The 55,808-nt window shown below is 62.9% G+C and carries 56 protein-coding genes, 1 tRNA gene and 1 riboswitch (1 of these 58 running past the window's edge); of the genes, 23 read left to right on the forward strand and 34 right to left on the reverse strand.

What is annotated here, in order from left to right:
• Positions 1–2 precede the first annotated feature (2 nt).
• Positions 3–75: transfer RNA gene (locus ACUXVH_RS27340), tRNA-Val, on the reverse strand.
• Between the two features lie 160 nt (positions 76–235).
• On the opposite strand from ACUXVH_RS27340, the gene rdgC reads away from it, so the two are divergent.
• The 3 genes from rdgC (at position 236) to sugE (ending at position 2,632) form a co-directional block, all read left to right on the forward strand.
• Entirely contained in the window at positions 236–1,156 is a 921-nt protein-coding gene (rdgC, locus tag ACUXVH_RS27345) for a recombination-associated protein RdgC (protein WP_011062670.1), read from the forward strand.
• Positions 1,157–1,231: 75 nt separating this feature from the next.
• Complete coding sequence (locus ACUXVH_RS27350; RefSeq protein ID WP_011062671.1) at positions 1,232–2,197, forward strand: bile acid:sodium symporter family protein; 966 nt, start codon at positions 1,232–1,234, stop codon at positions 2,195–2,197.
• A 117-nt stretch (positions 2,198–2,314) separates the two neighbouring features.
• Positions 2,315–2,632, forward strand: a complete 318-nt coding sequence (gene sugE / locus ACUXVH_RS27355) for a quaternary ammonium compound efflux SMR transporter SugE (protein ID WP_011062672.1) — start codon at positions 2,315–2,317, stop codon at positions 2,630–2,632.
• 58 nt (positions 2,633–2,690) lie between these two features.
• Here the strand turns inward: sugE and ACUXVH_RS27360 are convergent, their stop codons facing one another.
• From ACUXVH_RS27360 to ACUXVH_RS27370, 3 genes are all read right to left on the reverse strand, one after another.
• Positions 2,691–4,565 carry an MFS transporter gene (locus ACUXVH_RS27360; RefSeq protein ID WP_065365431.1) on the reverse strand — a complete coding sequence of 625 codons (1,875 nt, stop codon included), beginning with the start codon at positions 4,563–4,565 and terminating at the stop codon, positions 2,691–2,693.
• Positions 4,566–4,648: 83 nt separating this feature from the next.
• The gene (locus ACUXVH_RS27365) at positions 4,649–5,800 is read right to left on the reverse strand and encodes a TDT family transporter (protein ID WP_019094576.1); all 1,152 of its coding nucleotides are present in this window, start codon (positions 5,798–5,800) and stop codon (positions 4,649–4,651) included.
• Positions 5,801–6,038: 238 nt separating this feature from the next.
• Positions 6,039–7,244, reverse strand: a complete 1,206-nt coding sequence (locus ACUXVH_RS27370) for an MFS transporter (RefSeq protein ID WP_065365430.1) — start codon at positions 7,242–7,244, stop codon at positions 6,039–6,041.
• A 92-nt stretch (positions 7,245–7,336) separates the two neighbouring features.
• Here ACUXVH_RS27370 and ACUXVH_RS27375 point away from each other — a divergent pair, with 92 nt between their 5' ends.
• Positions 7,337–7,882 carry a TetR/AcrR family transcriptional regulator gene (locus tag ACUXVH_RS27375; protein WP_065365429.1) on the forward strand — a complete coding sequence of 182 codons (546 nt, stop codon included), beginning with the start codon at positions 7,337–7,339 and terminating at the stop codon, positions 7,880–7,882.
• Between the two features lie 133 nt (positions 7,883–8,015).
• Complete coding sequence (locus ACUXVH_RS27380) at positions 8,016–11,489, forward strand: hybrid sensor histidine kinase/response regulator (RefSeq protein ID WP_011062677.1); 3,474 nt, start codon at positions 8,016–8,018, stop codon at positions 11,487–11,489.
• Positions 11,490–11,504: 15 nt separating this feature from the next.
• Here ACUXVH_RS27380 and rmuC read toward each other — a convergent pair whose 3' ends face one another.
• Both rmuC and ACUXVH_RS27390 read right to left on the reverse strand, forming a co-directional pair.
• Positions 11,505–12,872 (reverse strand): DNA recombination protein RmuC, encoded by a 1,368-nt coding sequence (gene rmuC / locus ACUXVH_RS27385; RefSeq protein ID WP_162865008.1) that lies wholly within the window; start codon positions 12,870–12,872, stop codon positions 11,505–11,507.
• Between the two features lie 175 nt (positions 12,873–13,047).
• On the reverse strand, positions 13,048–13,371 hold the full coding sequence (locus ACUXVH_RS27390) for a sel1 repeat family protein (RefSeq protein ID WP_011062679.1): 324 nt from the start codon (positions 13,369–13,371) through the stop codon (positions 13,048–13,050).
• An 876-nt stretch (positions 13,372–14,247) separates the two neighbouring features.
• On the opposite strand from ACUXVH_RS27390, the gene ACUXVH_RS27395 reads away from it, so the two are divergent.
• From ACUXVH_RS27395 to ACUXVH_RS27405, 3 genes are all read left to right on the forward strand, one after another.
• Positions 14,248–14,472: a hypothetical protein gene (locus tag ACUXVH_RS27395; RefSeq protein WP_011062680.1), complete on the forward strand. Its 225-nt coding sequence runs from the start codon at positions 14,248–14,250 to the stop codon at positions 14,470–14,472.
• Positions 14,473–14,744: 272 nt separating this feature from the next.
• Positions 14,745–15,227, forward strand: a complete 483-nt coding sequence (locus tag ACUXVH_RS27400) for a hypothetical protein (RefSeq protein ID WP_015636627.1) — start codon at positions 14,745–14,747, stop codon at positions 15,225–15,227.
• A gap of 144 nt (positions 15,228–15,371) precedes the next feature.
• Positions 15,372–16,652, forward strand: a complete 1,281-nt coding sequence (locus tag ACUXVH_RS27405) for an OmpP1/FadL family transporter (protein ID WP_011062682.1) — start codon at positions 15,372–15,374, stop codon at positions 16,650–16,652.
• A 79-nt stretch (positions 16,653–16,731) separates the two neighbouring features.
• On the opposite strand, the gene ACUXVH_RS27410 is transcribed toward ACUXVH_RS27405, so the two are convergent.
• The 14 genes from ACUXVH_RS27410 to cobO all read right to left on the reverse strand — a co-directional run bounded on the left by ACUXVH_RS27410 (position 16,732) and on the right by cobO (position 28,052).
• Positions 16,732–17,283 carry a glutathione peroxidase gene (locus tag ACUXVH_RS27410; protein WP_445496403.1) on the reverse strand — a complete coding sequence of 184 codons (552 nt, stop codon included), beginning with the start codon at positions 17,281–17,283 and terminating at the stop codon, positions 16,732–16,734.
• Positions 17,284–17,338: 55 nt separating this feature from the next.
• Positions 17,339–17,461, reverse strand: coding sequence for a hypothetical protein (locus ACUXVH_RS27415; protein WP_015636629.1), 123 nt, complete (start codon positions 17,459–17,461; stop codon positions 17,339–17,341).
• On the reverse strand, positions 17,458–18,660 hold the full coding sequence (locus ACUXVH_RS27420) for an MFS transporter (protein WP_047337533.1): 1,203 nt from the start codon (positions 18,658–18,660) through the stop codon (positions 17,458–17,460). The genes ACUXVH_RS27415 and ACUXVH_RS27420 overlap by 4 nt, the downstream gene beginning before the upstream one ends.
• Before the next feature lie 52 nt (positions 18,661–18,712).
• Positions 18,713–19,117 (reverse strand): MarR family winged helix-turn-helix transcriptional regulator, encoded by a 405-nt coding sequence (locus tag ACUXVH_RS27425; RefSeq protein WP_015636631.1) that lies wholly within the window; start codon positions 19,115–19,117, stop codon positions 18,713–18,715.
• 70 nt (positions 19,118–19,187) lie between these two features.
• Complete coding sequence (locus tag ACUXVH_RS27430; RefSeq protein WP_011062686.1) at positions 19,188–19,919, reverse strand: adenosylcobinamide-GDP ribazoletransferase; 732 nt, start codon at positions 19,917–19,919, stop codon at positions 19,188–19,190.
• Position 19,920: 1 nt separating this feature from the next.
• Positions 19,921–20,496 (reverse strand): alpha-ribazole phosphatase family protein, encoded by a 576-nt coding sequence (gene cobC, locus ACUXVH_RS27435; RefSeq protein WP_015636633.1) that lies wholly within the window; start codon positions 20,494–20,496, stop codon positions 19,921–19,923.
• A complete protein-coding gene (cobT, locus tag ACUXVH_RS27440; protein ID WP_015636634.1) occupies positions 20,493–21,548 on the reverse strand; it encodes a nicotinate-nucleotide--dimethylbenzimidazole phosphoribosyltransferase in 1,056 nt (351 codons plus the stop codon). Before cobT ends, cobC begins: the two co-directional genes overlap by 4 nt.
• On the reverse strand, positions 21,545–22,066 hold the full coding sequence (cobU, locus tag ACUXVH_RS27445; RefSeq protein ID WP_065365426.1) for a bifunctional adenosylcobinamide kinase/adenosylcobinamide-phosphate guanylyltransferase: 522 nt from the start codon (positions 22,064–22,066) through the stop codon (positions 21,545–21,547). The genes cobT and cobU overlap by 4 nt, the downstream gene beginning before the upstream one ends.
• 42 nt (positions 22,067–22,108) lie before the next feature.
• Complete coding sequence (locus ACUXVH_RS27450) at positions 22,109–23,560, reverse strand: cobyric acid synthase (RefSeq protein WP_065365425.1); 1,452 nt, start codon at positions 23,558–23,560, stop codon at positions 22,109–22,111.
• Complete coding sequence (cobD, locus tag ACUXVH_RS27455) at positions 23,557–24,549, reverse strand: threonine-phosphate decarboxylase CobD (protein WP_065365424.1); 993 nt, start codon at positions 24,547–24,549, stop codon at positions 23,557–23,559. The genes ACUXVH_RS27450 and cobD overlap by 4 nt, the downstream gene beginning before the upstream one ends.
• The gene (gene cbiB, locus ACUXVH_RS27460) at positions 24,542–25,450 is read right to left on the reverse strand and encodes an adenosylcobinamide-phosphate synthase CbiB (RefSeq protein WP_015636637.1); all 909 of its coding nucleotides are present in this window, start codon (positions 25,448–25,450) and stop codon (positions 24,542–24,544) included. The genes cobD and cbiB overlap by 8 nt, the downstream gene beginning before the upstream one ends.
• Positions 25,447–26,097: a 5,6-dimethylbenzimidazole synthase gene (gene bluB / locus ACUXVH_RS27465; protein ID WP_053159772.1), complete on the reverse strand. Its 651-nt coding sequence runs from the start codon at positions 26,095–26,097 to the stop codon at positions 25,447–25,449. The genes cbiB and bluB overlap by 4 nt, the downstream gene beginning before the upstream one ends.
• Complete coding sequence (locus ACUXVH_RS27470) at positions 26,090–27,430, reverse strand: cobyrinate a,c-diamide synthase (protein ID WP_065365423.1); 1,341 nt, start codon at positions 27,428–27,430, stop codon at positions 26,090–26,092. Before ACUXVH_RS27470 ends, bluB begins: the two co-directional genes overlap by 8 nt.
• Before the next feature lie 10 nt (positions 27,431–27,440).
• Positions 27,441–28,052, reverse strand: coding sequence for a cob(I)yrinic acid a,c-diamide adenosyltransferase (cobO, locus tag ACUXVH_RS27475; RefSeq protein WP_015636640.1), 612 nt, complete (start codon positions 28,050–28,052; stop codon positions 27,441–27,443).
• Positions 28,053–28,133: 81 nt separating this feature from the next.
• A riboswitch (cobalamin riboswitch) is annotated at positions 28,134–28,366 on the reverse strand.
• Between the two features lie 171 nt (positions 28,367–28,537).
• On the opposite strand from cobO, the gene ACUXVH_RS27480 reads away from it, so the two are divergent.
• The gene (locus tag ACUXVH_RS27480) at positions 28,538–29,119 is read left to right on the forward strand and encodes a hypothetical protein (protein WP_047288455.1); all 582 of its coding nucleotides are present in this window, start codon (positions 28,538–28,540) and stop codon (positions 29,117–29,119) included.
• A 70-nt stretch (positions 29,120–29,189) separates the two neighbouring features.
• Entirely contained in the window at positions 29,190–30,509 is a 1,320-nt protein-coding gene (locus ACUXVH_RS27485; RefSeq protein WP_065365422.1) for a PQQ-dependent sugar dehydrogenase, read from the forward strand.
• 2 nt (positions 30,510–30,511) lie between these two features.
• Here the strand turns inward: ACUXVH_RS27485 and ACUXVH_RS27490 are convergent, their stop codons facing one another.
• The 6 genes from ACUXVH_RS27490 to ACUXVH_RS27515 form a co-directional block, all read right to left on the reverse strand.
• On the reverse strand, positions 30,512–31,174 hold the full coding sequence (locus tag ACUXVH_RS27490) for a class I SAM-dependent methyltransferase (RefSeq protein WP_065365421.1): 663 nt from the start codon (positions 31,172–31,174) through the stop codon (positions 30,512–30,514).
• A 21-nt stretch (positions 31,175–31,195) separates the two neighbouring features.
• Positions 31,196–31,729, reverse strand: coding sequence for a C40 family peptidase (locus tag ACUXVH_RS27495; protein WP_011062699.1), 534 nt, complete (start codon positions 31,727–31,729; stop codon positions 31,196–31,198).
• A gap of 164 nt (positions 31,730–31,893) precedes the next feature.
• Positions 31,894–32,514, reverse strand: a complete 621-nt coding sequence (locus ACUXVH_RS27500; RefSeq protein ID WP_015636644.1) for a C40 family peptidase — start codon at positions 32,512–32,514, stop codon at positions 31,894–31,896.
• Between the two features lie 223 nt (positions 32,515–32,737).
• Entirely contained in the window at positions 32,738–33,442 is a 705-nt protein-coding gene (gene hda / locus ACUXVH_RS27505; protein WP_007898944.1) for a DnaA regulatory inactivator Hda, read from the reverse strand.
• A 207-nt stretch (positions 33,443–33,649) separates the two neighbouring features.
• The gene (locus ACUXVH_RS27510) at positions 33,650–34,723 is read right to left on the reverse strand and encodes an AI-2E family transporter (RefSeq protein WP_011062701.1); all 1,074 of its coding nucleotides are present in this window, start codon (positions 34,721–34,723) and stop codon (positions 33,650–33,652) included.
• Between the two features lie 37 nt (positions 34,724–34,760).
• Positions 34,761–35,810 carry a DUF2066 domain-containing protein gene (locus tag ACUXVH_RS27515; protein ID WP_065365420.1) on the reverse strand — a complete coding sequence of 350 codons (1,050 nt, stop codon included), beginning with the start codon at positions 35,808–35,810 and terminating at the stop codon, positions 34,761–34,763.
• 370 nt (positions 35,811–36,180) lie between these two features.
• Between ACUXVH_RS27515 and purM the strand changes: the two genes are divergently transcribed.
• The 4 genes from purM (at position 36,181) to ACUXVH_RS27535 (ending at position 39,096) form a co-directional block, all read left to right on the forward strand.
• A complete protein-coding gene (gene purM / locus ACUXVH_RS27520) occupies positions 36,181–37,239 on the forward strand; it encodes a phosphoribosylformylglycinamidine cyclo-ligase (protein ID WP_065365419.1) in 1,059 nt (352 codons plus the stop codon).
• Positions 37,240–37,250: 11 nt separating this feature from the next.
• A complete protein-coding gene (gene purN / locus ACUXVH_RS27525) occupies positions 37,251–37,901 on the forward strand; it encodes a phosphoribosylglycinamide formyltransferase (protein ID WP_011062704.1) in 651 nt (216 codons plus the stop codon).
• Between the two features lie 8 nt (positions 37,902–37,909).
• Positions 37,910–38,623: a DUF3108 domain-containing protein gene (locus ACUXVH_RS27530; RefSeq protein ID WP_011062705.1), complete on the forward strand. Its 714-nt coding sequence runs from the start codon at positions 37,910–37,912 to the stop codon at positions 38,621–38,623.
• A gap of 284 nt (positions 38,624–38,907) precedes the next feature.
• Positions 38,908–39,096, forward strand: a complete 189-nt coding sequence (locus ACUXVH_RS27535) for a hypothetical protein (RefSeq protein WP_011062706.1) — start codon at positions 38,908–38,910, stop codon at positions 39,094–39,096.
• Positions 39,097–39,197: 101 nt separating this feature from the next.
• On the opposite strand, the gene ACUXVH_RS27540 is transcribed toward ACUXVH_RS27535, so the two are convergent.
• The 7 genes from ACUXVH_RS27540 to ACUXVH_RS27570 all read right to left on the reverse strand — a co-directional run bounded on the left by ACUXVH_RS27540 (position 39,198) and on the right by ACUXVH_RS27570 (position 47,424).
• Positions 39,198–39,737, reverse strand: coding sequence for a DUF2058 domain-containing protein (locus tag ACUXVH_RS27540; protein ID WP_011062707.1), 540 nt, complete (start codon positions 39,735–39,737; stop codon positions 39,198–39,200).
• Between the two features lie 26 nt (positions 39,738–39,763).
• Positions 39,764–40,597, reverse strand: a complete 834-nt coding sequence (gene mazG, locus ACUXVH_RS27545) for a nucleoside triphosphate pyrophosphohydrolase (RefSeq protein ID WP_011062708.1) — start codon at positions 40,595–40,597, stop codon at positions 39,764–39,766.
• A 24-nt stretch (positions 40,598–40,621) separates the two neighbouring features.
• Positions 40,622–42,865, reverse strand: a complete 2,244-nt coding sequence (gene relA, locus ACUXVH_RS27550; protein WP_065365418.1) for a GTP diphosphokinase — start codon at positions 42,863–42,865, stop codon at positions 40,622–40,624.
• A gap of 122 nt (positions 42,866–42,987) precedes the next feature.
• Positions 42,988–44,340, reverse strand: a complete 1,353-nt coding sequence (gene rlmD / locus ACUXVH_RS27555) for a 23S rRNA (uracil(1939)-C(5))-methyltransferase RlmD (RefSeq protein WP_011062710.1) — start codon at positions 44,338–44,340, stop codon at positions 42,988–42,990.
• On the reverse strand, positions 44,340–45,242 hold the full coding sequence (gene cysM, locus ACUXVH_RS27560) for a cysteine synthase CysM (protein ID WP_011062711.1): 903 nt from the start codon (positions 45,240–45,242) through the stop codon (positions 44,340–44,342). Before cysM ends, rlmD begins: the two co-directional genes overlap by 1 nt.
• 117 nt (positions 45,243–45,359) lie before the next feature.
• On the reverse strand, positions 45,360–46,715 hold the full coding sequence (locus ACUXVH_RS27565) for a sensor histidine kinase (RefSeq protein WP_011062712.1): 1,356 nt from the start codon (positions 46,713–46,715) through the stop codon (positions 45,360–45,362).
• Complete coding sequence (locus ACUXVH_RS27570; RefSeq protein ID WP_011062713.1) at positions 46,702–47,424, reverse strand: response regulator transcription factor; 723 nt, start codon at positions 47,422–47,424, stop codon at positions 46,702–46,704. The genes ACUXVH_RS27565 and ACUXVH_RS27570 overlap by 14 nt, the downstream gene beginning before the upstream one ends.
• A 219-nt stretch (positions 47,425–47,643) precedes the next feature.
• Between ACUXVH_RS27570 and ACUXVH_RS27575 the strand changes: the two genes are divergently transcribed.
• From ACUXVH_RS27575 to ACUXVH_RS27590, 4 genes are all read left to right on the forward strand, one after another.
• Positions 47,644–50,397, forward strand: coding sequence for a response regulator (locus ACUXVH_RS27575; protein ID WP_011062714.1), 2,754 nt, complete (start codon positions 47,644–47,646; stop codon positions 50,395–50,397).
• A gap of 63 nt (positions 50,398–50,460) precedes the next feature.
• Positions 50,461–51,450 (forward strand): 2-hydroxyacid dehydrogenase, encoded by a 990-nt coding sequence (locus ACUXVH_RS27580; protein WP_065365417.1) that lies wholly within the window; start codon positions 50,461–50,463, stop codon positions 51,448–51,450.
• Between the two features lie 90 nt (positions 51,451–51,540).
• Positions 51,541–51,978, forward strand: a complete 438-nt coding sequence (locus tag ACUXVH_RS27585; protein WP_011062716.1) for a hypothetical protein — start codon at positions 51,541–51,543, stop codon at positions 51,976–51,978.
• Positions 51,975–52,379: an META domain-containing protein gene (locus ACUXVH_RS27590; protein ID WP_019094589.1), complete on the forward strand. Its 405-nt coding sequence runs from the start codon at positions 51,975–51,977 to the stop codon at positions 52,377–52,379. The genes ACUXVH_RS27585 and ACUXVH_RS27590 overlap by 4 nt, the downstream gene beginning before the upstream one ends.
• A gap of 142 nt (positions 52,380–52,521) precedes the next feature.
• On the opposite strand, the gene ACUXVH_RS27595 is transcribed toward ACUXVH_RS27590, so the two are convergent.
• Positions 52,522–52,986, reverse strand: coding sequence for a TlpA disulfide reductase family protein (locus tag ACUXVH_RS27595; RefSeq protein WP_011062718.1), 465 nt, complete (start codon positions 52,984–52,986; stop codon positions 52,522–52,524).
• Between the two features lie 139 nt (positions 52,987–53,125).
• Between ACUXVH_RS27595 and arsC the strand changes: the two genes are divergently transcribed.
• From arsC to ACUXVH_RS27620, 5 genes are all read left to right on the forward strand, one after another.
• Positions 53,126–53,479 (forward strand): arsenate reductase (glutaredoxin), encoded by a 354-nt coding sequence (gene arsC, locus ACUXVH_RS27600; RefSeq protein WP_041119496.1) that lies wholly within the window; start codon positions 53,126–53,128, stop codon positions 53,477–53,479.
• Complete coding sequence (gene wrbA / locus ACUXVH_RS27605; RefSeq protein WP_019094590.1) at positions 53,476–54,081, forward strand: NAD(P)H:quinone oxidoreductase; 606 nt, start codon at positions 53,476–53,478, stop codon at positions 54,079–54,081. Before arsC ends, wrbA begins: the two co-directional genes overlap by 4 nt.
• Positions 54,074–54,496, forward strand: a complete 423-nt coding sequence (locus tag ACUXVH_RS27610) for a DUF2069 domain-containing protein (RefSeq protein ID WP_077934632.1) — start codon at positions 54,074–54,076, stop codon at positions 54,494–54,496. The genes wrbA and ACUXVH_RS27610 overlap by 8 nt, the downstream gene beginning before the upstream one ends.
• A 102-nt stretch (positions 54,497–54,598) precedes the next feature.
• Positions 54,599–55,270, forward strand: a complete 672-nt coding sequence (locus ACUXVH_RS27615; RefSeq protein WP_011062722.1) for a DNA-3-methyladenine glycosylase I — start codon at positions 54,599–54,601, stop codon at positions 55,268–55,270.
• A gap of 452 nt (positions 55,271–55,722) precedes the next feature.
• Positions 55,723–55,808, forward strand: the 5' portion of a protein-coding gene (locus ACUXVH_RS27620; protein ID WP_065365414.1) for a lipopolysaccharide core heptose(II)-phosphate phosphatase PmrG. 580 nt of this gene lie beyond the right edge of the window; the window shows 86 of its 666 coding nt (coding positions 1–86); the start codon lies at positions 55,723–55,725; its stop codon lies beyond the right edge, outside the window.

Below are 55,808 nucleotides of genomic sequence, written 5' to 3' on the forward strand. Positions count from 1 at the left end.
GGTGGGTGATGACGGGATCGAACCGCCGACATTCTGCTTGTAAGGCAGACGCTCTCCCAGCTGAGCTAATCACCCTTCACGTTCGGTGTGGCGCGCATTCTACGGAGCAGCCCCCACTCTGGCAAGCACTTTTTATAATAATTTTTTCAGGCCTTCCAAAGGCTTAGCGAAGGGTTGGCCTGAGCAGCAGCGAAGAGAATAATGCCCTCCTTTGTATAAAGGAGAGATTCACCCCATGTGGTTCAAAAACCTGCTGATCTATCGCCTGACCCAAGATCTGCCTTTTGATGCTGAGGCGCTGGAAACTGCACTGGCGACCAAACTGGCGCGCCCCTGTGCAAGCCAGGAGTTGACCACTTACGGTTTCGTCGCCCCTTTCGGCAAAGGTGAAGACGCCCCGCTGGTTCACGTCAGCCAGGACTTCATGCTGGTAGCCGCGCGCAAGGAGGAACGCATCCTGCCTGGCAGCGTGGTGCGCGATGCGGTGAAGGAAAAGGTCGAAGAGATCGAAGCCGAACAGATGCGCAAGGTCTACAAGAAGGAACGCGACCAGATCAAGGATGAAATCATCCAGGCCTTCCTGCCCCGTGCGTTTATCCGTCGCTCCTCGACCTTCGCCGCCATTGCCCCGAAACAGGGCCTGATCCTGGTCAACTCGGCCAGCCCGAAGCGCGCCGAAGACCTGCTCTCCACCCTGCGCGAAGTCCTCGGCACCCTGCCGGTTCGCCCGCTGACCGTGAAGATCGCCCCCACCGCGATCATGACCGACTGGGTCAAGACCCAGAAAGCCGCCGACGACTTCTTCGTACTCGACGAGTGCGAACTACGCGACACCCACGAGGACGGCGGCATCGTGCGTTGCAAGCGCCAGGACCTGACCGGCGAGGAAATCCAGCTGCACCTGAGCACCGGCAAGGTGGTCACCCAACTGTCCCTGGCCTGGCAGGACAAACTGTCCTTCATGCTCGACGACAAAATGGTGGTCAAGCGCCTGAAGTTCGAAGACCTGCTGCAGGATCAGGCGGAACAGGACGGCGGTGATGAAGCCCTCGGCCAGCAGGATGCCAGCTTCACCCTGATGATGCTGACCTTCGGCGACTTCCTGCCGGCGTTGTTCGAAGCCCTGGGCGGCGAGGAGATTCCGCAGGGCATCTGACGCCTTGCCCGGATAACCGCTACGCACTAGACGCCACCGCCTTCGGTGGCGTTTTCACATAATAAGGAACAGGTCATGCGCGCACTGGCTGCACTGAGCCGCTTTGTCGGCAACACCTTCGCTTACTGGGTACTGATCTTCGCCATCCTGGCATTCTTCCAGCCTGGCTGGTTCGTCGGTCTCAAGGGCGCCATCGTGCCGCTGCTGGGCCTGGTGATGTTCGGCATGGGCCTGACCCTGAAACTCGAAGATTTCGCCGAAGTGGCCCGCCACCCATGGCGCGTGGCCCTGGGAGTGGTGGCCCATTTCGTGATCATGCCCGGGGTGGCCTGGGTGCTCTGCCAGGCATTTCACCTGCCGCCGGAAATCGCCGTCGGGGTGATCCTGGTCGGCTGCTGCCCAAGCGGCACCTCTTCCAACGTGATGACCTGGCTGGCCCGCGGCGACCTGGCGCTGTCGGTGGCCATTGCAGCGGTTACCACTCTACTGGCCCCACTGCTGACCCCGGCGCTGATCTGGTTGCTGGCCTCGGCCTGGCTACCGGTCTCGTTCATGGAACTGTTCTGGTCGATCCTGCAAGTGGTGCTGCTACCGATCGTGCTGGGAGTGCTGGCCCAGCGCCTGCTGGGCCAGCGGGTGCAGCACGCGGTGGAAGTACTGCCGCTGGTTTCCGTGGTGAGCATCGTCATCATCGTCACCGCGGTGGTGGCCGCCAGCCAGGCGAAAATCGCCGAGTCGGGCCTGCTGATCATGGCCGTGGTGATGCTGCACAACAGCTTCGGCTACCTGCTGGGCTACTTCACGGGGCGTCTGTTCAAGCTGCCACTGGCGCAGCGAAAATCCCTGGCCCTGGAAGTCGGCATGCAGAACTCCGGCCTGGGCGCGGCCCTGGCCAGCGCTCATTTCTCGCCACTGGCGGCGGTACCCAGCGCCTTGTTCAGCGTCTGGCACAACATTTCCGGGGCCCTGCTCTCGACCTATTTCCGGCGAATGGAAGATCCAGCCGAACAAAAGCTGGAAATACAGCGAGGCCATGACTGAGGAAAAAAATACTCGCCCACGTGAGAGTGGGCAGTATACTGCGCATCGCGAGGACGACCTCGCGACTCATTCGAGCGATCAATTCCGGGGACGACCCCATCAACCGATGAGGTAGGCATGTCCTGGATCATTCTGTTTTTTGCCGGTTTGTTTGAAGTGGGCTGGGCCGTCGGCCTGAAATACACCGATGGCTTCAGCCGCCCGCTGCCCACCGCCCTGACCATCATTGCCATGGCCATCAGCCTCGGCCTGCTGGGCCTGGCGATGAAGGAACTGCCCCTGGGCACGGCCTATGCCATCTGGACCGGAGTCGGCGCCGTCGGCACGGTGATCGCCGGCATCATCCTGTTTGGCGAATCCATGGCTCTGGTGCGTCTGGTCAGCGTGGCGCTGATCATCGCCGGCCTGGTGGGCCTGAAAGTCAGCGCCAGCTGAAAAGCCCAGGCAGAAATGAAAACGCCCGCAAATGTGCGGGCGTTTTCGTATCCGGCAGCTAGCGCCGTGGGCCCCGCAACTGCGCCACCATGACCTGCAACTGCGCCGGTTCGGCTGCGTCCACCGCCACCGATGGCCCGGCCACCAGGGTCACTCGCGACCAGAAGCGGTGGAAGAAACCCTTGCTCGGATCGCGACTGAAGAAGCTGCCCCACAAGCCTTGCAGAGCCATGGGAATCACCGGCACCGGGGTTTCCTCGAGAATCCGTGTCAGCCCGCCCTTGAACTCGTTGATCTGGCCATCGGCAGTCAGCTTGCCCTCGGGAAAAATGCACACCAGTTCGCCATCGCGCAGATACTGGGCAATGCGCTGGAAGGCTTTTTCATAGATCTGCAGGTCTTCATGCCGACCGGCGATGGGAATGGTTCCAGCGGTACGGAAGATGAAGTTCAGCACTGGGAGGTTGTAGATCTTGTAGTACATGACGAAGCGAATCGGCCGACGCACCGCACCACCAATCAGCAAGGCATCGACGAAAGACACGTGGTTGCACACCAGCAGGGCAGCGCCTTCATCAGGGATCAACTCCAGATTGCGATGCTCGACGCGGTACATGGAATGGCTGAGCAGCCAGATCATGAAACGCATGCTGAACTCGGGCACCACCTTGAAGATGTAGACGTTGACCGCAATGTTGAGCAGCGACACCACCAGGAACAGGTGGGGAATGGTCAGCTGGACCATGCTCAGCATCACGATAGAGACAATCGCCGACACCACCATGAACAGCGCATTGAGAATGTTGTTGGCGGCTATCACCCGGGCCCGCTCGTTTTCCGGGGTACGGGACTGGATCAGGGCATACAGCGGCACTATATAGAAGCCGCCGAAGATCCCCAGGCCAAGGACATCGAACAGCACCCACCAGGCATGGGCAAAACCCAGCACTTCAATCCAGCCATGACCCGTGGCGCTTTCCGGGATACCACCGGAATGCCACCACAGCAGCAGGCCGAACACCGTCAGGCCAAAGGAGCCGAACGGTACCAGGCCGATCTCAACTTTTCGCCCCGACAGCTTCTCGCACAGCATCGAGCCTACGGCAATCCCCACCGAGAACACCGTCAGGATCAGGGTTACCACGGTCTCGTCGCCGTGCATCCATTCCTTGGCATAGGCCGGAATCTGGGTCAGGTAGATGGCGCCGACGAACCAGAACCAGGAGTTGCCGACAATCGAGCGCGACACCGCCGGGGTCTGCCCCAGCCCCAGGCGCAAGGTGGCCCAGGACTGGCTGAAGATATTCCAGTTCAGGCGCATCTCCGGGGTCGCCGCGGCAGCCCGGGGAATGGCGCGGCTGGCCAGGTAGCCCAGTACCGCCACACCGATCATGGCGCTGGAGACTATCGGCGCGTAATGCTCCGAGGACATCATGACCCCAGCGCCGATAGTGCCGGCCAGGATCGCCAGGAACGTGCCCATTTCCACCAGGCCGTTGCCTCCCACCAATTCCTCTTCACGCAAGGCCTGGGGCAGGATCGAATACTTCACCGGGCCGAACAGCGCCGAGTGGGTGCCCATGGCGAACAGGGCCACCAGCATCAGCGACAGGTGATCGAAGGCGAAGCCCACCGCCCCCACCACCATGATCGCGATCTCCCCCAGTTTGATCAGGCGGATCAGCGAGTCCTTGGCGAACTTCTCGCCAAACTGCCCGGCCAGGGCGGAAAACAGGAAGAACGGCAGGATGAACAGCAAGGCACAGAGGTTGACCCAGATCGACCGGTCACCCTCGATGCTCAGCTTGTAGAGAATGGCCAGGATCAGCGACTGCTTGAAGATGTTGTCGTTGAAGGCACCGAGGGATTGCGTGATGAAAAACGGCAGGAACCGCCGCTTGCGAAGCAAGGTGAACTGCGAAGGGTGACTCATCTTCCATGTCCCTGAGTGGCGTGGATACTGTTATTGGAATGTCGAATATCGATCCAGGCCACAACCTTACCTATCTTTGCCGATTATTTCCGTAACCCCGCAATGCACGGCGAGACAAACAGCTCTCCTTTATAGGCCCCCTGCACCGTGCGTTTGGCCACGATCAGCCACATCACCGCCAGCGCCGCCACCAGTACCGCGCCAAACACACTGAAAAACCCCAGGTGCAAGGTGCTGCCCAGTTTCAGGGTGGCCAGCGAATACACGCCCAGAGGAAAGGTAAAGCCCCACCAGCCAAGATTGAAGGGTATGCCTTCGCGCAGGTAACGGCGGGTGATGAGCACGGCCATCAACATCCACCACAGACCGAACCCCCACAGTGTGAGCCCCGCCACCAGGCCCAGGCCGGCGGCAATCTCACCGACGCCGGGCAAGCCATTGGCGGCGAAGATCGCCGGTGCATCGGCGCCCAGCACCAGCATGCCCAGGGCACCGGTGCCGATTGGCCCCAGGGCCAGCCAGCTCGACGCCGCCATGCTTTCATGGGGCAGTTTGTGCAGCGCCATGCGCAACAGCAGGATGGTCAGGATGCTGAACGCCACCGGCAGCGAAAAGGCCCACAGCACGTAGCTGGTGCTAAGCATTACCAACTGCCCGTGGGCATCCGGCAGATGAGGCGCAAGCAGGCCGCCACTGGCCGCCGCCACTTCGGCCGCCACCACCGGCAGCAACCAGACCGCGGTCATCTGGTCGATGCTGTGTTCCTGGCGGGTGAACATCATGTAGGGAATCAGGATCCCGCAGGCCAGGGACATGGCCACATCCAGCCACCACAGCAGTTGCGCCACCTCCACCACACCATCGCCCCAGCGAGGCATGCCGAACACCAGCAAGCCATTGATGATGGTCGCCAGGCCCATGGGGATGGTGCCGAAGAACATCGAGACCGTGGAGTGCCCGAAAATCCGCCGCGCCTCGTCGAAGAACAGTACCCAGCGCGCGGTATACATCGCGGTAAACAACAGGAACAGGGCGATGGTCAGCCACCAGAAACCCTCTGCTACCTGGTGCAAGCCGGGAACCTCGGCCGGCCACTGGGCCAGCGCCAAGGCCAGAACCCCGGTGCCCATGGTGGCGGCGAACCAGTTGGGGGTGAATTGGCGAATGGCTTCGAGGGGATGCGGCAGATGGCTCAATGGCCAGTGGCCGGTTTTAACGCTATTGGGGCATGTCATGGTCGTGTCTCCTGTCCTCCGATGAGGTAGGAAACATGGTAGAACCTAATCGAATATCTATATAACGGGTAATTTCTCTATCTGTTATCTATTTTGCAGATAAACATCTATGCCACGGCCCCAGGAGCGATCACCGCAATCGGACCGCACCCGGCGACACGCCCGTATCTGATTGGCGTACAGCACCTCTCCCCTGCGGCTTTCCAGGCACAATCCCGCAACCCTTGAAGCCTCGGGCTCAAAGCCCCGACGCCCCACACGCCGCCACCGGGCGCTGGCGCATCAGGGCCAGCAGCGCCCCGAGGGACAAGAGAACCAGTACCGCACCATAGCCGTCAGTAGTAGCGATCAGGCCGAAGCTGCGGGTCAGGTTGCCAGCCAACAACGCGGGCAGGCAGAAGGCCAGATAGCTCAGCACATAAAACGCCGACATCAGGCCCGCACGCTCATGAGGCAGGGCCAGTGGCACCACACTGCGCAGCGCACCGAGAAAACCGGCACCAAAGCCGCTGCCCAGCACCAAGGTGCCAAAGAAGAACAACGGCAGGCTGGCGCTATGCACCGCAGCGAGGATCAGCATCACTCCCGTCGCCAGCATCCCGGCGCCCAGGCGCAGCACCCTGTCTGCAGGACGCTGACGCAGGGAAAAGATCATCAGCGCGCCGCTGAGTGTCAGCACCGCCACCAGGCCACCGCCGATCAGGTTCGAGGTGGAGCCGGTCGCCGCACGGACCAGCGAAGGCGCCAGCGACAGATAGAAGCCGCCCACCGCCCACACCGCCACGTCCACCGGCAAGGCCAGCCATAACGCGCGCCGCGCTTGCACCGGCACATGCAGCGTGGGTTTCAGCGAAGCCCAGGCACCGGGTTGCGGGCTGACACTTTCCGGCAAGCGCCAGACATACCCGGCCTGGAGCACGAACACTCCGAGCAGCAGCCAGTAGCTCAATTGCAGCGGCCAGGGCGCAAACTCCACCAACAGGCTGGCCCCCATGGCACCACAGGCCATGCCCAATAGCGGCGCAACGCTATTGACCAACGGCCCCTGCTGGCGATCGGTATCCAGCAGGGCCGCCCCCAGCACACTGGTGGCCATGCCGGTGGCAAAGCCTTGCATCACCCGCGCGGCAATCAGCCACTGCACTCCGCTTTCATTGATGAACAGCAACATCGCCAGGATATTGAGCAGCAAGGCGACAAAAATCACCGGTCGCCGCCCCAGGTGATCCGACAGCGACCCTACGGTCAGCAGAGCCGCCAGCAGGCTTATCGCGTAGACCCCGAATATCAGGGTCAGCACCGCCGGGGAAAAGTGCAGGTTTTCCTGATACAGGTGGTACAGCGGGGTCGGTACGCTGGAGGCAGCCAGAAAACTCAACAGGGTAATGGCCAGAAACACCAGACTGCGACGGTTGGACACGCAAGTGTCGATAGCACCGGACATAAGCTCGCTCCACTAAAGCTAATATTTTGCTTTTGCGCAGTGTGCTACCCGCCAATGCTTAAAGCAAATTCTTTGTGTTAAGGTGCCGCCCCATGGCTATCAAAGAAGGTCTGCGCCCCGGCGGCCGTAGCGCCCGGGTCCAGGAATCCATTCACACTGCGGTCCGCGAGCTCCTTGAAGAGCAGGATCGCTCGTCCCTCACCGTGCCGCAGATCGCCGCCCGAGCAGGCGTCACTCCGTCGACCATCTACCGGCGCTGGGGCGACCTGTCGGCCCTGCTGGCCGATGTCGCCCTGGAACGAATGCGCCCGGACAGCGAACCGGCCAATACCGGCAACCTGCGCGGCGACCTGCGGGCCTGGGCCGAACAGTATCTGGACGAAATGAGCTCGGAGCCCGGGCGCAACATGATGCGCGATGTGCAATGCAGCGCGACCCCGGGCTATTGCGTGACCATCCTCAGCGGGCAGTTGCAGTGCATCCTCGAGCGCTATCAGGGCCACACGGAAAGCCTGCCGGACATCGACCGCCTGCTGAACCTGCTGGTAGCACCGACAGTGTTTCGCATCCTGTTCTCCGCCACGCCACTGCCGGTTCAGGAACTCCATGAACTGATCGAGATCGCTCTGCAGCCATAGCCCTTCCCCGCCTCGGTTCAGCCCTGCGACATCAGGCCGCGCTGATACCTTGGTCGACACTGACGCCAATCCAACATCGTGCCAGACTGTCTGGCCGGGCTGAGGTGCCCGGTGTCTTTGTTCCGGAGTTTCCATGTCGTTGTCCAGCGGGCTGATCGCCGCCGTTGCCCTGGCCTATATGGCCATCATGTTCGCCATCGCCTTCTACGGTGACCGCCGCAGCGCGCCACTTCCGCCGCGGGTGCGGGCCTGGGTATACAGCCTGTCGCTGGCGGTCTACTGCACCAGCTGGACCTTCTTTGGCGCGGTGGGCCAGGCGGCCGAGCAGCTCTGGGCCTTCCTGCCGATCTACCTCGGCCCCATCCTGCTGCTGGTGTTCGCCCCCTGGGTGCTGCAAAAGATGGTGATGATCAGCAAGCAGGAGAACATCACCTCGATCGCCGACTTCATTGCTGCCCGCTATGGCAAATCCCAGTCGCTGGCGGTGGTGGTGGCACTGATCTGCCTGGTGGGGGTACTGCCCTACATCGCCCTGCAGCTCAAGGGCATCGTGCTTGGGGTCAACCTGCTGATCGGTGCCGGTGCAGACGCCATGGGCACCCGCGCCCAGGACACGGCGCTGATCGTGTCGCTGATCCTGGCCCTGTTCACCATCGTCTTCGGGACCCGCAACCTCGATGCCACCGAGCACCACCGCGGCATGGTGCTGGCGATTGCCTTCGAATCCCTGGTCAAGCTGTTTGCCTTTCTCGCCGTCGGCGCCTTCGTCACCTTCGGCCTCTATGACGGCTTCGACGACCTGTTCAACCAGGCCATGCTGGCTCCGCGCCTGGAGCAGTACTGGAAGGAAACCATCAACTGGCCGTCGATGGTGGTGCAGACCGGGGTGGCGATGATGGCGATCATCTGCCTGCCGCGGCAGTTCCACGTCACCGTGGTGGAAAACATCGAACCCCAGGATCTGCGCCTGGCCAAATGGGTGTTCCCGGCGTACCTGGCCCTCGCCGCGCTGTTCGTGGTGCCCATCGCCCTCGCCGGGCAGATGCTCCTGCCCAGCAGCGTATTGCCGGACTCCTTCGTCATCAGTCTGCCCCTGGCCCAGGCCCACCCCGCCCTGGCTCTGCTGGCATTCATCGGCGGTGCCTCGGCGGCCACCGGCATGGTGATCGTCGCCAGCGTGGCGCTGTCCACCATGGTCTCCAACGACATGCTGCTGCCCTGGCTGTTGCGCCACAAGAATGCCGAGCGGCCGTTCGAAGTATTCCGCCACTGGATGCTCTCGGTGCGCCGGGTGAGCATCGTGGTCATCCTGTTGCTGGCCTACGTCAGCTATCGCCTGCTGGGCTCCACCGCCAGCCTAGCCACCATCGGCCAGATCGCCTTCGCCGCCGTGACCCAACTGGCACCGGCCATGCTCGGCGCGCTGTACTGGAAACAGGCCAACCGCCGCGGTGTATTCGCCGGCCTGGCTGCCGGCACCTTCATCTGGTTCTACACCCTGATCCTGCCCATCGCCGCCCACAGCCTGGGCTGGTCCCTGAGCAGTTTCCCCGGCCTGGCCTGGCTGCACGGCAATCCGCTGAACCTGCCGATCACCCCGCTGACCCAAGGCGTAGTGCTGTCCCTGGCGGGCAACTTCACCCTGTTCGCCTGGGTTTCGGTGCTCTCGCGCACCCGAGTCTCCGAGCACTGGCAGGCCGGACGCTTCATCGGCCAGGAAATCAGCGGCCGCCTCAGCTCCCGCTCGATGCTGGCGGTACAGATCGACGATCTGCTGAAACTGGCCGCGCGTTTTGTCGGTGAGGAACGTGCGCGCCAGAGCTTCATCCGCTTCGCCTATCGTCAGGGCAAAGGCTTCAACCCGAACCAGAATGCCGACGGCGAGTGGATCGCCCATACCGAGCGCCTGCTGGCCGGTGTGCTCGGCGCCTCTTCCACCCGCGCGGTGGTCAAGGCCGCCATTGAAGGCCGGGAGATGCAGCTCGAAGACGTGGTGCGCATCGCCGACGAAGCCTCCGAGGTGCTGCAGTTCAACCGGGCCCTGCTGCAAGGGGCGATTGAAAACATTACCCAGGGCATCAGCGTGGTCGATCAGTCGCTGAAGCTGGTGGCCTGGAACCGCCGCTATCTGGAGCTGTTCAACTACCCCGATGGGCTGATCAGCGTGGGCCGGCCAATTGCCGACATCATTCGTCACAATGCCGAGCGCGGCCTGTGCGGACCTGGCGAGGCGGAAGTCCATGTGGCCCGGCGCCTGCACTGGATGCGCCAGGGTCGAGCTCATACTTCCGAGCGGCTGTTCCCCAATGGCCGGGTCATCGAACTGATCGGCAACCCCATGCCCGGCGGCGGCTTTGTCATGAGCTTCACCGACATCACCCCGTTCCGCGAAGCCGAGCAGGCCCTCACCGAGGCCAATGAAGGGCTGGAACAAAGAGTGGCTGAGCGTACCCACGAACTGTCGCAACTCAACGCAGCACTGACTGAGGCCAAGGGCACGGCGGAAGCGGCCAACCAGTCGAAGACGCGTTTTCTGGCCGCGGTCAGCCACGATCTGATGCAACCGCTGAACGCCGCGCGCCTGTTCTCCGCGGCCCTGTCCCACCAGGACGACGGCCTGTCCGCCGAAGCCCAGCAACTGGTGCAGCATCTGGACAGTTCGTTGCGCTCCGCCGAGGACCTGATCAGCGACCTGCTGGACATCTCGCGCCTGGAAAACGGCAAGATCACCCCTGATCGCAAGCCCTTTGCCCTCAACGAACTGTTCGACACCCTGGGAGCCGAATTCAAGGCGCTGGCCCAGGAACAGGGCTTGCAGTTCCGGGTGCGCGGCAGCCATCTGCGCATCGACAGCGACAGCAAGCTGCTACGTAGGGTGCTGCAGAACTTTCTGACCAATGCCTTCCGTTACGCCAAGGGCCCCGTTTTGCTGGGAGTGCGCCGCCGTGGTGAAACGTTGAGCCTGGAAGTCTGGGACCGGGGGCCGGGTATTCCCCAGGACAAACAGCAGGTGATCTTCGAGGAGTTCAAGCGCCTGGACAGCCACCAGACCCGCGCCGAGAAAGGCCTGGGCCTGGGCCTGGCGATTGCCGATGGCCTGTGCCGGGTGCTCGGCCATCCGTTGCAGGTACGTTCCTGGCCCGGCAAAGGCAGCGTATTCAGCGTCAGCGTGCCCCTGGCCCGCAGCAGCGTGGTGGCTCCAGGCAAGGCAGCCGAGCTCAACGGCCAGTCCCTCAATGGCGGGCAAGTGCTCTGCGTCGATAATGAAGACAGCATTCTGATCGGCATGAACAGCCTGCTCACCCGCTGGGGCTGCCAGGTCTGGACCGCCCGCAACCGCGAGGAATGCGCGGCGCTGCTCAAAGAAGGCATCCGCCCGCAACTGGCCCTGGTGGACTACCACCTGGATAACGGCGAGACCGGGACCGAGGTCATGGCCTGGCTGCGCACGCAACTGGGCGAGCCGGTACCGGGGGTCGTGATCAGTGCCGATGGGCGCCCTGAAATGGTCGCCCAGGTCCATGCAGCGGGCCTGGACTATCTGGCCAAGCCGGTGAAACCGGCGGCCTTGCGCGCCCTGCTGAGCCGGCACCTGCCCCTGGGCTGACGGGCCTTTGGCGGATTACTCCGGCAATTCCAGCTCGCGTCCTTCGGCGTCGGTCATGGCCCGCTCCAGCAAGTCCGCCGGCAAGCTCTTGCTGGCCCGGGCGCCAAGCAGCTTGAGCTGCTCGCTACGGCTGACCAGGTTGCCACGCCCTTCAGTCAGCTTGTTACGCGCAGCGGCGTAGGCCTTGTCCAGTTGTTGCAGGCGATTGCCCACTTCATCCAGGTCCTGGATAAACAGCACGAACTTGTCGTACAGCCAGCCCGCGCGCTCAGCGATCTCCCGGGCATTCTGGCTCTGGCGTTCCTGCTTCCACAGGCTGTCGATCACCCGCAAGGTGGCCAGCAACGTGGTTGGGCTGACGATCACGATATGCCGGTCAAAGGCTTCCTGGAACAGATTCGGCTCGGCCTGCAGAGCCGCGGAAAACGCTGCCTCGATGGGCACGAACAGCAGCACGAAATCGAGGCTGTGCAAGCCTTCAAGGCGCTTGTAATCCTTGCCGGCCAGACCTTTGACGTGATTGCGCAGGGACAGCACGTGCTGTTTCAGGGCCGCCTGGGCGACCTGCGGATCGTCGCTACCGACGTATTGCTGGTAAGCCGTGAGGCTGACCTTGGAATCCACTACCACCTGCTTGTCACCCGGCAACATGATCAGCACGTCAGGCTGGAAGCGCTCGCCATCCGGGCCCTTGAGGCTGACCTGAGTCTGATACTCGCGGCCCTTTTCCAGGCCGGCGTGCTCCAGCACTCGCTCCAGAATCAGCTCGCCCCAGTTGCCCTGAGTCTTCTGGCCCTTGAGGGCACGGGTCAGGTTGGTGGCCTCATCGCTCAGGCGCAGGTTCAGCTGTTGCAGGCGCTCCAGCTCCTTGGCCAGGGAGAAGCGCTCCCGGGCCTCGGCCTGATAGCTTTCCTCGACCCGCTTCTCGAAGGACTGGATGCGCTCCTTGAGCGGGTCCAGCAACTGCCCAAGGCGCTGCTGGCTGGTCTCGGCGAAACGCTGTTCGCGCTCATCGAAGATCTTCCCCGCCAGCTCGGCGAACTGGGCGCGCAACTCATCCCGCGAGCCTTGCAGATCGGTCAGGCGCTGCTGGTGGCTGTCCTGCTGCTCACGAAGCTCGGCATTCAAGGACGCCGCCAGGGCATCCAGCCGGCGCAATTCGTTTTCTTTGGCGGCCCGTTCCAGGTTCCAGGCGTGGGCGGCATCACGGGCGTTATCGCGCTCGATCTGCAGCAATTCGACCTCGCGGCGCAGGGCTGCCAGGTCCGCCTGCTTCAGAGCATTGGCCTGGCTCAGGTCGCTGACTTCATCGCGGCTGGCATCCAACTGTGCTGCCAACCCCTCCTGGGCCAATTGGGCCGTGGCCAGGCGCTCTTCCAGCAGGCTCAGCTCAGTCTGGCTGGAACTGGCCCGGCGTTGCAGTTGCCAGGCCAGAACCAGTAGCGGCAGCGCCGCTCCCGCCAGGCCAAGCAGCAAGCTGGTCAAGTCCATAGCCATAGCGATTCCTGCCGTAGAAAGAAGAAATGAAGGTTAACCAAGCGTCCGAGTGTTGGACAGCTCAGTCTTCGATCCGGCCCAGCTCCAATTGCGCACGGCGGTCGCCGGCACGGGCAGCCTGACGCAACAGGTCATGGCCGATGCGACGATCACGGGCGTTGCCGCATTCGCGGCACATCAACTGGCCCAGGCGACTCTGCGCCGCGACCACACCTTCCCGGGCCGGCTGCTTGAGCAGGCGTCCAGCAAAATGCTTGACGTTGGGGTTGTGACCAAGGCGTGGGCTGTCCAACAGCCAGAGAGCAACGCGCAGGGAAAACCGCTTGGGTTCGGTAACACTGGCAGGGGTCGCGGTAACAGAAGGTGATACGGAGCGAAACTTCATAAAGCACTGTGGGGCAGATCGGAAGGCGCGCCACTCTACTCCTTTTTTCGCCCGGGTAAAGCCTAAAAGAGCCAGCACGCCCGTCCTAGAGCAAGCGCTTGGGACAATCCACAGAAGCTGTGGATAACTCAGTGGACAACCCCTCCACAACCCTCCCAAAGCCCCATGAGACGGGCCTTGCAGTCAAACTGACGATTTTTTCACCAGTAAAAAAAAGCGATGTTTATCATTGACTTAAATTCTCGAGACAGGCTAAGGGGCGGGCGTTGGGGAAGGTGACAACGGGGTGACACGCTGCGCAACAAGTGTGCACAACCTTGCGCAGATTAACGCCGGTAACGCACTGTTTTCGTACACGCCACAACAGCAACGGTTACACAGCTGATGCTTGAGCCTCTGGCCTCTTCTGAAAGTTTTTTCCTAGCACACTTGCATTATGTCGTTCAACCCAATAGAATCCTCGCCGTTAGTACCAAGCTGAAAGTCAATTCTGGTCGAACAAGTCCCATCGACAGCGTCTCCAACCGAGCACAACGTCGAACACCAAGGACCGACCACCTCGATGGTTTCCAGGTAAAGCTCACCCTATCGCCCTTGATACGAATTCAACGGCAGTGCTCGAGCCATTTACTCTGACCGAACCAACCTGCAAATTGATCAGGATCTCCACCCTGGGCCCCGAACCTTTGCCCTTGCTGTGTTGCCTGCCCTCCTAAGTACCTACCTGCCAGCCCTAGCGCAACCAATCAACGCGCTGCAACTGGCTGCTTTGTTCCAGTCAGGTTCTTCGTTTGACCAATGCTGGTCGACGTTTACTGGAACGTTTTAACGTTGCACGGTTCTTAACCGTGTCATTTGTAGGAACACCTAATAATTATGTCTACTCAAATCCAGACTCAGGATGCCATTCGCACCCTAACCCACGCCTTTGCACCGTTGAACTGCCTGATCATGGCCGCTCGCAAAGGTTGCTTCAGCTTCACCCTGGTCAACGAACATGGGATCGCCCGTCACAGCGAACGCCTGTATCCCGACCAGTATTCCAGCGCCGAACCGCTGCAGGCAGTAATCGAACGTGCGCGCCAGGCCCTGGTTGCCTGATACGCCGAACTGCTGAAAACCCTGAAAAGCCTCGCCTGATCGCGGGGCTTTTTATTGCCTGCAATTCGCCCATTTACCCTACAGAGCAAAGTACCAATCGATATAAGGCTTATAACAAGAGGACGGAAATATTTTAAAAACAGTCCTTTACAGCACAGATATGACACTACACTTCAACTCAAGCGGCCTGAACCGCTTCCGGCAAACCTGATCCTTTTTTGCTGCCAAGCGCCCTTCAGGTTTCGCCGGCCATTTAACGCTTCGAGGGCTTTATGGGTATCGCCGCCAGCGAGTTGTGCCGCTATGTGATCCGCCCGACGCTGATGTACCTGGGCAGCCATAGCAAAACCGCTGAAGTCCTGCTGCTGGGCATTGCCGCCAGCCAATCGGCGCTGGGCTCAGCCCTGCACGATCGTCGTGGCCATGGCCTCTACCGCATCACCGAATTGCGCCATCAAGCCCTCTGGGACCAGTACCTGGCACTGGATCCGGAACGGGCCAGCCTGGTTCGCGGGCTCGCCAGCCAGCATGCGTTCCTCAGCGGGCCGCACCTGGAACTGACCGTCAACCTGCGTTACGCCACCGCCATTGCCTGGTTGCTGGTGGAAGAACAACACACGCCGCTCCCCGCTGCCGACGACCTGCTCGGCATGGCCCGCATCTGGAGGAAGACCTTTCAACCACAAGGACGTTTAAGAGATTTCGCCTGCGCCTGGCAGACCTGCATTGCACCGTTAAACCAGGTCGCCTGCTGACAACGACTTTTGCAAAATCGGAGAAAGAAGCCGATTTTGGTCGGATTGTCCTACAAAAACGCTCTAAATCAACTGTTGCAGCCTATAGCGCCGAGATCGAAATGTTGGTAATTTTCGCCTCGGTGATCACCAGGAGTTCTAATAATGAAAAAAGTAATGCTCAAATCCACCATAAGTCTCGCGGTTGCACTTGCCTCTACCCAACTTTTCGCCAGCGGTTTTGCTCTTAACGAACAAAGCATCAGCGGCATGGGTACCGGCTTCGCGGGTCGTTCCTCTTCTGCCGAAGATGCCAGCACCGTTTACGGTAACCCTGCCGGCATGTCCCTGCTGCAACGTGACCAGGTAACTGTCGGCGTAGCGGCAATCGATGCCAAGACCAACCTGAAAAACGTCAAGGGCGGCCCACCCGGCGGCACCAGCGACGGTGACATGGTTCCGTTCACCAGCGTTCCTATGGGGTTCTTCGTCAAACAACTGGGCAACGGCTGGGCATTGGGTCTGGGCGCCTATGCACCCTTCGGCCTGGTTACCAACTATGAGTCCACTTCTGCCAGCCGCTATTACGGCGACAAGAGCGTAGTCAAGGTCGTCACCCTGCAACCGACCGTCAGCTATGCCTTCAATGACATGGTGTCGATCGGCTTCGGCCCGACCATCAACCGCCTGAGCGGTGAACTGACTTCCGCGACTCCGTTTCCAAACCCTGCGCTCTTCGGCCGCAATGATGGCAGCGTGAAGATCAAGGGTGACGATACCGCCATCGGCTACAACGTCGGCATCATCGTCCAGCCTACCGACACTACTCGCCTGGGCCTGACCTACCACTCGAAGGTCAAGTACAAGCTGGAAGGCCACACCAACATCGCCGGCCCGGGCTTCGGTCCGTTCAATGGCGGCCGTTACGATGCCTCGCTGGACATCACCACTCCGGAAGTCGTCGACTTCTCTGTCACCCAGAAACTGGATGACCAGTGGACCGTCTACGCAGGTAGCACCTGGACTCGCTGGAGCCGCCTGAAAGACATCACCGTCAACAACGAAGGTGTTCCTGCCCTGCTTGGCGGTTCCAGGGGCCCGATCGGCACCATCACCGAGCCACAGAACTGGCACGACACCTGGGCCTCGGCTGTTGGTGTTTCCTACAAGGTCAACAAAGAGTGGGTTCTGCGCAGCGGCCTCTCGGTTGACCAGGCGCCAACCAACAACACCGACCGTTCTGTACGTATCCCTACCGGTGACCGTAAGGCCATCAGCTTCGGTGCCGGCTACAGCCCGACTGAAGACCTGACTCTGGACCTGGCGGTTTCCTACCTGAAGGAAGAGGACGTCAACGTCAACAGAACCGGCAAAGGCAATGCCTACAGCGCTACTTACCAGAACAGCGCATGGGGCTACGGCCTGGGCGCTACCTACAAGTTCTAACGAGCTCTAGGCCGCGCAGTTTCAAACCAATAAAAAACCCGCAGATGCGGGTTTTTTATTGGCTAATGAATAGGCTTTCTCAGGATTTCGACGCCAATGCCTTCTCCACCGCTTCGATGAATTCCGGATTGTCCGGCTTGGTCAGGCTGGAAAAGTTGGCAATCACATTGCCCTGGCGATCCACCACGTATTTATAGAAATTCCACTTCGGCGCGCTACTCTGCTGCGCCAGCACCTTGAACAGGTGCACCGCATCCGCCCCCCGAACCTTCTGTGGCGCGGTCATGGTGAAGGTCACGCCGTAATTGACGTAGCAGACCTTGGCAGTCTCCGCGCCATCCTTGGCCTCTTGCTTGAAGTCATTGGAGGGCACGCCCACCACTTCCAGCCCTTGATTCTTGTAACGCTGGTACAGCGCCTCAAGGCCTTTGAATTGCGGAGCAAACCCGCAGAAGCTCGCCGTATTGACCACCACCAGCGGCTTGCCGGCAAAGCGCTGGCACAAGTCGATGGATTCCTTGGCGTGCAATTTGGGCAAGGAACCCTGCAACAGGGGCGGACAGTCCGCCGCCCATGCCGAGCCGGCCAAGGTCGCGAGTAAAGCTGGAACCGCAAACCAGCGCATAGCCATGTCCAGAATCCTTGTCAAAGTGTCGGGCTACGACGTTACTCGCCCCCTCGCTCCCCTAGCAAGCGCCCATGCCCAGCTGCATCAGCGCCAGCCCGCCCCGGTGCCAGCCCCACCAGGCCAGCAGCAACAATAGAATGCCGAGGCCCAGGCCGGCACCGCGCAGCAGCCAGCGGTTCATGCCGCGCTGGCCTGCAAACGCGCCACCGGCCGCTCGCGCACCGGCCAGTTCAGTGCCGCCGCCAACAGACTAAGGAGAATCGCCACCTGCCAGATCAAGTCGTAGCTCCCGGTACGGTCATACACCACGCCCCCCAGCCAACCACCAAGGAAAGACCCCAATTGGTGGAACAGGAACACAATGCCGCCGAGCATGGACAGGTTGCGCACGCCAAACAAGGTGGCCACGGTGCCGTTGGTCAAAGGCACGGTGGACAGCCAGAGAAAGCCCATGGCCATGCCGAACAGATAGGCGCTGGTCTGAGTCACCGGCAACCACAGGAACAGCCCGATCACCACCGCCCGTAGCAGATACAGGCCCGTCAGCAGGCGCGGCTTGGACATCCGCCCACCCAGCCAGCCGGCGGTATAGGTACCAAAGATATTGAACAGGCCAATCAGGGCCAGCACCGTGGTGCCCACGGTCGCCGGCAAGTGCTGGTCCACCAGATACGCCGGCAGGTGCACGCCGATGAACACCACCTGGAAGCCACAGACGAAAAAGCCGAATGCCAACAGCCAGAACCCTGAATGGGAACAGGCTTCACGCAAGGCCTCCATGAGGCTCTGCTCATGCCCCAGAGCCGGCAGCGGTTTGTCCTTGAGCATGCTCACCAATGGCACGATCAAGGCCACCAGCAAGCCCAGCACCAGCAGCGCCGTAGACCAGCCCAGCCAGCCGATCAGCCCCAGGGTTCCGGGGAGCATGGCAAATTGGCCGAAGGAACCTGCCGCACTGGCAATCCCCATGCCCATGCTGCGTTTTTCCGGCGGCAAGGCGCGGCCGACAACACCGAGAATTACCGAGAAGGACGTACCCGACAGACCTATGCCGATCAGCAGCCCGGCACTCAGGGACAGGGTCAGGGCCGAATCCGACAGCCCCATGAACACCAGCCCGACCGCGTACAGCACGCCACCCACCAGCACCACTTTCGCCGCACCAAAACGATCGGCCAAGGCTCCGGTAAAAGGCTGGGCCAGCCCCCAGATCAGGTTCTGCAGGGCAATGGCGAAGGCGAAGACTTCGCGCCCCCAGCCAAACTGCGCGCTCATGGGCGGCAGGAACAGGCCGAAGCCATGCCTGATCCCCAGCGACAAGGCCAGGATCAAAGCGCTGCCGAGAAGCACCCAGCCGCTGGTACGCCACATCGATGACATTTTTATTCTCCAGTTACGGGTATATACCCGCTTATAGTCGAACGAAAGGCGCTCAAGACAGTTCGTTCAGCAAGGCCAACAAGGTTTCACGCTTTTCCACACCCAGGCGATCGATCAACCGCTGCTGAGCCGCTTCCCACGCAGGCAAGGCCGCCACCAGCCGCTCATGCCCGGCCTCGGTCAACAGCACCAGCCGGTTTCGCTGATCGTCGCCTTCCTGCAGGCGCACCAGCCCTGCTGCTTCCAGGACCCGCACATTGCGCCCGAGCGTGCTGCGATCCAGCCCCATGGCTTCCGCCAGGCTGGAAATGCTTGGCTGATCAAGGCGCAACAGGTTGTTCAGCAGAGAATACTGGGCAACGTTGATCCCGAAGCCATCAAGGGCGCCGTCGTAGTACCTGCTGACGCCACGGGCGGCGCGACGCAGGTTGGTGCACAAACACTGAGAGGGAAGCATGATGCGTGTATATACCCGTGATTATTCCAAGGCAAGATTTTTCATGAAAATCGTCAATCCCGTGCTCCACTCAAAACAGCGCCACCCCGAGCAATACGGCAGTTTCCAACAGTTCAAGCACAGCCCCGGCAGTGTCTCCAGTGGTACCACCCAGGCGCCGCATCATCACTTGCCGCAGCCAGAAGAACAGCACAGTGGCCAGCAGCACTGCCCATAACCCGCTGTAGCCTCCCAGCAGCAAACAGGCCAGTACGCTCAAGCCCAGCACTTGCCGCCCGGCCACACGTGGCAGGTGGTCAGCCAGCGCCTGCCCTAGCCCACCGGCACGCACATAAGGCGTGCAGAGAAACAGGCCCAGCAATGCCCCGCGGCCGATCAGCGGCGCCAGCAACAAGGCAAAGCCCTGCTGCTGTTCGATCAGCGCCACCAGGGCGGTGAACTTGAGCAGCAGCACCAGCACCAGGGTCACCACGGCGATCGGACCACTACGGGGGTCCTTCATGATGCTCAGGGTCCGCTCTCGATCGCCAAAGCCTCCCAGCCAGGCATCGGCACTGTCCGCCAGGCCATCCAGGTGCAGACCACCGCTGAGCAGGACCCAGGCGGTCAACAGCAAGGCCGCATGCAGCAACAGGGGAACACCGCCCAGCATGGCATTCAGCACCCACAACAGCACGCCGAACAGCAGCCCCACCAACGGATAGAACAACAGCGAGCGGCCCAGCTCTTCAGGCCGAGGCATGCCCGGCAGGCGGACCGGCAGGCTGCTGAGAAACTGCAAGGCAATCCAGAACGGCAACATCTCAGCCCTCCTCGCTCATCCGGCCTTCGCTGGCGACCTGCAGACGAAACAGCGCGCCATGACCCACTTCAACGTTCAACAACTGCTGGCGCGGCAGCCCTCGAGCCCGGGCCAGCAGCAGGCGCATGACCCCGCCATGGCTGACCAGCAGCACACGCTGCCCGGCGCAGGCCTGGTACAAGCGCTCTATCGCCCCCAGCACCCGCAGGGAGAACAGCTCTACCGGCTCGCCCCCAGGCGGGGTGAATGCATAGGGATCGGCCCAGAAACGCCCCAGATCATCGGCGTCGGTTTCCATCAGCGCCGCCGCGCTCTGCCCTTCCCAGGCACCAAAGTGCAGTTCCTGAAGATCAGGCTCGAGGCTCAGCGGCAACTGCAACCGCTCCGCCAGCTCTTGGGCGAAACGCGCACAGCGCTGCAATGGCGAACTCAGTACCCGGTCCCAGGGACCCCGCCCCTGGACAGCTTCGCGCATCTGTTGCCAGCCCGTTGCAGTCAACGCATCGTCCAGGCTGCCGCGCAGGCCACCACCCAGTTCGGTTTCACCGTGGCGCAACAGGTCCAGGTACAAGGTCATGCCGGACGATCCGCCACCGCTGCTTCGGCGAAAGTCGCCATCTGCCCGTGCAGGTCACAGGCCAGCCGCAGCAACGGCACTGCCAGGGCGGCGCCGCTGCCTTCACCCAGGCGCAGGCCCAGGTCCAGCAAGGGTTCGGCTTGCAGGGTCTGCAGCACATGCCGGTGCCCGGGCTCGGCGCCCTGGTGGGCGAACAGCAACCAGGGCGCGCAGGCCGGATTCAGACGTACCGCCACCAACGCGGCGACGCTGCAGATGAAACCGTCCACCAGCACCGCAATACCCTCCTGGGCACACGCCAAGTAAGCCCCCACCAGCGCCGCCACTTCAAAGCCCCCCAGGTTGAACAGGGTCTGCAAGGCATCGCCGCGAGAGGCATCGTGCAGCGCCAGGGCACGCTCGATAACCTGCGCCTTGTGATTGACCCCCTCGGCATTCAGGCCGGTGCCCGGCCCGGCCAGTTGTGCCACTGGAATCCCCAGCAGGGCACAGGCAATGGCACTGGCTGCGGTGGTATTGCCGATGCCCATTTCACCGCCGATAAACAGCTGGGCGCCGTCGGCATGAGCCCGCAGCGCGCTGTCGCGGCCGGCTTGCAGGGCCTGCTCGCCCTGTGCAGGGGTCATCGCCGGCTCCTGGACAAAATTCTGCGTGCCGGCCCCCAGGTTCAGGTGGCGCACCCCCGGCAGGTTCAAGCCTGGCGTCACTGTGCCCAGATCCACCACCTCCAGTTGCGCCTGCAGTTGCCGGGCCAGCACGCTGATGGCCGCTCCGCCGCTGACGAAGTTCAACAACATCTGCCCGGTGACTTCCTGCGGGTAGGCGGAAACGCCCTCGGCCACCACCCCATGGTCACCGGCGAAGATGGCGATCCATAGCCGCTCGATGCCGGGCTTGAGCCGTCCTTGCAGGCCCGCCAGGCGTACCGCCAGTGGCTCCAGGCGCCCGAGAGAGCCGGCCGGCTTGGTCAGTTGCTGCTGACGCGCCAGGGCCTGCTCGACCATCTGGGTGTCGATTGCCTTGCAGGGTTCCAGCCACCAGGAGTTACTCATAACGCAGTTCCTTTCAAAGTCAGGGGCAGGCCGGCGACCGTCAGCACCACTCGCTGACAACGCTCGGCCAGGGCTTGATGCAGCCAACCGGCTTCATCCACATAGCGGCGAGTCAATTCGCCCAGCGGCACGACACCCATTCCGGTTTCGTTGCTGACAAAAATGATCTCCCCCGGCAAGTTCGCCAGGCACTGCAACAAGGCCTCGCGTTCGGCGGCCAGGCGCTCGGGGTCCTCAAGCATCAGCAGGTTGGTCAGCCACAGGGTCAGGCAGTCCACCAGCAGGCAGCGCCCTTCGCCGGCAGATTCCTGCAGCACCCGGGCCAGCTCCAGCGGCTCCTCGATCAAGCCCCAATGGGCCGGACGCCGCTCGCGATGATGGGCAATGCGTTGATTCATCTCGCCATCCAGGGGCTGGCTGGTGGCGATGTAGGTCACCGCCAGGGCGCTGTCACCGGCGAGCTTTTCAGCGAGGCGGCTCTTGCCGGACCGGGCACCGCCGAGGATCAGTTGCAACATGCTTGGGCACCTCTGATAGGGAAGACGGCCTGGGTTGAGCGCTCAAAGGCCACAGAGCCGACGCAGTGCAGCGGTGTCCAGGTGATGCTCCACCAGGTCCGCCAGACGCTCGATATCGCGTTCACGCAAGGCGTGGTAATCCACCTCCTGCACCGCTTCGAGCCCGGCCCAGCGCAACAGCGCACTGCAGGCCGCAGGGGTTTCGAACAGACCGTGCAGGTAGGTGCCGAGGATCTGCCCGTCGGCGCTGCAGGCGCCATCGCTGCGACCGTCGTCCAGTTGCACGGCGGCCAGCTCCAGGGCCGGCCCGCGAGTGACCCCGGCGTGAATTTCATAACCACTGACCGCGGCATTCTCCAGGCTCAGGCGACCGCTGACGTTACGCAGCTGCTTCTCTTCTTCAAGCACGGTTTCAAATGCCAGCAGGCCCAGGCCGGGGCTGGAGCCCGCAGCGCCTTCGAGCCCGAGCGGGTCATGCACCTGCTCGCCAAGCATTTGCAGGCCACCGCAGATGCCCAGCACTTTGCCGCCGTAGCGCAGGTGGCGGGCAACTGCCCGATCCCAGCCGTTGCTGCGCAGGTAGGCCAGATCGCCCCGTACGCTTTTCGAGCCGGGGAGGATGATCAGATCGGCAGCAGGAATCGCCTGGCCGGGGCCGATGAATTGCAAGTCGACCTGAGGATGCAGGCGCAACGGATCGAAATCCGTGTGATTGCTGATGCGCGGCAGCACCGGCACCACCACCTTGAGCAACTGTTCGACCTTGCCCACCTGGCGTTGGTCGATACCGTCCTCGGCTTCCAGGTGCAGGTCCAGGACATAGGGCAGCACGCCGATCACCGGCTTGCCGGTGCGGGCCTCCAGCCAGTCCAGGCCCGGTTGCAACAACGCCAGGTCGCCACGAAAGCGGTTGATGATGAAGCCCTTTACCCGGGCCTGCTCACTGGGAGACAGCAGTTCCAGGGTGCCCACCAAATGGGCGAAGACCCCACCGCGGTTGATGTCGGCGATCAGCAGCACCGGGCAGTCCACCGCCTCGGCAAAGCCCATGTTGGCAATATCGCCGGCCCGCAGGTTGATCTCCGCCGGCGAGCCGGCGCCTTCCACCATCACCACCTGATAAGCGCTTTTCAGGCGCTCATGGGAAGCCAGTACGGCCTGCATGGCGATGGCCTTGTAGTCGTGATAGGCCACGGCGTTCATGCTGGTCACGGCGCGGCCGTGAATGATTACCTGAGAGCCGGTATCGCTGTTGGGCTTGAGCAGCACCGGGTTCATGTCGGTGTGGGGCGCCAGATTGGCCGCCTGGGCCTGGACGGCCTGGGCCCTGCCGATCTCGCCGCCATCGGCAGTCACCGCACTGTTGAGGGCCATGTTCTGGGGCTTGAACGGCACCACGCTGAGACCCTGGCGCCGCAGCCAACGGCACAGGGCCGTCACCAGGGTGCTCTTGCCGGCATCCGAGGTGGTGCCTTGAACCATCAGAGTGCTCATGGATATTCCTTGCGATAGGCCTGCAGCGCCTGTTCCAGGCGATCCCAATCGGCCTCCTCGGCGGGCAGGCCGAAGCGCAGGCTGCTGTTATGAGTGAACAGGCGCAGGAGAATGCCGCGGCGCGCCATGAAGTGATAAAGCGATTCGGCCTCGGCACTGATCAGCCACTGAAACAGCGCGCAACCGCCCTGGGGCTTGAGACCATGGCGCTCGAGGACTTCAACCAAACGCTCGCTCGCCGCTTCGCTGCGCAACCTTTGCCGGGCGTGCCCCTGGGTATCGCGCAGGCAGGCCTGCCCCACCACCCGGGTCGGCCCGCTGACTGCCCAGGGTCCGACCTGCTCCGCCAGCAGTTTGAGCAGCCGGCGCTCGGCCAGGACAAAACCCAGGCGTACTCCGGCCAGGCCAAAGAACTTGCCGAACGAACGCAACACAATCAGCCCCACCTGATGGGCGTGGCGAGCCAGGCTCAGGTGCGGGGTGTTGTCCATGAAGGCTTCGTCCACCACCAGCCAGCCGCCGCGCTGAGCCAGGCGCGCGTGCCAGTCCAGCAGGCGCTCCGGGGTCAGGCTCAGGCCGGTAGGGTTGTTCGGGTTGACCACCACCAGCACATCGAGGCTGTCGAGGAAGAAATCCACTTCCTGCTCCAGCACTTCGCGTACCCGGTAGCCGCTGCGGCGCCAGGCTTCGGCGTGCTCGGCATAACAGGGCGACAGCACACCGACCTTGCCCGCTCGACGCAAGCGCGGCAGCAACTGGATTACTGCCTGGGAGCCGGCCACCGGCAGCACTTCACTGGCGCCGTAGTATTCGCGGGCCGCCTGTTCCAGTCCGTCATCGGTTTCCGGCAGGCGCGCCCAGGCACGCAGCGCAATGGGCGGCAGGGGAAACGGCCAGGGCGCCAACCCGCTGGACAAGTCCAGCCAGGCATCTTCGGCAATCCCGTATTGCTCGGCCGCCTTGCGCAGTCGTCCGCCGTGCTCAAGCATAGAATTCAGCCCCCAGGCAAAGAATCAGCAGCCACAGCCAGACACCCCGCTGCACCAGCTGCCAGCCACGATCAATGGAACCGGCACTGGCCGGCTCGCCTTCACCCAGTTGCGGGCGCTGATGCAGCTCACCGTGATAAATCGCTGCGCCACCCAGCTCCACTCCCAGGGCGCCCGCCCCGGCCGCCATCACCGGGCCAGCATTCGGGCTGTCCCAGGTCGGGCCCTGGCGGTGCCAGCACTTGAGTGCCAGCCGGGTCTTGCCCAGCAAGGCGTAAGTCAGGGCCACCAGGCGCGCGGGAATGTAATTGAGCAGGTCGTCAATCTTCGCCGCAGCCCAGCCAAAACGTTCGAAGCGCTCGTTGCGGTAGCCCCACATCGCATCCAGGGTATTGCTCAGACGGTAGAGCACCACCCCGGGCGCGCCGGCCACGGCAAACCAGAACAGCGCAGCGAACACCGCATCGCTGCCGTTTTCCAGCACCGATTCGGTGGCCGCGCGGGCCACTTCGGTGGCGTCCAGCTCGCTAGTCTGGCGACTCACCAGAAACCCCACCCGGCGGCGTGCTTCTTCCAGATCGTCACTGCGCAACGCCTGGGCCACCGGCTCCACATGCTCGCCGAGGCTGCGCAGGCCCAAGGCGCAGTACAACGCCAGGATTTCCACCAGCCAGCCGACGTAGGGCAACCAGGACAGCGCTGTGGCCACCAGGGTCAGGGGCACCACCGCCAGCACCCAGGCGGTGACGCCATGGCTGCGCCAGCCACGGCCGGCGGAGTTGAAACGTTGCTCGATACGATCGGCCACACGGCCGAACGCCACCAGCGGATGCCAGCGCCTGGGTTCGCCCAGCAGCGCATCCAGCGCGACCCCGGCGACACTCAGCAAGGCCACACTCATTGACTCACTCCCCAGTAATTCTCATACAACAACTCACTCAGCGGCCGCGGTTGCGCCCAGCCTTCCAGTGCCAGCATCGGCGCCGGGTAGAATTCGGAGACCGGGCCCAGGCACAGCACGGCCACGGGCTTGGCACCTGCCGGCAGCCCCAGCAGATCGGCCAGGGCCTGAGGATCGAACAAAGACACCCACCCCATTCCCAGGCCTTCGCTGCGGGCCGCCAGCCACAGGTTCTGGATGGCGCAGGACAGGGACGCCAGGTCCATCTCCGGCAGGGTCCGACGGCCGAAGATGTGTCGTTCGCGGTCATCCATCAAGGCGGCCACCAGCACCTCGGCACAATCGCTGATGCCTTCGACCTTGAGCTTCATGAACTCGTCGGAACGCTCACCCAGGGCTTGGGCGGTGCGCACCCGCTCCGCCTCCACCAACTGCTGGATGTGCTTGCGCAACAGGCGGTCGCTGATGCGAATAAAACGCCAGGGCTGCATCAGCCCGACACTGGGCGCCTGATGCGCTGCTTCCAGCAAGCGCCGCAGCACTGCCGGCTCGACACTGCCACCCGCGAAATGACGCATGTCGCGGCGCTCGGCGATGGCCCGGTAGACCCCCTCGCGCTGCGCCTCAGAGAACCCCTGCTCACTCACCCGCCACGCCCTCGGCTAAAACCGGCTGAACAGGCGCGCCCGGCGCAAACAACGCCGCCACCGCCGCCGGATTGGACGGGAAATAGAAGTGCACATAAGAGGCCGTCATCCGCCCCTGGCGATACACCGCTTCCGCGCCGCGCCCGCCGTTGGGGCTGAGCCCACGGGCGATGGGCAGCAGCTCGGTGCTGGTCAGGGAATGGTGATAGGTGTGGCCGCGCAGACTGCCTTCGGGCAAATCCACCGCTTGCAAGGCCAGTGCCGCCAGGCGCTTCTGCATTACCGCATCTCCGGGCAGCAGGCCCAGGAGCTCGGCACGCTGGCCTTCGACATCGGTCAGGGAGTCCAGCAGGTAGAGCATGCCGCCGCACTCGGCGAGCAGCGGCTTGCCGGCCGCGTGATGGGCACGAATGGCCTGCAGCATGCTGCTGTTGCGGGCCAGGGCCTGATGGTGCAATTCGGGATAGCCGCCGGGCAGGTACAGGCTGTCCGCGTCGGGCAGCTGGGTATCGTGGATCGGCGAGAAGAAGCTCAACTGCGCCCCCATGGCTCGCAACAGATCGAGGCTGGCGCCATAGGTGAAGGCAAACGCCTCGTCCCGCGCCACGGCAATCCGCACGCCCTTGAGCAGTGGCGTGCAAGCCACCGGCGTGGGTGCAGCAAAACTCACCGCTGGCGGCAGTTCCACCTGGCAACTGCTGGCCAGGGCCTCGGCGGCGGCATCCAGGCGCAGGTCCAGATCATTCAGCTCGCTGGCCTGCACCAGCCCCAGATGGCGGCTGGGCAGCTCGATATCGGTTTCCCGGGACAAGGCGCCATACCAGCGCAAGCCTTCCGTCAGGCTGCCTTCCAGCAACTGCGCATGGCGCAGGGTACCAACCCGGTTGGCCAGCACCCCGGCAAACGGCAGGTCCGGCTGGTAGCGCGCCAGGCCCAGAGCCAGGGCGCCGAAGGTCTGGGCCATGGCGGTGCCATCGATCACCCCCAGCACCGGCACGCCGAAATGCCGCGCCAGATCGGCGCTGGAAGGGGTGCCATCGAACAGGCCCATGACCCCTTCGATCAGAATCAGGTCGGCCTCTCCCGCCGCCTCCCAGAGCAGACGGCGGCTTTCCTGCTCGCCCACCATCCACATGTCCAACTGGTACACCGCGGCACCACTGGCGCGCTCAAGAATCATCGGGTCGAGGAAATCCGGGCCGCACTTGAAGACCCGGACCTTGCGCCCCCGGTTGCGGTGCAAGCGGGCCAGGGCCGCGGTCACCGTGGTCTTGCCCTGGCCGGAAGCCGGTGCGGCGATCAACACTGCCGGGCAATGACGAACATCAGTCATGAATTCACGCTCACAGCTCGACACCTTTCTGCGCCTTGATCCCGGCCTGGAAGGCGTGCTTGACCATGCCCATCTCGGTCACGGTATCGGCCAGCTCGATCATCTCCGGCTTGGCGCCGCGACCGGTCACTACCACATGCTGCATGGGCGGACGTGCCTGCAGGTCACTGAGCACCTGATCCAGGTCCAGGTAGCCGTGCTTGAGGGCAATGTTCAGCTCGTCGAGCACCACCAGGCCAATATCCGGGTTGCTCAGCAACTCCCTGGAAACCGCCCAGGCGGCTTCAGCCGCAGCGATATCGCGCTGGCGATCCTGGGTTTCCCAGGTAAAGCCTTCGCCCATCACGTGAAAGCGCACCTGCTCGGGGAAACGCCGGAAGAACAGTTCTTCGCCGGTGCTGTTACGCCCCTTGATGAACTGCACCACGCCACACTGCATGCCGTGGCCCATGGACCGCGCCAGCATGCCGAAGGCCGAGCTGCTCTTGCCCTTGCCGTTGCCGGTCAATACCAGCAGCAGGCCGCATTCGTTGGGCGAGTTGGCAATGCGTTCATCGATCACGGCTTTTTTGCGCAACATGCGCGCCAGATGGCGCTCGTCACGATCGGGGGATTCACTCATGGGGCAGCTCTCCGTTGGGGCTGGGGAACGGGGGGCAGGGAAAAGGAACAGACGGCGCTAGCCTGGCATCGCCCACCGTGATGCCGTTGGATGGATCAGGCCGGTCTCCGGGCTCATGAGCGGCATGGCTGCCGGACTGCGCGCCTTCCCGTGTCATTGACACAGTGGCGTCAGGCGCAGTCTTGACTCATCTACCGTTGCGGGGGCAGCGCCGGAATCGTCGTCGGCTCCATCACTGGAACAGACCCTGACCGGCTTCCCTGTTTCACTCTGTCGGCCACCGGCCACAGAGCACCTGAAACAAGTCGCGAAGGTTAGAGGGTTGGGGGTGGAGCGTCAATTAAAGCCGGCCGTCGCCCCCGGCACAAAACTGCACTGCATCAATAAACTGACGCCAATCTTGTGCCACACTCAGAGCAATGATATCAAATAGCCACTTTTCAGCGCCCCAGGCGCCAACCACACAACAATAAGGGGTGAGTTCGATGCAAGGCATGATCATCAGCAATCCGAAGCTGGAATTCCTGCGCCCGATGCTGGAACGCTGGTTCGATTGCATCGATCGCTACAACGCGGTTCGCGGCGATAACGAAACGCCCTACTGGTTCGACGAGCAGGCCAATCTCGGGCTGCTCAGCGCGGCGGCCTGGATGGCCGAGATGGTCAGCCTGGAACACAGCCCCAGCAGGAAACAGCAGGAAGAAGGTGCGCGCAACGCCCGCACCGACCTGTACCTGGCCACCAAGGAAGAGCGCGCCTACATCCACGCCACCCAGCGCTGGCCAAGGGTCAACAGCCTGAACCTGACCCAGGCACTGCTGGACGTTGCCCAGGATGCAAGAAAGATCAGCTACGCCAGCGACCTGAGACTGGGTTGCCTGTTCGTTGCCCCACAAAAATCCCAGCACAGCGCTACCCCGGAAGAGCTCCAGGACATGCTCGACGAACTGCAGAAAGAGCACTGTTGCGCCGTGGCCTGGTACTTCCCCTACGCCTATCGCAAGCTGCACAACGAGGCCGGCCACTACCACCCGGGCGTCGCCGTGCTCTTCAAGGAGGCCCGCTGATCGGGCGGAACCATCGACTGGCTATGCTTCTCTATGACTACGACGTCCGTGCACTCATAGGGAAATTCGCATGCTCAAGCTTCAGCACAGCCTACTGATCGCCATCGCCGCCGGCCTCGCCGCCTGCGGCGAAACTTCCAGCCTGCAGGTGTCCGACGGCACCGGCCCCAACCCCAAGCTGCCGGAACCCAACCCGACGTTGATCCCCACGGTCAACATCGCCCCCGCCATCGGCTGGCCGCAAGGTGCAAAACCCCAGGCCGCGGCCGGCACCCAGGTCAAGGCTTTCGCCGAGAACCTCGACCATCCACGCTGGCTCTACGTCCTGCCCAATGGCGATGTGCTGGTGGCGGAAACCAACGCCCCGCCCAAACCGGATGACAGCCAGGGCATTCGCGGCTGGATCGCCGGCAAGATCATGGGCCGTGCCGGGGCGGCCGTGCCCAGCGCCAACCGCATCACCCTGCTAAGGGACCAGGATCACGATGGTGTGGCGGAGACCCGCACAGTGTTTCTGGAGAACCTCAATTCGCCCTTTGGCATGACCCTGGTGGGCAATGACCTGTATGTGGCCGATACCGACAAGCTACTGCGCTTTCCCTACCAGAGCGGCGACACCCAGATCAGCGCAGCCGCCACCAAGGTGGTCGACCTGCCCGGCGGCACCCTCAACCATCACTGGACCAAGAACGTCATCGCCAGCAAGGACGGCAGCAAGCTCTACGTCACCGTGGGCTCCAACAGTAACGTCGGCGAAAACGGCCTGGACAAGGAGCAAGGCCGAGCGGCGATCTGGGAGGTGGACCGTGAAAGCGGCCAGCACCGCCTGTTCGCCACCGGCCTGCGCAACCCCAATGGCCTGGCCTGGGAGCCGGCCAGCGGCGCACTCTGGACCGCAGTCAACGAGCGGGACGAAATCGGCAGCGACCTGGTGCCGGACTACATCACCTCGGTCAAGGATGGCGCGTTCTATGGCTGGCCCTTCAGCTACTACGGGCAACATGTGGATGTACGGGTCAAGCCGCAGAACCTCGACCTGGTGGCCAAGGCCATCGCCCCGGACTACGCGGTAGGCCCGCACACCGCGTCGCTGGGGCTGACCTTCGCCGACGGCAGCAAGCTCCCCGCCCCCTTCACCGAAGGCGCCTTCATCGGCCAGCACGGTTCCTGGAATCGCAAGCCTCATAGCGGCTACAAGGTGGTTTTCGTGCCATTCAGCGCCGGCAAGCCCAATGGAGCGCCGATCGATGTGCTTAGCGGCTTTCTCAATGCCGACGAGAAAGCCATGGGACGCCCGGTCGGAGTGGTGATCGACCAGCAAGGCGGGTTATTGGTGGCCGACGATGTGGGCAACAAGATCTGGCGAGTCTCCGCCGCCAAAGCCCCCTAGGCTCAACGCTTGCGGCACAGCGTCAGACCATCTCCCAGCGGCAGCAGCGACAGATCGATACGCGAGTCATCCTTCAAGGCGCGATTGAGCGCCTGGATGGCTCGGGTATCCTCGCTCAGGGAATCGGTCTCCAGCACGCGCCCGCTCCACAGGGTGTTGTCGAACACCAGCAGCCCGCCAACGCGCAGCAGGCCTAGCGCGGCCTCCAGGTAGGCCGGGTAGTTGGCCTTGTCGGCATCGATGAAGATCAGGTCGAAACAGCCAAGCTGCCCCGCTCGCTCCAGGCTGGCCAGGGTATCCAGGGCCGGGGCCAGGCGCAGTTCGATGCGCTGGCCCACCCCCGCCTCCTGCCAGTAGCGCAGGGCCGTAGCGTTGTAGTCGCCGGGAATGTCGCAGCAGATCAGAGAACCGTCTTCAGGCAGCGCCTGGGCCATGCACAGGGCGCTGTAGCCGGTGAAGGTGCCGACCTCCAGCACGCGACGGGCGCCGGTCAACTTCACCAGCAACGCGAGGAACTGGCCCTGCTCGGGCGCCACCTGCCAACGGGCGGTGGGCATTGCCTGGGTTTCATCCCGCAGACGACGCAGCAGGGGCGTTTCACGCAGGGAAACGTCCAGCAGGTAATGGTAGAGGGCATCGTCGAGGTTCAGCGTCCGAGCGGTCACAGGCACCTCGACCAGAGAAGATTAGGGATTGCGCGCCAGGTGTTCTGGCTGCAGGACGCGCTTGGCGCTCAGGTAGGCCTTCTGCCAATAGGCCTTGGACAGGCTGTCGAGCTTCACCGTGCCGCCGGTAGCCGGCGCATGCACGAAGCGCCCTTCCCCCACGTAGATGCCCGCATGGCTGACCTGGGAGCCGCCATTGGTGGCGAAGAAGATCAGGTCGCCGGTCTGCAGCGCGTTCTTGCCCACATCCGGCGCCTGCATGCCGATCATTTCCCGGGTTGAACGCGGCAAGGAAATACCCGCCGCATCGCGGTAGACGTAACCGATCAGGCCACTGCAGTCGAAACCGGAATCCGGGGTGTTGCCGCCCCAGCGATAAGGCGTGCCCACCAGCCCAAGGGCGCGGAACAGCACGTCTTCGGCAACCGGAGAGAAGGTTTGGGAGGAGTTGAACACCGGAGCACGCACCACAGGCGCAGGCGGCGGGGTACGGCTGGCACAGGCGCTGAGCAGCGCTGCGAGGGCAATAAGAGCAAAACGGGCTGAGGTCGACATAAGCTGGACAATCCTGATCGGGATGCGGCTTTCTCTGCCGTGGCACTGAAAACAAAACCGCGTAAGCAAGGCATACGCGGTTAGTTTCAACAATAGATCAGGATTCTAGCGCCTACACGCCAAACTTCAAGTAAGACTTTAACTTCGCCCTACAAATAGTCCGCTTATTTGCGTGCAGTGACCACGGTTGGAGCCATGGCGAGTGCGCGCTTGGCTTCGATGAAGGTCTTGCTCCAGTAGCTATCGCCCAGGCTGTCGACCCGCACACCGCCACTGCGACGGCTGCTGGAGTGGATGAACTGGTCATCGCCCAGGTAGATACCTGCGTGGCTGACGCGCCCACGACCGTTGGTGCTGAAGAACAGCAGATCACCCGGCTTGAGATTGTTGCGCGCTACCAGTGGCGCTTTCACGTTGATCATTTCGCGAGTGGAACGCGGCAGGTTCATGCCCGCCTCTTCACGAAACAGATAACCGATGAAACCGCTGCAATCGAAGCCGGCTTCCGAGGTACCGCCGAAACGGTAACGGGTACCGATCAGGGACATGCCGCGCTCGAGGATGCTGTCAGCCAGAACTGGCAACTGGTAAGGCTTGCTGTCAGAGAACTCTGCCAGTTCCTTTTCAGTTGCCAGCTCTTCCTGATAAACAGCGGAAGACTGGTTTTTGACGGAGACTTGAGCCTGCTGGACAGGTTGCTGCTGGGACACCGGAGTGTGGGAGGCGCAACCAAACAACAGGGTGACGAGTGCGAGAGGCACGAGGGGTGCGAAGCGATTTAGCATGGGCACGACCGTGGCTTGAAATAATAGAAGACGCGACTATGCCTTCTATCGCCCTCATTTGCAAATTCAATCGATCAGAATGTGACTTATGAGTTTCTTCCGTACATCTAAGGCTTTAAGCCCATTTTAAGTCCACCCGCCTCTGGAAACCCTTCCAAAGGTGCATTTTCTGGCGCCTGGAATATGCCGAAGGTTGCTCCAGAAAGCCCTGGAAGCCTTGTCTTTACCAGCCCAGGGTCTCTTTCAGAAAAGGGATGGTCAGCTTGCGCTGGGCCTGCAACGAAGCCTGGTCGAGGCGCTCGAGAAGCTCGAACAGGGCACTCATGCTGCGGGTACCGCGGGTCAGGATGAAATGCCCGACCTCGTCGGTCAGATGCAGCCCCCGGCGGGATGCCCTTAGCTGCAAGGCACGCAATTTGTCTTCGTCGGAGAGCGGGCGCATCTGAAAGATCAGTGCCAGGGTCAGGCGAGACTTCAAATCCGCCAGTTTCACCGGCAACTCGCGAGGCGAGGTCGAGGCCGCGATCAACAGGCGCCGACCACTGTCGCGCAAGCGGTTGAACAGATGAAACAGCGCTTCTTCCCAATCCGCCTTGCCAGCCACTGCCTGCAGGTCATCCAGGCAGACCAGCTCGTACTGTTCCAGGTTGTCGAGAATCTCGATACCGCGATCCAGAAGCTCCGCCAGCGGCAGATACACCGCCGGCTCCCCCAACTGCTCGAAACGCAGGCACGCGGCCTGCAGCAAGTGCGTGCGGCCCACGCCATCCTTGCCCCAGAGGTAGATCAGGCTTTCGGTCCAACCGGCGTCGGCTTCGCAGAGGCGCTCGACGTAGCCGAGTGCTGCGGCATTGGCGCCTGGGTAGTAGTTGATGAAGGTGGCGTCATCACGCAGACGCACACCTAGGGGCAGCTGAATCGGTTTCATGCTGACTGAACAGTTCCAAAGGAACCGTTAGTGGCCTCTGTGTAAAGTTTGCAAAGTTTATACCCGTGACGCCGAGCGCACAATGCAGCAGACCACAAGCAAAATCAAAGGTTTGCGACAGCCAAACGCAATCGGAGGGCGTTCCTTGACAGCTACCGTGACGGCCGGCCAAGCGCCGCCAACCGTCACGAAGGCCCGCGCGCCCCTTTACAACTCGGGGTCTTCAGCACCGCTGTAGAGATCCGAATCCTTGTACAGATCATGCACATGGCGCACCAGCACCATGATCACAGCTGCCACCGGCAGCGCCAGCAGCACCCCGGTAAAACCGAACAGTTCGCCGCCGGCAAGAATGGCAAAGATCACCGCCACCGGGTGCAAGCCGATGCGATCGCCCACCAGCAACGGCGTCAGCACCATGCCCTCAAGGGCTTGCCCCACCATGAATACCGCGACAATGCCGATCATCGGATACAGGTCGCCACCGAACTGGAACAGCCCGGCAATCAGCGCCGCGCCAATGCCGATGACAAAGCCCATATACGGCACGATTGCCGCCAGACCGGCAATCAGACCGATCAACAGCCCCAGCTCCAGCCCCACCAGCATCAGGCCCGCGGCGTAGATCACCCCGAGAGCCAGCATCACCAGCAATTGCCCGCGAACAAAGGCCCCCAGCACTTCATGGCACTCACCGGCCAGAGACACCACCTGCTCTTCGCGGCTGCGTGGCAACAGGCTGCGGATCTTGGCCATCATCAAGTCCCAGTCCCGCAGCAGATAGAAGCTGACCACCGGGATCAGCACCAGATTGGCCAGCCAGCCAATCAGCGCCAGGCCCGAAGCCGTTGCCTGGCTCAGCACCACGCCGACGATATCGGTGGTCTGGCCCATGTGCTCGCTGATGGCCGCCTTGACCTTGTCGAACTTCCAGAAGCCGTCCGCCAGACCGAGCTTGGACTGCACCCAGGGCATGGCGCTGTGCTGGACCCAATCGAGCATCTGCGGCGCCAGTTCATAGAGCCGCACCAACTGCTTGGCCAGCATGGGCACCAGCACCAGCAGCAGGGTCATGACGATCAGGGTGAACAAGGCGAATACCGCCACCACGCCCCAGGTCCGCGACAACCCCCATTGCTCCAGCCGGTCCACCAGCGGATCGAACAGGTAGGCCAGCAACAGCGCCACCAGGAACGGACTGAGGATCGGGTGCAGCAGGTAGACGAACCCGCAGGCCAGGAGCACGACACCCAACCAGACCCAACGACGCGTATCAGCCATATACCTCTCCAGCTTCTATATAGAAGGAAACAACCTGCTACCAACGAAAACGCAGTTGGGCCTGCGGCGCCGGCGGCGCCACAGGGGCGGCCCCTTCAGCGCCTTGTACAGGAGCTTGCGGCGCAGGCGCTTCGCCCGCCGGAATCTCTTGCAGCTTGGCCAGCGACAGTTGCGCCCGCAGCTGCTCCGCACTGCCGTTGACGCGATAGACGATCCGATCACCGTCAACGCTCTGCAACTGCGCACCAAAAGGCTCCAGCAAGTGCCCAAGGGCCGCGTAATGCTCCAGAGTCATGCCCTGCACTTCCAGCAACTGCTCGCTGGAAGCACCAGGACGAGTGACGAAACGGGGCGCCAGACGCTGGCTCACCGCCAGCAACACCCCATCGGCCAGGGCCGCGGTATCAGCGCCCTGGACAGTGCCCTGCTCCTTCTGATCGCCCAGCCACAGCCGCCACTTGGCTTGCCATTGGCCACCTTCTTCCCGGGCATGTACCGCCAGCAACGCATCAGCACCGTAACGCTCGGAGGCTTCACGCAGCGGCGCCGGATCGGAACCTTCAAGATTCGGCGCCGTGGCGACGATCTGCTCGTTCAGATCCCCCAGCGGCAGGCGCAGGGGCAAGCCACGATGTTGAGCCGCACGCCGCAAGGGCGCCGCGCTGGCCTGGCCATCACCCACCAGGCTCGAGCCTTCGGTGGAATCACTCAACCACCAGCCGATGATCGACGGCCGGTTGTTGCCCCAGAGCGATAGCCCGGCCTGACGCAGGGCGCGATCGGTGGTGACCGGATCGAAATCCACCTGCAGGCTTTCCGGCGGGCCGGCGTCGTAGCCGTACTGACTGATGATCTGCTGCGGGTCCTTGCGGATCGCCGCCAGCCCTGGCCCCTGGGCGGCCTTGGCGTCGCCAGTGAGGCGCAGCACCAGGGTTTCCAGGGCCCGTTGCGTGGCCTGGTCGCGCTCTTCGGGCGACTGGCTGCTCACAGGCTCACGCACTTGATACAGGCCATTGAGGGTTTCGGCATGACTCGCCAGGCTGACCAATGACAAACAGCCCACAAACAGAAATTTACCCAGACGCATGGAAGATTCCCGACGACAGAAAACGATTGAAACAGCGCACTTGAACCGCGGCGAACAAGGCTGTGACCACAAGCCTGGGCAAAACATTCACCCGGCGCCCGATAGTTTTCGCGCTGTCATAACGATAGCCACTTGAGCGCTATACCTTATACAGGCATGGGCAGGAGCACCAACACGACCAATCGCGGTTTTTTTAACAGGATATGCCTCTCCCCGTCGGCCCGAGGATGGCCGCTGCCCCTCAAGCCTGATAAAATCGCGCGCCTTCGCAGACCGGCATCAGCTGGGCACCCTGAAACGCTTTTCCTGTGTTTCCGGCAGTCTCACTGGTTCGGTCGATACCCCTGAATCCCCCCTAAAGGCCTGGATCATGAGCAAGCAACCCTCCCTGAGCTACAAAGACGCCGGTGTAGACATCGACGCCGGTGAAGCATTGGTCGAACGCATCAAGAGCGTCGCCAAGCGCACTGCGCGCCCGGAAGTCATGGGCGGCCTGGGCGGTTTCGGCGCCCTCTGCGAAATCCCGGCCGGCTACAAGCAACCGGTGCTGGTCTCCGGCACTGACGGCGTCGGCACCAAGCTGCGCCTGGCCCTGAACCTGAACAAGCACGACAGCATCGGCATCGACCTGGTGGCCATGTGCGTCAACGACCTGGTGGTCTGCGGCGCCGAACCGCTGTTCTTCCTCGACTACTACGCCACCGGCAAGCTCAACGTCGATACCGCAGCCCAAGTGGTAACCGGCATCGGCGCTGGCTGCGAGCTGTCCGGCTGCTCCCTGGTGGGCGGTGAAACCGCTGAAATGCCCGGCATGTACGAAGGCGAAGACTACGACCTGGCCGGCTTCTGCGTAGGCGTGGTGGAAAAGGCCGAGATCATCGACGGCTCGAAAGTTGCCGCCGGCGATGCCCTGCTGGCCCTGCCCTCCTCCGGCCCGCACTCCAACGGCTACTCGCTGATCCGCAAGATCATCGAAGTCTCCGGCGCCGACATCGAAAGCATCCATCTGGACGGCAAACCACTGACCGACCTGCTGATGGCGCCGACCCGCATCTACGTCAAGCCACTGCTGAAGCTGATCAAGGACACCGGCGCGGTCAAGGCCATGGCCCACATCACCGGTGGCGGCCTGCTGGACAACATCCCGCGCGTGCTGCCAAAAGGCGCCCAGGCCGTAGTCGACGTGGCGAGCTGGCAGCGCCCGGCGGTCTTCGACTGGCTGCAGGAAAAAGGCAACGTCGACGAGCACGAAATGCATCGCGTGCTGAACTGCGGCGTGGGCATGGTCATCTGCGTGGCCCAGGATCAGGTCGAGAACGCCCTGAAGGTCCTGCGCGAGGCGGGCGAGCAGCCATGGGTCATCGGCCAGATCGCCACCGCAGCCGAAGGCGCGGCCCAGGTCGAGCTGAAGAACCTCAAGGCTCACTGATGCAAGAGCGGATGTCGCCGACCTGTGATGTTGTGGTGCTGTTGTCCGGCACCGGCAGTAACCTGCAAGCCTTGATCGACAGCGTGCACACCGGCGACAGCCCGGTGCGCATCGCCGCCGTGATCTCCAACCGCGCTGACGCCTATGGCCTGCAGCGCGCCAAGGACGCGGGTATCGCTACCCGCTTCCTCGATCACACCGCCTTCGAAGGCCGGGAGGCCTTCGATCAGGGGCTGATCGAGCTGATCGATACCTTCCAACCCAAACTGGTGGTCCTGGCCGGATTCATGCGTATTCTCAGCGCCGGATTCGTCCGCCACTACCAGGGCCGGCTGCTGAATATCCACCCCTCGCTGCTCCCGAAATACAAAGGGTTACACACTCATCAGCGGGCGCTGGAGGCCGGAGATACGGAGCATGGCTGCAGCGTGCACTTCGTCACCGAGGAACTCGATGGCGGCCCTCTGGTCGTACAGGCTGTGATCCCGGTAGAGTTGCACGACTCGCCGCAGAGCCTGGCGCAGCGAGTGCACGTCCAGGAACACCGGATTTACCCCATGGCCGTACGCTGGTTTGCCGAAGGTCGGCTGACGCTCGGCGATCAGGGTGCTTTACTGGATGGTCAATTACTGGCCGCCAGCGGCTATTTGATTCGAACCTAGGAGATTTTATGCGTCGCGCCCTGCTCTTCGCTTGCGCTCTGTTCGCCCTGCCGGCTGTGCAGGCGGCAGACCTTCATCCGTTCTCCGCCAGCTACACCGCCGACTGGAAGCAACTGCCCATGAGCGGCACTGCTGAACGCAGCCTGGAAAAAACCGCCAATGGTGCGTGGAAACTCAGCTTCAAGGCATCGATGATGATCGCCAGCCTGAGCGAGGAAAGCACCCTGACCCTGGACAAGGACACCCTGGTGCCCCAGTCCTATCGCTTCGAGCGTGGTGGCCTGGGCAAAGCCAAGAAAGCCGACCTGGATTTCGACTGGAAAGCCAAGATGGTCACCGGCACCGACCGTGGTGATGCGGTCAAGCTGCCGCTGAACACCGGCATGGTGGATAAATCCACCTACCAGCTGGCCCTGCAGCACGATGTGGCAGCCGGCAAGAAGACCATGAGCTATCAAGTGGTCGACGGCGGTGAAGTCGACACCTATGACTTCCGTGTCCTGGGCTCGGAGAAGGTTGACACCAAAGCTGGCCAGATCGATGCGATCAAGGTCGAGCGCGTTCGCGACCCGACACAGAGCAAACGCATCACCGTGATGTGGTTCGCCAAGGACTGGGATTACCTGCTGGTGCGCCTGCAACAGGTGGAAACCGACGGCAAGGAGTACAACATCATGCTCCTCAACGGCACCGTTGACGGCAAGACGGTCAAAGGCAGCTGAGCCGCAGCAGTCACGAAGCCTCGCGAAAGCGGGGCTTTTTTTTGCCCGGGATTTGGTTCCTCGCCCGCACAGCAAGCCCCGGCACAAGCCCTCGAAGATGAAACTTTTGTCATGAAGCGGTACACCCTGCGGCGAAATGTCACGGTTTACGTGGGCTGCAGGATTTTCTTCGATTCTGCAAAGGTTTGTTGCAGCGCCAGGCAATTTACTTAGCAAGCTAACAAAATATATAACAGAGTCCTGCACACGCCTTGCTGCAGATCAACAGAGATTGGAGCTAGCAGATGACTGTAAAAGTAACTGAACGCGACGATTCACATATGTCCCATGAAGGCGTAGCCGCGGGTGTACGGATCTGGGATGTACATCAACAAGACATGCTGGTGGGCATGTTCCACTCCGAGAGCGACGCCCACAGCTACAAGGCTGAATTGGAAAAACTCGAGCAGAACCGCGCGCCCCAGAGCTCCTGACTCGACCTCAGTGCCGGAGTGCCGGGATCTCCACGCGGATCAACGGCCTCCCCCACAAACGACAAACCCCGCCATGAGCGGGGTTTGTCGTTATTCAAGGCTTACCACATCAGATCGTCGGGGATCTGGTAGGCCGCGTACGGATCATCTTCATCCGGCGCCTCGGTGGGCGTATTGAGCTGCACGATACGGCGCGGGTCGCGCTCCTGGATCTTCAGCGCGGCTTCCCGCGGAATCACCTCGTAGCCGCCGCCATGATGGACGATGGCCAGGGAGCCGCTGCTCAGCTTGTTGCGCATGAGGGTATTCACCGACAGGCGCTTGACCTTCTTGTCGTCGACGAAGTTGTAGTAGTCCTCGGTGTTCAGCTTGGGCAGCCGCGACACTTCGATCAGTTGCTTGACCTGCGCCGCGCGGGCTTTCTGCTCGGCCTTTTCCTGTTGCTGACGGTTGAGCTCCTGGTCGCGCTTGACCTTCTCGGCCATGGCTTCCTGGGCCGCACGCTGCTGGGAGTCATCGAGTTCGATCTGGCCTTTGTGGGCCAGACGCTGCTGCTTCTGCTTGTCTTTGCTGACCTGCTTGGCCTGCTTTTGGTTGACCAGCCCTGCTTTGAGCAACTGGTCGCGAAGGGAAAGGCTCATGGTGCTTACTCACTTAGGCAACGGCCTCAGCCGCAGCTGGGCAAATTCTTTTCCTGACGTTTGGCTTCGCCCCACAGGGCATCCAACTCTTCGAGGGTGCAATCTTCCATGGGACGGGCAGTGTCGCGCAATGCCTGCTCGATAAATCGGAAGCGTCGGTCGAACTTGGCGTTGGCACCGCGCAGGGCGGTTTCCGGGTCGACCTTGAGGTGCCGGGCCAGGTTGACCACAACAAACAGCAAGTCGCCGATTTCATCGGTGATCGCCGCCGCATCGTTGTCGGCCATGGCTTCCAGCACTTCATCCAGCTCTTCACGAACCTTGTCCACCACCGGCAGGGCTTCGGGCCAGTCGAAACCGACCTGGGCCGCACGCTTTTGCAACTTGGCGGCGCGGGACAAGGCCGGCAAGGCCACCGGCACATCATCGAGCAAGGACAACTGCTGGGGAGCCTCGGACTTCTCCGCGCGCTCCTCGGCCTTGATCTGCTCCCAACGCTCCTTGACCTGGTCTTCATCGAGCCGCGGGATGTCCAGCGGCGCGTACAGGTCCCCGGTGGGAAATACATGGGGATGCCGGCGGATCAGCTTGCGCGTGATGCCGTCCACCACCGCGTCGAACTCGAAACGCCCCTCCTCCCGGGCCAGCTGGCTGTAGTACACCACCTGGAACAGCAGGTCCCCCAGCTCGCCCTGCAAGTGGTCGAAGTCGCCGCGCTCGATGGCGTCGGCCACTTCATAGGCCTCTTCCAGGGTATGGGGGACGATGCTGGCGTAGTTCTGCTTGATGTCCCACGGGCAGCCGTACTGCGGGTCGCGCAGGCGCGCCATGAGGTGGAGCAGGTCTTCAAGGCTGTACATCAGTTCATCCATTTCATACAGGCATCAGGGGGTCCGGTTGCGCCGGGTCTCGATGATGTTTGGCAACTGGGAAATCCGCCCCAACAGGCGACCCAACGCGTCCAGCCCCGGGATCTCGATAGTCAGGGACATCAACGCGGTGTTGTCCTCCTTGTTCGAGCGGGTGTTGACCGCTAGTACGTTGATCCGCTCGTTGAGCAGCACCTGGGACACATCACGCAGCAGGCCGGAACGGTCGTAGGCGCGGATGATGATATCCACCGGATAGGTCAGCACCGGCACCGGCCCCCAGCTGACCTGGATGATCCGCTCCGGCTCGCGCCCGGCCAGTTGCAGCACCGAGGCGCAGTCCTGGCGGTGAATGCTCACGCCGCGGCCCTGGGTGATGTAGCCGACGATCGCATCCCCCGGCAATGGCTGGCAGCAGCCGGCCATCTGGGTCATCAGGTTGCCCACGCCCTGGATCTGGATGTCGCCACGCTTGCCCGGCTTGTAGCCGGCAGCCTTGCGCGGAATCAACTCCAGTTGCTCGTTGCCCCGCTCCGGCTCCACCAATTGCTGGGCCAGGTTGACCAGTTGCGCCAGGCGCAGGTCGCCCGCGCCCAGGGCGGCGAACATGTCCTCGGCGATCTTCATGTTGGCCTTCTCGGCCAGCTTGTCGAAATCCACCTGTGGCAGGCCGAGTCGGCTCAGTTCGCGTTCCAGCAGGGTCTTGCCGGCGGCGACGTTCTGATCGCGGGCCTGGAGCTTGAACCAGTGGACGATCTTCGCCCGCGCCCGGGACGTGGTGACATAGCCCAGGTTCGGGTTCAGCCAGTCGCGACTCGGCGTGCCGTGCTTGCTGGTGATGATCTCCACCTGCTCGCCGGTCTGCAGGCTGTAGTTGAGCGGCACGATGCGCCCGTTGATCTTCGCGCCCCGGCAGTTGTGGCCGATCTCGGTGTGCACCCGGTAGGCGAAATCCAGCGGCGTGGCGCCCTTGGGCAGGTCGATGGCGTGACCGTCGGGGGTGAAGATGTACACCCGGTCCGGTTCGATATCCACCCGCAGCTGTTCGGCCAGACCGCCGATATCCCCCAGTTCCTCGTGCCATTCGAGCACCTGGCGCAACCAGGAGATTTTCTCTTCGTAATGGTTGGAGCCGGACTTGACGTCGGTGCCCTTGTACTTCCAGTGCGCGCAAACCCCCAGCTCCGCCTCTTCGTGCATGGCGTGGGTACGGATCTGCACTTCCAGCACCTTGCCCTCAGGGCCGATCACCGCCGTGTGCAACGAGCGGTAGCCGTTCTCCTTGGGGTTGGCGATGTAGTCGTCGAACTCTTTGGGGATGTGCCGCCACAGGGTATGCACGATGCCCAGCGCGGTGTAGCAATCACGCATTTCCGGCACCAGCACCCGCACCGCGCGCACGTCGTAGATCTGGCTGAATTCCAGGCCCTTGCGCTGCATTTTGCGCCAGATGGAATAGATGTGCTTGGCCCGCCCACTGATGTCGGCGTTGACCCCGGTGGCCTTCAGTTCGTTCTGCAGCTGGTTCATCACGTCGCTGATGAAACGCTCGCGATCCAGGCGCCGCTCATGCAGCAGCTTGGCGATCTGCTTGTACTGCTCGGGCTCCAGGTAACGGAAGGACAGGTCTTCCAGCTCCCACTTGATATGCCCGATACCCAGGCGGTGAGCCAGGGGTGCGTAGATGTCGAAGACTTCCCGGGCAACCCGGTTGCGCTTCTCTTCGTCGGCGCCTTTTACCGCTCGAATCGCACAGGTACGCTCGGCCAGCTTGATCAGTGCAACCCGCACGTCATCCACCATGGCCACCAGCATCTTGCGCAGGTTTTCCACCTGGGCCTGGGTGCCCAGCACCAGGGACTGGCGGGGGCTGAGGCTGGCGGTAATGGCCGCCATGCGCAGCACGCCATCGATCAGCTTGGTGACCACCGGACCAAACCGCTGGCTGACCGCCGGCAACTGGATCTGGCCCTCGCGGACACCCCGGTAGAGCACCGCGGCAACCAGGGAGTCCTGATCCAGCTTGAGATCGGCGAGGATCTCGGCGATCTCCAGGCCCGTGCTGAAACTCGACACGTCCTCGGGGCTGAGATTCTTCGTTGCTATGTGCTGCAGTTCCGCCTCGCGGGCGAACTCGCAGGCTTCTTTCAAGGCTTCACGGTCCAGTGCCATGTCGACGCTGACCGTATGATCGAGCCATGCCTCGAGATTGATACTGCCGTCGGTGTTGATCGGCTGGTGCGCTCTCACCTGTACCATCTTGCTTTACCTTCCCTACGACGCACATTCAATGCGTCAAATCGCTGACCTTCAACGCTCGGGTGCGGCTCGCAGGGCCAGCGCGCCACTCCCGAAAGACCAGTCGGATTAGACAAGCCATCCTAGCTCGCTTCAAATAACGCCATGGCCTCGACATGCGCCGTCTGAGGAAACATATCGAGGATCCCGGCACGTTTTAATCTATAGCCCTGCTTGATCAGTTCGACCGTGTCACGAGCCAAAGTTGCCGGATTGCATGACACGTACACCAACCGCTTGGCACCCAGGGTCGCCAACTGGCGGACCACCTCGAAAGCACCGTCGCGGGGTGGGTCCAAGAGTACCGCAGAAAAGCCTTCATCAGCCCACTCGGCAGCGCTCAGAGGTTGGGATAAATCGGCTTGAAAAAAGCGCGTGTTATGCAAATTGTTGCTGGCGGCATTCTCCGCGGCGCGCGCCACCATGGTCGCCACGCCTTCCACTGCCACCACTTCCCGCACTTGCCGGGCCAGCGGCAACGCGAAGTTGCCCAGGCCGCAAAACAGGTCCAGCACCCGCTCATCAGCTTGCGGCGCCAGCCACTCCAGGGCCTGGGCGACCATCGCTTCATTGACTCCCGCATTGACCTGGACGAAGTCACCCGGCCGATACGCCAGGTGCAGGTCCCAGGTCTCCAGGCGGTAGCCCAGAGCCTGCGATGGATCAAAGGGTTGCGGCTCGCCTTCACCGTGCAGCCACAATTGCGCCTGATGGAAATCGCAGAAGTCCTTGAGGATCGTCAGGTCGCTGTCGGACAACGGCGCCATGTGGCGCAAAAGCACCGCCAGGGCCGAACCGCTGAACAACTCCACATGCCCCAATGCCTGAGGCTTGCTCAAGCGTCGCAGCATGGCGGGCAAACGGTTCATGACAGGTTGCAAGGCCTGTACCAGCACCGGGCAATCGTCGATGGCGACAATGTCCTGGCTACCGGCAGCGCGAAAACCCACCTCAAGTTGCTTGCCCTTGGCGTCCCAGCGCACCGCCACCCGGGCGCGGCGCCGATAGCCGAACTCGGGACCGCTCAAGGGGGCGGCCCAGGCCTCGGGCTCGACACCCGCGACCTTGGACAACTGCTCGGCGAGCATGCGCTGTTTCAGGGCAAGCTGTTCGTCATGGGGCAAATGCTGGACACTGCAACCGCCGCAACGCCCGGCATGGGCACAGGCCGCCGGGCGACGCAGATCACTGGCGTTGAAGATGCGCTCGGCACGGGCCTCCACCACTTTGCCGTGGCTGCCCAACACCCGAGCTTCGACTTCTTCACCGGCCAGGGCACCGCTGACAAACCAGGTACGCCCTTCGACAAAGGCAATGCCACGGCCGTCGTTGGCCAGACGCTGAATCGTCAAACGCTGTTTCTTGCCCACCGGAATCTGCGGCGCCCGGCTGCCGCCCGCAGGCTGGAAGCGCAGGCCTCTATCGTGCTTAGCCATCAATTGGGCGCATCGAAAATGCCGGTCGACAGGTAACGATCGCCACGGTCGCAGATGATCGCGACCATGACTGCGTTTTCCACTTCCCGGGACAGGCGCAGCATCGCTGCCACCGCACCGCCGGAAGAGACGCCACAGAAGATCCCTTCTTCACGGGCCAGGCGCCGAGTAACGTCTTCGGCCTCGCTCTGGGCCATGTCGACGATCCGGTCGACCCGACTGGCCTGGTAGATCTTCGGCAGGTATTGCTCGGGCCAGCGGCGAATGCCGGGAATGGCCGAGCCTTCCATCGGCTGCAGACCGACGATCTGCACCGCCGGGTTCTGCTCCTTCAGGTAACGCGAGGTGCCCATGATGGTGCCGGTGGTGCCCATCGAGCTGATGAAGTGGGTAATGCTGCCCTGGGTCTGGCGCCAGATTTCCGGGCCGGTGCCGCTGTAGTGGGCCTCAGGGTTGTCGCCGTTGGCGAACTGGTCGAGCACCTTGCCGCGGCCTTCGGCCTGCATCCGCTCGGCCAGGTCACGGGCGCCTTCCATGCCTTCTTCCTGGCTGACCAGAATCAGCTCGGCGCCGTAGGCGGTCATGGCCGCCTTGCGCTCGGCGCTGGAGTTGTCGGGCATGATCAGGATCATCTTGTAGCCCTTGATCGCCGCAGCCATGGCCAGGGCGATGCCGGTATTGCCCGAGGTCGCTTCGATCAGGGTATCGCCGGCCTGGATCTGCCCGCGCAACTCGGCGCGGGTGATCATCGACAGTGCCGGACGGTCCTTGACCGAACCCGCCGGGTTGTTGCCCTCGAGCTTTAGCAGCAGGGTATTGCTGGTGGCGCCGGGCAGGCGCTGCAGGCGGACCAGGGGGGTGTTGCCGACGCAATCGGCGATGGTTGGGTACTGCAAGGTCATGGCGTATTCGCAATCCAGACTGCGGGGGCGCCTATCATACCGGCAAACGACCGAGCGCCATATCACGCAAAGTGCGAGCCTTATGGCTTATTGGAATAAGGCAGCCCAGGGCAAGCTTCAGGCCGCCAGCAGGCGCACGTGGATGCGCAAGCCCTGGGCCAGGTTCTGCGCCCACAACTGCCCACCCTGACGCCCTACGGCATTGCGGGCGATGCTCAGGCCCAGGCCGAAACCGCCATCCCCCGGTCGCGACCCATCCAGACGAGTGAAGGGGGCGAAGATCCTTTCCAGATCCTCTTCAGCCACCCCCGGCCCTTCGTCATCCAGCCACAGGTGCCAGTACTTGCCGTCGCGCTGGCCTCCGAGGCTGACCCGTGCTCCGGCCGGCGAATGCCGAATAGCGTTGCGCAGGATGTTTTCCAGGGCCTGGGCCAGGGTATTGAGGTGCCCGCGAACCCAGCAATCGGCCTCCAGCTCGCAACGCAGCTGCTGCGCGGACCAGCCACTCTCGAAGCAGGCATTCTCGCTGAGCATCTCCCACAACGCCTGGACCTGGATCTGCTCTTGCGGCAGTGGCGCACGCTCGGTGTCCAGCCAGGCCAGTTGCAGGCTGTCCTCCACCAGGCGCTGCATGCCGTCGACCTCCCGCGCCAAGCGTTCGCGCAGCGCGGCAAGATCACGCTCGCCATCGCAGGCCACGCGCAGGCGGCTCAGGGGGGTGCGCAACTCGTGGGACAGGTCCCGCAACAACTGCTGCTGCACCGCCACGGTACTCTGCAGACGTTCGGACATCTGATCGAACGCCCGTCCCAGTTCGCCCAGCTCGTCCCGACGCTGGGTGGTTTCACTGGACAGCCGCACGTTCAACTGCTCCGCCCGCCAGGCGTTGGCCTGCTCGCGCAACTGGTTCAGCGGCACCACCAGCAAGCGATACAGGCCGACACACAGCAACAAGGTGAACAGCCCGGGAATCACCCCATTGGTAATCACCTGCCAGAACACCCGGTAGCGCCCCGGCATGAAACGTTGCGGCAACTCGATCACCAGGCTGCCCAGGGACGGATCTTCGGGAAAGGGTACTTTCAGCCACGGCAGGCCCCGGGCGTGCCGGCTCACCGGCCAGTCGGCACCGCGCAGGAAGGTCAGGCGCTGGGCCTCCGCCGGCGTCAACGGGTAGCTGCTCAGGGATTGCAGGTCACTGCCAATCACGCCGATCCAGGTTTTCTCGCGACTGGCGATCTGCTGGATCCAGGCATCGACACCGGCACTCTGGCCGCCCTTCCAGGCCTGCTCGGCCTCGCGGGCGTAGCTGCCCAAGGTGGCTCTGGCCTCATCGGAGAGGTAGAGGTTCTTCTGCTCCACATAACGCCCCCAGGACCAGCTCAGCCAGATCATCAACAGGCAGAAAGCTACCAACAGGCACGCCAGCTTCCAGAACAGCGAATGCCGCCCCGGCAGATCAGACCAGTTCATCTAAGGCGCTCAGTACATAACCCTTGCCCCACACGGTTCGCAGCTCACGCTCGCTGTAGCCCAGCGCCTTGAGCTTGCGGCGGATCTGGCTGACATGCATGTCCAGGCTGCGGTCGTGGGCCGCATAACCGCGTTGCAGTACATGCTGATAAAGGAAGGCCTTGCTCAACACCTCGTCGCCATTGCGGTGCAAGGTATCCAGCAGGCGGTATTCACTGCGGGTCAGGCCGGCCCATTGCTCGGCAAAGAACACGTCGCTGCGCTCATCGTCGAAGCGCAGGCTCTGGGCCAGGCTGACGGGTACCGGCGGCATCGGTCGCCGGTCCAGGGCGACCCGGCGCAGGATGGCCTCGATGCGCACACGCAGCTCGGCCATGCTGAATGGCTTGGGCAGGTAATCGTCGGCCCCCAGGCGGAAACCGCTGATTCGGTCGGCTTCCGCTCCCAGGGCGGACATCAGCAGCACCGGCGTGGAATGGCTCTGGCGAAAGTGCGTGAGCACTTCCAGGCCATCCATTCCGGGCAACAGGATATCCAGCAGCACCACATCGAAAGGTCGGCGCCGGGCAATGCCCAGCCCTTCCGGGCCGTTCTGGCACCAGGTCACGGCAAAGCCACAATGCTCCAGTTGCTCGCGCACATAGGCACCCAGCACCGGGTCATCTTCAATGGTCAGAATACGTGGTGGCTCAACAGATACGGGAGTCATTGACTTCTGCAAGTGATTCTCAGTTGGGCGATTATTCAAGATTGCCCGGATCGCGGCAACCAGTGCCTTGGTCGCAGCCCGGCTTCAGGCATTTCAGGCGACGGCCGCCCTGGCGCAATTTGCCAAGATCAGCCCCCAGCAAATCGTTACACTGCGCAGGTGGCGCATCACGGACGTGCCCGTAGACCTTTCAAAACAGCGTGGAAGCAGGAGAGTTGCGTGCTCAAGAAACTGGGAATCAAAGGCCGCGTACTGTTGCTGACCTTGTTGCCAACCAGCCTGATGGCTTTGGTGCTGGGCGGCTACTTCACCTGGATGCAGCTCTCGGACCTGCAGACCCAGCTCCTGCAGCGTGGCGAGATGATCGCGGAACAACTGGCCTCCCTGGTGGCCCCGGCCATGGGCAACCACAACACCCAGATGCTCGAGCGCATTGCCACCCAGGCGCTGGAACAGCAAGACGTGCGCGCCGTATCGCTCCTTGCCCCGGATCGCAGCCTGCTGGCCCACGCCGGCCCCAGCATGCTCAACCCGCCTCCCGCCGGTAACAGCAGCCACATGATGCAACGCTCCGGCAGCGACGCGACCCGCTATCAACTGCCGGTCTTCGGCCGGCACCGCAACCTGGCCGGCGACCTGATTCCCGATGAGTCCGACCGCCTGCTGGGCTGGGTGGAACTGGAGCTGTCCCACAGTGGCATGCTACTGCGCGGCTACCGCAGCCTGTTCGCCAGCCTGCTGTTGATTGCCGCCGGGCTGGCCGGCACCGCCCTACTGGCAGTGCGCATGGGCCGCACCATCAACAACCCGCTGACCCAGATCAAGCAGGCCGTGGCGCAACTCAAGGACGGCAACCTGGAAACCCGCCTGCCACCCCTGGGCAGCCAGGAGCTGGATGAGCTGGCCTCGGGCATCAACCGCATGGCCAGCACCCTGCAGAATGCCCAGGAAGAATTGCAGCACAGCATCGACCAGGCCACCGAAGACGTGCGCCAGAACCTGGAAACCATCGAGATCCAGAACATCGAGCTGGACCTGGCGCGCAAGGAGGCCCTGGAGGCCAGCCGGATCAAGTCGGAATTCCTGGCCAACATGAGCCATGAAATCCGTACACCGCTCAACGGCATTCTCGGCTTCACCCACCTGTTGCAGAAAAGCGAGCTGACACCACGCCAGCTGGACTACCTGGGCACCATCGAGAAATCCGCCGACAGCCTGTTGGGCATCATCAACGAAATCCTCGACTTCTCGAAAATCGAAGCCGGCAAACTGGTGCTCGACAGCATCCCGTTCAACCTGCGGGACTTGCTGCAAGACACCCTGACCATCCTCGCCCCGGCCGCCCACGCCAAGCAGCTGGAACTGGTGAGCCTGGTCTATCGCGATACGCCGCTGTCGCTGGTGGGCGACCCGCTGCGGCTCAAGCAGATTCTTACCAACCTGGTGAGCAACGCCATCAAGTTCACCCGCGAAGGCACTATCGTCGCCCGGGCCATGCTGGAAGAAGAACACGAAGACAGCGTGCAACTGCGCATCAGCATCCAGGACACCGGTATCGGCCTGTCGAACCAGGATGTGCGCGCCCTGTTCCAGGCCTTCAGCCAGGCTGACAACTCGCTGTCGCGGCAACCCGGCGGCACGGGACTTGGGCTGGTGATTTCCAAGCGCCTGATCGAACAGATGGGCGGCGAGATCGGTGTCGACAGCACCCCGGGCGAAGGTTCGGAGTTCTGGATCAGCCTCAACCTGCCGAAAACCCGCGACGACGCCGAGGACCTGCCCGGCCCGCCGCTGCTGGGGCGGCGCGTGGCGGTACTGGAAAACCACGAGCTGGCGCGCCAGGCCTTGCAACACCAGTTGGAGGACTGCGGCCTGGAGGTGACCCCGTTCAATACCCTGGAGGCCCTGACCAACGGCATTACCGGCGTGCACCAGAGCGAACAGGCCATCGACCTGGCGGTATTGGGCATCACCACCAACGACATGTCGCCGGAACGCCTGAGCCAGCATATCTGGGACCTCGAACACCTGGGCTGCAAGGTCCTGGTACTGTGCCCGACCACCGAACAGACACTGTTCCATCTGTCGGTGCCCAACCCTCACAGCCAGTTGCAGGCCAAGCCCGCGTGCACCCGCAAGCTGCGCCGGGCCCTGTCCGACCTGGTGACCCCGCGCCGGGCTCGCAGCGAACCGGAGGAAACCCTTTCCAGCCGCGCGCCGCGAGTGCTGTGTGTCGATGACAACCCGGCCAACCTGCTGCTGATCCAGACCTTGCTGGAGGACATGGGCGCCAAGGTGCTGGCGGTGGACAACGGTTACGCCGCGCTGAACGCGATCCAGACCGAACCCTTCGACCTGGTAATGATGGACGTGCAGATGCCCGGCATGGACGGCCGGCAGAGTACCGAGGCGATCCGCCAGTGGGAAAGCGAGCGACACGGTACGCCGCTGCCCATCGTCGCCCTTACCGCCCACGCCATGGCCAACGAGAAGCGCGCCCTGCTGCAAAGCGGCATGGACGACTACCTGACCAAGCCCATCAGTGAGCGCCAACTGGCCCAGGTGGTGCTGAAATGGACCGGCCTGGCCCTGCGCAACCAGGGGCCGGAGCGGGCCAGCGAGCGCCCGGAACTGGGGCTGGAACTGCAGGTACTGGATCAGGACGAAGGCCTGCGCCTGGCCGCCGGCAAGGCCGATCTGGCGGCGGACATGCTGGCCATGTTGCTGGCGTCCCTGGACGCCGACCGCGAAGCCATCAAGGCAGCGCGGGCCGCCAATGACCAGAACGCCCTGATCGAACGGGTCCATCGCCTGCACGGTGCCACCCGCTACTGCGGTGTGCCGCAATTGCGCGCCGCCTGCCAGCGCAGCGAGACCCTGCTCAAGCAGGAAGATGCCAAAGCCTTTGCCGCCCTGGATGAACTGGACCACGCCATCGGCCGCCTGGCTGCCGAAGCGCGGACCAACGCCTGACCCAGGGCAAGACCTGCCCAGCGCCCAGCCGCCATGCTGGGCGCCCCGAACAAGGATGCAGCCATGCGTACGATTCTTTTCAGCAGCCAGAACTACGACCGCGAGAGTTTCCTCGGCGCTCAACTGCCAGCAGGCATCGAACTGCAATTCCAGGCCGCACGCCTGAGCCTGGATACCGCCGCCCTGGCTGAATGCCATGAAGTGGTCTGTGCCTTTATCAACGACGACCTCAGTGCCCCGGTACTGGAACAGCTGGCTGCCGGTGGCACCCGCCTGATCGCTCTGCGCTCGGCCGGTTACAACCACGTCGACCTGAGCGCGGCCCAGCGCCTGGGGCTGGATGTGGTGCGGGTCCCGGCCTATTCCCCCCATGCGGTCGCCGAACATGCCGTGGCCCTGATCCTGGCGCTCAACCGCCGCCTGCACCGGGCCTACAACCGCACTCGCGAAGGCGACTTCACCCTGCACGGCCTGACCGGCTTCGACCTGGTGGGCAAGACCGTGGGCATTGTCGGCACCGGCCAGATCGGCGCCACCTTCGCCCGGATCATGGCCGGCTTCGGCTGCCAGCTGCTGGCGTACGACCCCTTCCCCAATCCCGCCGTAGAAGCCCTCGGTGCCCGTTACCTGGACCTGCCCGAGCTGCTGGCCCAGTCGCAGATCATCAGCCTGCACTGCCCGCTGACCGAGGACAGTCGTTACCTGATCAACCAGCAGAGCCTGGCCCACATGCAACCGGGAGCAATGCTGATCAACACCGGGCGTGGCGGCCTGGTGGACACCCCGGCGCTGATCGAGGCGCTCAAGAGTGGCCAACTGGGCTACCTGGGGCTGGATGTCTATGAAGAAGAGGCGCAACTGTTCTTCGAGGACCGCTCCGATCTACCCCTGCAGGATGACGTGCTGGCGCGGCTGCTGACCTTTCCCAACGTGATAGTCACTGCGCACCAGGCGTTCCTGACCCGCGAAGCCCTGGCGGCCATCGCCGAGACCACCTTGCACAACATCGCCAGCTGGGCAGCTGGCCAGCCGCAGAACCGGGTCCACGGCTGAAATCCGCGCCACGGGCTGATCGAAGGTCACCTGCCCGCAACCTGCGCCGCAGGGGCCCGTGCTAGCATACGCGGCAGATTTGGAGGACCCATGGTCGAACACGATTTCCGCTACAACCTGATGAACCCGCAACACACCCTGATCGAATGCCGTGCCCTGGTGCCCGGCCGCTATCAAGTCACCGGCAACGGTGGCTCGATCCGTACCGACGACGTGCTTCTGGTCACCCTCAAGGGCAGCAAGGACCTCTCCATGCGCCTGACCGTGGACACCGTGCGCCACTTGATCAACCCCGTCGGCCAGTGGGTCGCCGTGGCGCGTGGCCCGGTATTCGGCGAACTGGCGATCCACCAGTGGCAGGTCAATTGCGACAGCTGCGACGCCACCCTGGACTTCGAGTTCGCAGTGGATGCCAAGCTGGGCAGCAAGGCCCAGAAGCCTGCCGCCAGCGCGCGCATTGCCGAGCTCGGCTGGCGTAGCGAGGGTGAGCATCACCGCTGCCCGAAATGCCAGCAGGCCGGCCAATGAAACGCCTGATACTGACTGCGGCGCTGGGGGCCGGCCTGCTGGGCTGCGCCGCCGAGCCGCTGAAGTTGCAGCAGGACCGCAGTTACGTCCTGGAATGGATTGGCGAGCGTCCGCTGATCGATTACAGCCACCTGACCATCACGCTCGGCGAGGACGGTCGGGCCTATGGCAATGGCGGCTGCAACCACTGGTTCGCGCCCTACACCCTGGACGGCGAAAAACTCAGCTTCGGCAAGGTCGGCAGCACCCGCAAACTCTGTGCACCGGCGTTGATGGAGCAGGAGCGGCGCTTCCTTCAGGCGCTGGAAACCGTTGAGCGCTGGGACATCTCGCCGATCGAGCAGGTGCGGTTCTGGCCTGCCGAGGGCAAGCCGTTGCGCTGGTGGCTGGAAGAAGGCTGATAGTGCGCTAGCCGCTGCCGAGCCCGCGAGGCTGCGAACGGGACTCCAGGATGTTCCTGGATGAATCTCTGGCGAGTTTCAGGCCCCCGCGTCACTTGAGGGCGCCCGCACTGCGCGGCAGCGGCTCCAGATCCTCGCGCCCTCAATGCCCGCGCAAGGCCTGCAGTTTCGCCAGCACACCGGCTGCAGTCTGCTCGCCCATCATCTGCTCACGTACCTTGCCCTTGTCGTCGATGATGTAGGTCACCGGCAGCGCCTCGCTGCGTGGCAGATCGAAGAGCTCCGCGGGGTTCCGTGCCAGCACGGTGAACTTGATCCCCAGCTTCTCGCTGGCGCTCTTTAGCTCTTCACCCTGCACATTGTCGAAGTTGACCCCCATCACCGATGCCGACTGCCCCTTGAGCTGCTCGTTCAGGGCATTGAGTTCCGGGATCTCGGTACGGCAAGGCCCGCACCACTCGGCCCAGTAGTTGAGCACCAGCCACTGCTTGTCGATACGCTCGGCGGCGACTTTCTGGCCATACTGGTCGACCCCGTAGTCATTGCCACAACCGCCCAGCAGCAGGGTTGTGATGATCGCCAATACCGCCGCCAATTGCCTTGCCATGCGCTGTTTCCTGTCTTGAAAGATGTCTTGAAAAATAACCGTCGACCCAGGGTCGCTGCGACCTAACGACTCCCAAGGTTCAGGAGTGCCCGTCGCGCGGGTAGAATAGCCGCCACCTTACGCAAGATGCGACCCGCACATGACCGATCTGACGCTTTATCACAACCCGCGCTGCTCGAAATCCCGCGGTGCGCTGGAACTTCTGGAACAACGCGGCCTGGCCCCGACCGTGGTCCGCTACCTGGAAACCCCACTGGATGCCGCCCAGTTGCGCAGCCTTCTGGCCAAGCTCGGCCTCAGCGCGCGCCAGCTATTGCGCACCGGCGAGGACGAGTACAAGACCCTCAACCTGGCCGACCCGAGCCTCAGCGAAGAGCAACTGGTCGCCGCCATTGCCCAGCACCCGAAACTCATGGAGCGGCCGATTCTCGAAGCCGGCGACAAGGCCATCATTGGCCGGCCGCCGGAGAACGTGCTGGAGATCCTGCCTTGAGCGCGCCCTATATCCTGGTCCTGTACTACAGCCGCAACGGCTCGACCAACGAGATGGCCCGGCAGATTGCCCGCGGCATCGAGCAGGCCGGCCTGGAGGCTCGTCTGCGCACTGTCCCGGCGATCTCCGCGGAATGCGAGGCGGTCACCCCGGACATCCCCGACAGCGGCGCCCTGTACGCCAGCCTCGACGATCTGAAGCACTGCTCAGGCCTGGCCCTGGGCAGCCCGACCCGCTTCGGCAACATGGCAGCGCCGCTGAAGTATTTTCTCGACGGTACCAGCAACCTCTGGCTGACCGGTGCCTTGGTGGGCAAGCCTGCCGGCGTGTTCACCTCGACCGCCAGCCTGCATGGCGGCCAGGAAGCCACCCTGCTATCGATGATGCTGCCGTTGCTGCATCACGGCATGCTGATCACCGGCCTGCCCTACAGCGAGTCGGCCCTGCTGGAAACCCGCGGTGGCGGCACCCCGTATGGCGCCAGCCATCATGCCGGAGCAGATGGCAAGAGCCCACTGGACGAACACGAGATTGCGCTGTGCCGGGCCCTGGGCCTGCGTCTGGCGAAAACCGCCCTGCGACTGGAGAACGGCCGTGGCTAAGAAGCCGAAGATCCTGCCCCCGGTGGAATGGCTGGAGCCCCGGGTCCGCCTGATGCGAATCCTCAGCCTGGTCTGCTTCTTCGGCCTGGTGGGGCTGCTTTGCGGGTATTACCTGCTGGTGGCCGATCTGCACGGTGCCCGCCCCTGGGTTATCCTGCTGATCGAGCTGGTGCCGCTGCTGCTGATGGCCCCCGGCATGCTCAGCGGCAGTGCCCGTGGCCATTCGTGGATGTGCTTCGTGGTCAACCTGTACTTCATCAAGGGCGCCCTGGCGGCCTACGACCCGAACCGCCAAATGTTCGGCCTGCTGGAGATGTTCGCCAGCCTGGCCGTGTTCACTTCGGCGCTGCTCTACGTGCGCTGGCGCTTCCAGCTTAATCGCCGGCTCGCGGGCGAAGGCGCCAGCCCGGCCTGAATCCGCCCCAGGTTCCCCGGCCCCGGGGAACTTGTAATGCCGCCAATGGCCCCAACCTTGGTCAACAGACTTTCCGACCCTCCCGACCGTCCCGGAGCAGGCATGCACGATTACAAATGGCTGAATGAATACTGTCTCAACCGCTTCGGTTCCGCTGCGGCCCTGGAAGCCCAGTTGCCCACCCCGGCCAGCGACGACTACCTGCGCGCATTGAGCGCCGACCGCTACCTCTCGACCCTGGCCCTGCGGGTTTTCCGCGCCGGGCTCAAACACAGCCTGGTGGACGCCAAATGGCCGGCGTTCGAGCAGGTGTTTTTCGGCTTCGATCCGGACAAGGTGGTGCTGATGGGCGCCGAGCACCTGGAGCGGCTGATGCAGGACACGCGGATCATCCGCCACTTGGGCAAGCTCAAGAGCGTGCCGCGCAACGCGCAGATGATCCTCGATGTGCAAAAGCAGCACGGCAGCTTTGGCGCCTTCATCGCCGACTGGCCGGTGCAGGACATCACCGGGCTCTGGCAGTACCTGGCCAAACATGGCAACCAGATGGGCGGGCTGTCTGCCCCGCGCTTCCTGCGCATGGTGGGCAAGGACACCTTTATCCCCACCTGGGACGTGGTCGCGGCCCTCAATGCCCAGAACATCATCGACAAGGTGCCCAGCAGCAAACGCGACCAGGCCCTGGTGCAGGAAGTATTCAACCAATGGCAGCAGGAGAGCGGCCGGCCACTGTGCCAGCTGTCGGCAATGCTGGCCTACACCGTCAATCACTGAGCCGCCCGCTCCCCGGCATCACTTCCTGCCCGAAACAACGGGCAGGAAAACCTCCCTTCTCATGCCCGTCCTCCAGCCCAAGCTGACAATAAGCTGAACTAAACGCGAGGATTTTTCATCCGCTGTTTTTTATCGGCTAAAGTTCGCCTCGCACTTGCCTCAACGATAAAAACGAAACTCCGGGAATAACCTCCCGAAGCCATCTGACGTGCATAACCGGATAACAAAGCAGCGTTCGGGCCAACAACCTGAACAAAGGCTGTCCGGCTTTAAAAGAACTGCCGTCGCCCATTCGTTTTTTTCACATTGCTTTCACTCTTCGCCCACCTGGTCCGACCTAAATTGGCCCCAGTTGCAGTGCGGGCTCCAGTGGCTGCATGTCGTTCGTCTTCAGCGCACCAGTTCCAACCCGAACAACCAACACTCGGCAAAAACCTACTCAGGTACACCACGTGCTCAACACCGCTGAATCCGGCACTGGCAACAAGCCCCCCCGAACCTGGCGAATCGTCGGCGGCGTCTGTGCGGCGGCCCTGGC

The sequence above is a fragment of the Pseudomonas sp. 8(2025) genome, assembly GCF_052665325.1.

Bases quoted from the DNA above. Each gene is read 5' to 3' on its own strand.
- rdgC (WP_011062670.1), top strand. From the start codon at position 236: ATGTGGTTCAAAAACCTGCTGATCTATCGCCTGACCCAAGATCTGCCT.
- ACUXVH_RS27350 (WP_011062671.1), top strand. From the start codon at position 1,232: ATGCGCGCACTGGCTGCACTGAGCCGCTTTGTCGGCAACACCTTCGCT.
- sugE (WP_011062672.1), top strand. From the start codon at position 2,315: ATGTCCTGGATCATTCTGTTTTTTGCCGGTTTGTTTGAAGTGGGCTGG.
- ACUXVH_RS27360 (WP_065365431.1), bottom strand. From the start codon at position 4,565: ATGAGTCACCCTTCGCAGTTCACCTTGCTTCGCAAGCGGCGGTTCCTG.
- ACUXVH_RS27365 (WP_019094576.1), bottom strand. From the start codon at position 5,800: ATGACATGCCCCAATAGCGTTAAAACCGGCCACTGGCCATTGAGCCAT.
- ACUXVH_RS27370 (WP_065365430.1), bottom strand. From the start codon at position 7,244: ATGTCCGGTGCTATCGACACTTGCGTGTCCAACCGTCGCAGTCTGGTG.
- ACUXVH_RS27375 (WP_065365429.1), top strand. From the start codon at position 7,337: ATGGCTATCAAAGAAGGTCTGCGCCCCGGCGGCCGTAGCGCCCGGGTC.
- ACUXVH_RS27380 (WP_011062677.1), top strand. From the start codon at position 8,016: ATGTCGTTGTCCAGCGGGCTGATCGCCGCCGTTGCCCTGGCCTATATG.
- ACUXVH_RS27390 (WP_011062679.1), bottom strand. From the start codon at position 13,371: ATGAAGTTTCGCTCCGTATCACCTTCTGTTACCGCGACCCCTGCCAGT.
- ACUXVH_RS27395 (WP_011062680.1), top strand. From the start codon at position 14,248: ATGTCTACTCAAATCCAGACTCAGGATGCCATTCGCACCCTAACCCAC.
- ACUXVH_RS27400 (WP_015636627.1), top strand. From the start codon at position 14,745: ATGGGTATCGCCGCCAGCGAGTTGTGCCGCTATGTGATCCGCCCGACG.
- ACUXVH_RS27405 (WP_011062682.1), top strand. From the start codon at position 15,372: ATGAAAAAAGTAATGCTCAAATCCACCATAAGTCTCGCGGTTGCACTT.
- ACUXVH_RS27410 (WP_445496403.1), bottom strand. From the start codon at position 17,283: ATGGCTATGCGCTGGTTTGCGGTTCCAGCTTTACTCGCGACCTTGGCC.
- ACUXVH_RS27415 (WP_015636629.1), bottom strand. From the start codon at position 17,461: ATGAACCGCTGGCTGCTGCGCGGTGCCGGCCTGGGCCTCGGCATTCTA.
- ACUXVH_RS27420 (WP_047337533.1), bottom strand. From the start codon at position 18,660: ATGTCATCGATGTGGCGTACCAGCGGCTGGGTGCTTCTCGGCAGCGCT.
- ACUXVH_RS27425 (WP_015636631.1), bottom strand. From the start codon at position 19,117: ATGCTTCCCTCTCAGTGTTTGTGCACCAACCTGCGTCGCGCCGCCCGT.
- ACUXVH_RS27430 (WP_011062686.1), bottom strand. From the start codon at position 19,919: ATGTTGCCGTTCTGGATTGCCTTGCAGTTTCTCAGCAGCCTGCCGGTC.
- cobC (WP_015636633.1), bottom strand. From the start codon at position 20,496: ATGACCTTGTACCTGGACCTGTTGCGCCACGGTGAAACCGAACTGGGT.
- cobT (WP_015636634.1), bottom strand. From the start codon at position 21,548: ATGAGTAACTCCTGGTGGCTGGAACCCTGCAAGGCAATCGACACCCAG.
- cobU (WP_065365426.1), bottom strand. From the start codon at position 22,066: ATGTTGCAACTGATCCTCGGCGGTGCCCGGTCCGGCAAGAGCCGCCTC.
- ACUXVH_RS27450 (WP_065365425.1), bottom strand. From the start codon at position 23,560: ATGAGCACTCTGATGGTTCAAGGCACCACCTCGGATGCCGGCAAGAGC.
- cobD (WP_065365424.1), bottom strand. From the start codon at position 24,549: ATGCTTGAGCACGGCGGACGACTGCGCAAGGCGGCCGAGCAATACGGG.
- cbiB (WP_015636637.1), bottom strand. From the start codon at position 25,450: ATGAGTGTGGCCTTGCTGAGTGTCGCCGGGGTCGCGCTGGATGCGCTG.
- ACUXVH_RS27470 (WP_065365423.1), bottom strand. From the start codon at position 27,430: ATGACTGATGTTCGTCATTGCCCGGCAGTGTTGATCGCCGCACCGGCT.
- cobO (WP_015636640.1), bottom strand. From the start codon at position 28,052: ATGAGTGAATCCCCCGATCGTGACGAGCGCCATCTGGCGCGCATGTTG.
- ACUXVH_RS27480 (WP_047288455.1), top strand. From the start codon at position 28,538: ATGCAAGGCATGATCATCAGCAATCCGAAGCTGGAATTCCTGCGCCCG.
- ACUXVH_RS27485 (WP_065365422.1), top strand. From the start codon at position 29,190: ATGCTCAAGCTTCAGCACAGCCTACTGATCGCCATCGCCGCCGGCCTC.
- ACUXVH_RS27495 (WP_011062699.1), bottom strand. From the start codon at position 31,729: ATGTCGACCTCAGCCCGTTTTGCTCTTATTGCCCTCGCAGCGCTGCTC.
- ACUXVH_RS27500 (WP_015636644.1), bottom strand. From the start codon at position 32,514: ATGCTAAATCGCTTCGCACCCCTCGTGCCTCTCGCACTCGTCACCCTG.
- hda (WP_007898944.1), bottom strand. From the start codon at position 33,442: ATGAAACCGATTCAGCTGCCCCTAGGTGTGCGTCTGCGTGATGACGCC.
- ACUXVH_RS27510 (WP_011062701.1), bottom strand. From the start codon at position 34,723: ATGGCTGATACGCGTCGTTGGGTCTGGTTGGGTGTCGTGCTCCTGGCC.
- ACUXVH_RS27515 (WP_065365420.1), bottom strand. From the start codon at position 35,810: ATGCGTCTGGGTAAATTTCTGTTTGTGGGCTGTTTGTCATTGGTCAGC.
- purM (WP_065365419.1), top strand. From the start codon at position 36,181: ATGAGCAAGCAACCCTCCCTGAGCTACAAAGACGCCGGTGTAGACATC.
- purN (WP_011062704.1), top strand. From the start codon at position 37,251: ATGTCGCCGACCTGTGATGTTGTGGTGCTGTTGTCCGGCACCGGCAGT.
- ACUXVH_RS27530 (WP_011062705.1), top strand. From the start codon at position 37,910: ATGCGTCGCGCCCTGCTCTTCGCTTGCGCTCTGTTCGCCCTGCCGGCT.
- ACUXVH_RS27535 (WP_011062706.1), top strand. From the start codon at position 38,908: ATGACTGTAAAAGTAACTGAACGCGACGATTCACATATGTCCCATGAA.
- ACUXVH_RS27540 (WP_011062707.1), bottom strand. From the start codon at position 39,737: ATGAGCCTTTCCCTTCGCGACCAGTTGCTCAAAGCAGGGCTGGTCAAC.
- mazG (WP_011062708.1), bottom strand. From the start codon at position 40,597: ATGTACAGCCTTGAAGACCTGCTCCACCTCATGGCGCGCCTGCGCGAC.
- relA (WP_065365418.1), bottom strand. From the start codon at position 42,865: ATGGTACAGGTGAGAGCGCACCAGCCGATCAACACCGACGGCAGTATC.
- rlmD (WP_011062710.1), bottom strand. From the start codon at position 44,340: ATGGCTAAGCACGATAGAGGCCTGCGCTTCCAGCCTGCGGGCGGCAGC.
- cysM (WP_011062711.1), bottom strand. From the start codon at position 45,242: ATGACCTTGCAGTACCCAACCATCGCCGATTGCGTCGGCAACACCCCC.
- ACUXVH_RS27565 (WP_011062712.1), bottom strand. From the start codon at position 46,715: ATGAACTGGTCTGATCTGCCGGGGCGGCATTCGCTGTTCTGGAAGCTG.
- ACUXVH_RS27570 (WP_011062713.1), bottom strand. From the start codon at position 47,424: ATGACTCCCGTATCTGTTGAGCCACCACGTATTCTGACCATTGAAGAT.
- ACUXVH_RS27580 (WP_065365417.1), top strand. From the start codon at position 50,461: ATGCGTACGATTCTTTTCAGCAGCCAGAACTACGACCGCGAGAGTTTC.
- ACUXVH_RS27585 (WP_011062716.1), top strand. From the start codon at position 51,541: ATGGTCGAACACGATTTCCGCTACAACCTGATGAACCCGCAACACACC.
- ACUXVH_RS27590 (WP_019094589.1), top strand. From the start codon at position 51,975: ATGAAACGCCTGATACTGACTGCGGCGCTGGGGGCCGGCCTGCTGGGC.
- ACUXVH_RS27595 (WP_011062718.1), bottom strand. From the start codon at position 52,986: ATGGCAAGGCAATTGGCGGCGGTATTGGCGATCATCACAACCCTGCTG.
- arsC (WP_041119496.1), top strand. From the start codon at position 53,126: ATGACCGATCTGACGCTTTATCACAACCCGCGCTGCTCGAAATCCCGC.
- ACUXVH_RS27615 (WP_011062722.1), top strand. From the start codon at position 54,599: ATGCACGATTACAAATGGCTGAATGAATACTGTCTCAACCGCTTCGGT.